Origin of the sequence: Hymenobacter bucti (assembly GCF_042681145.1) — a bacterium.
In the GTDB taxonomy this organism is placed as follows: Bacteria; Bacteroidota; Bacteroidia; order Cytophagales; family Hymenobacteraceae; genus Hymenobacter; species Hymenobacter bucti.
This window is the reverse complement of sequence record NZ_JBHUFD010000018.1, coordinates 790204-847874: the sequence shown is the minus strand read 5'-3', so window position 1 is coordinate 847874 and position 57671 is coordinate 790204. Positions and strand designations below refer to the sequence as shown.

The window sequence follows — 57671 nt, the reverse complement described above, 5'->3', positions numbered from 1 at the left end:
AAAACTCACCTTTTAGTGACCAATATTACCCGCTTGTTTCGCCGCTACTCTCCTGTAGAGTACTGGCCGGGCTAATTTTTGAGCCCTGCCAGTACCCTAGGACTCCGCGCTAGCTGATGCGCAGCACAAACGCCGAGGCCGTGCCCGCCGCCCCACCCTGCGAGGCGCCGAACAAGTACGCGGGCTGGCCGTTGCGCAGCAGCAGTTGGGGCCGCTCCAGCCGGCCGTAGCGCTTGAGATTGCTCGGGGCGGGTGGCTGCACCACGCCGTAGTCGGCCAGCGGCAGGAAAGCGATTTTGGGAAAGGTCCAGGTTTTGCCATCAACCGACTCTAGGTAGAGGCCCACGTCCTGGCTGTACACGCCCATGTCGCGGGCCAGCAGTTTGAACCGGCCGTGCTGCCGCCACACATAGGCGTCTTCAAACTGCCGGTTCTGGCCCTGGCCCGAGAAGTCGATGACCGGGTTACCGGCGTATTTCAGATAGGGCCCACCTAGGTGCTCGGCCACGGCCAGGCCGTACTTGCGGTTGCCCCGGATGGGCTGGCCCTTAGCGGCTTCGTACTCGGCGGTGTTCCACGACTTGTAGTAAAGCCAGTACTGGCCGCTGGGGTGCTTGACAAAGGCGGGGTTGGTGGTGCAGTGGTCGTCCCAGGCGCCGGCGGGGCCGGGCAATAGCAGGGGCTGGTCGGGGCGCGTCCAGGGGCCTTCGAGGGCGGGCGCGGTGGCCAGGCCAATGCGCTTGGTGTCGGTTTTGCCGTTGGAGTTGCCCATGAAAAACAGGCAGTACTGGCCATCTACCAGCTGAATGCTGGGGTTGTGGCAGGTGGTGGCGTCCCAGTAGCCGGGGCCCCTAGGTGCCAATACGGTCTCCTGCACGGCGTAAGGGCCCTCGGGGCGGTCGGCCACGGCGCGCACTATTTCGGAGCCATTCAGCCAGCCGCCCATCCCCTTTTTGGCATCCCAGCGCGAGAAAAAGACGTGCACCCGGCCATCGGGCCCGTATATGGGCGAGCTGCACCACACGTAGTAGCCGGGCAGCTCCAGCACCCGCCCCACCGGCCGCAGGTGCCGGCTGATTTTGGCAAAGTCGCGCCGCGGGTAGGCACTGGGCGGCGCGGCGGCAAAGCCGGCCCAGGCGCGGGCCAGCGGCGCCAGGGCTAGGGTAGTGAGGAAGGTGCGGCGGGTGGGCATAGGGCAGATGGAAAGCAGCCCTAAGGTGGCCCTGCTCCTGCCCGCTACTCTCCTGCACTGTGCGGGTGGGCGGGGTGGCGTCGCTAGCCTAGGTGGCCCGCTAAGCAAAGCAACTTCGGCCTTTTGAGCAAAGTGCCCCAGGGTGAGGCGGCCTACTTTTGTGCTGTCGATAAGCGCTGCCCGCTGCCGCCAACTACCTAGCAAGCAACTACCCGCAATCTGCCATGAACGTTAAGCAGCTAAACCGCCACGCGGACCTAGTAGCCGTTTGCAGCGGCGACCAGCGCTACGGAAACGAGAAAACATTCGCCGACAGCGTGCTCGTGAGCGTGCTCGCCGGCGAGCTGAAAGTGGTGCAAGCCAACCGCACGCACTACTGCGGCGCGGGCGATACGGTACTGCTGCCCCACAACCAACCCGCAACCCTGCTCAAGTACCCAAAAGACGGCCTCGCGTACCGGGCCGTGCTCCTGAGTCTACCCACGGCCCTCGTGCGGGCATATTACAGCAAGCATACCCCGGCGCCAACTCAGCCGGCGGGCCGCGGCCTGCTGCTGTTTCCGAAAAGCCCGCTGTTGCAGAGCCTCTTCGCCTCCCTGGTGCCCTACCTGGAGCTTGAACACCGCTTGCCGGAAAGCCTCGTGGCGGTGAAGATTACGGAGGTTATGGAGGTGCTGCGTAGCCTCGACCCGCGCAGCGATGGGGTACTGGCCGACTTTGCTGAGCCGGGAAAGCTGAACCTGGTCGAGTTTATGGAAGCCAACTACATGGTCAACGTGCCCTTGGCCACCTTTAGCTACCTCACCGGCCGCAGCCTTACCACCTTCAAGCGAGATTTTAAAAAAGCCTTTCAGCTGAGCCCCCAGCGCTGGCTCACGCAGCGCCGACTGGCGCTGGCGCACTACCAGCTGGCCGAGAAACGACGAAAACCCGTGGACCTGTACCTGGAGGTAGGCTTCGAGAACCTGGCGCATTTCTCCTACGCCTTCAAAAAGCAGTTTGGCTACCCTCCGACTGCCCTGGCCGGGCAAGTGCGGGGGCCCCAGCCAGCCGCCTAGGCTACCCATAACCAGTTCATTACCAATAATATTTTCCCGGCCTAATTGGCCGGCCGGCGTAGCTATGCCAGTTAGTTTACCACTCAAATACAACTAATTTCACTGATGAAATCAGCCTTGGTCACCGGTGCGAATAAGGGCATCGGCCTGGAAGTCGCCAAACTACTCGCCCAGCACGGGTTCTATGTGTACATGGGCAGCCGCACCCTCGAAAACGGGCAAGCCGCCGTGGCGCAGCTCAACGCCGCCGGGCTCACGAACCTCGAAGCCGTGCTGCTAGACGTTACCCAGCCCGCTTCCGTTCGGGCGGCCCGGGCGGCGATTGGTGAGAAAACGCCGGCCTTGGACGTGCTGGTCAACAACGCCGGCATTTCGGGCGGCATGTCTCAATCGGCCCGGCACGCCACCCCAGAGCAGTTCCGGGCCGTGTTCGAAACCAACGTATTCGGCGTGGCCAGCGTCACGCAGGCCTTTCTCGACCTGCTGGAGAAATCGCCGCAGCCGCGCATCGTCAACGTCAGCACGGCCATGGCCTCCCTGACGCTGTACGCCGACCTCGACAACGAGAATTTGGCCTACCGGTTTCCGGTGTACCAAGCCTCCAAAACGGCCCTGAATATGTACACCGTCAACCTGGCTTACGAGCTGCGCAACACACCTTTTAAAGTGAATGCGGTATGCCCAGGCTATACCAAAACTGACTTTACGGGCCACCAGGGCACCAGCACGACCGAAGAGGCCGGCCGGCGCCTCGTGAAGTACGCGCTGCTGGGCCCGGATGGCCCCACGGGCAAGTATTTCAGCGAAGAATACTTTCCGGCCCCGGCCACCTGCCCGTGGTGAGCCCCGGCAATGACCTAGGTGGCCTGGGCAACCCCAAGGCCCACCTAGGTCATTGGCCGTGCACTAGTTACTTGCCAGCCCTCGCAGGTACTTCTTCAGATTCAGACCTTTTGCCTGGCGAATGCCCTGGGCCACCAGCTCGGCATTGAGGCGGGCGCCGGCCTCGATGGTGTGGGTGTGGTCGGTGGCGTTGAAATACGTGCTGCGCACGGTGGCTTCGCCGGCCTGGTCGTAGCGGTCGGCGATAAGCTGGTTGAGGTCGATAAAGGTGGCGTGGCCCTGGCGGGCGGCTTCGGCGGCCCACTGGCCGTAGTCGGCGCGGTTGCGCTTGACTTTGCCGCCGGCCCACTCGTTGCGCGGAATGGGCGAGCACACGATGACGGTAGCGCCTAGGTGCTGCGCCTCGCCGATGTACTGACGCAGGTACCAGCCGTAGCTGTGCACCACTTCCTTTTGCTTGGTGAGGTAATTGTACACCTCCTGGCTTTCGTCGCCATTGCTGCGGATAGTGCCGCGCGCCCGCGTCGAGTCGGTGAGCGGACTGCTGTCGTTATGCCCAAACTGCATCAGCACGTAGTCGCCGGGCCGGATTTTAACGCGCACTTTCTCCCATAAACCCTGGGTGCGGAAGGTGCGGGTGCTGGTGCCACCGCGGGCATCGTTCTCCACCCGCAGGCGCACCGTGTCGAAGGCCGCGGGCAGGTAATTGCCCCAGCCCCAGAGGCCGCCGTCGCCCCGGCCCTGGCCGTTCTTCACCGTCGAGTCGCCGATGAGGTAGAGCGTGGGCCGGGGGGCCGGGGCGCTGCTCAGCAGCCAGCCGCTGAGCACTACTAAAGCAGCTAAGAGCGGCCAAGAACGAAATGAGGTTTGCTGGGTGGGCATGAGCCAGGCAGAGTGCGGTTTGGAAAGCAGAGTAGCGGGCAAGAGCTTACAAAAGCGACTTGCGCCGGCAAGTACGAACGGGCTACTCTCGGGGGCTTCCCGCACTCTCCTGCCTAGGTCAAGTCAGCTTTACACTCAATTGCCATCCGGCTTCGTCACGGCGCTGCGGGGGCTTGCGGGCCAGCGCCACGCCGCTAGCGGGTCGGGGTGGGCCGGGTCGAAGGGCGGCGGGCCGGAACGCAAGTATTTCACTAGGTCCAGCTTGGCCGTTTTCATCCCTTCCACTACGCAGCGGGCTATCTCGTAGGCGCCGTAGGGGTTGAAGTGAGTGTTGTCGGCCAGCGGCGCGGGCTGGCCGGGGTAGCTATTGGCGGGGTAGTGCACAAATGCTTTTTTCGATTCCTCCTCCCCCATCGCCTCGTAGAGCTTGGTAGTCATGGCGTTGAGGTCGATGAGGGGCACATTTTCCTGCTGGGCTACCTGGCGCACGGCGGCCGGAAAGTCCCCTAGGCTGTTCTCAATCTTGCCCCCGGCCCCAAACGAGCGCCGGCTAGTCGACGTCACCAAAACGGGAATGCTGCCCCGCTTGCGCGCCTCCGCCACGTACAGCTTCAGCCGCTCGGTGTACGCCAGAAACGGGCCGTCATTCGGCCCTTTCTCCTTCTGGTCGTTGTGCCCAAATTCGATGAAAAGGTAGTCGCCGGGCTTCATCACGCTGAGCACCTTTTCCAGCCGGTGCGACCCTAGGAAGCTGGCCAAGCTCAGACCCGATTCGGCGTGGTTGGCCACTGCCACGCCGGGCCCGAAGAAGCGCGGCAGCATCTGGCCCCAGGCTGCCCAGGGCTCGTCGTCCTGGTTTACCACGGTCGAGTTGCCGGCCAGAAAAACGGTAGCGGCCTGCGGGGCCGGCGTTATTTCGAGCGCTACCAGCGCCGTGGGCGCGCCGTCAAACTCCAGCGTCAGCTTATCGTCCCAGTCCAGCTTGGACAGCTCGCGGGGCTTGAGGCTGACCTCGCCCCCGCCGGCAATATGGCGGTTTTTGACGTTGATGGTCCAGGTCTGCGTGATGAACTGGCCCGGCCGCGTGGCCGTGGTTTCGAGCAGCAGCCGGCGCGACTCGGCCTTGATAAAGTTGGTCGATGTGCCCTTCAGGTCACCTAGGGTCAGGGTCACGTTGTAGTTGCCCTCGGGCACAGCTACCGAGAAGTAGAAGGGCTGCGCGCTGGTCACGAAGTCGCCGCGTAGCGCGTCTTTGCCGCCACGGTCCACGCCCGTTGCGGTGGTGCCGAAATCGAAGCCATAGCCCGCTTCCTTAGTGTAGCTCGCCGTGGGCAGCACGGGCCGGTAGCCCGCCGCCGCCCGGCCGGGCCCGAAGTCGAATTTAAATGTCGGCTCGCCCGGCTGGGCAGCCGCACTAGCCGCCCAGCCCAGCAGGGCTGCACCTAGCAAAAGCTCGTTTTTTATACTCATACTGTAAGCTGCAGACCAAAGTCGTTTGCCCTTGCGAGCGCAGCGAAGCAATCGCACCACAACGAGCCGTTCAGATGTGGTTGCTCCGCTACGCTCGCAAGGACAGACGACTTTGGCGTGAGTAAGATATAAAGACCTACTAGCTGGCCGGCCGCAGGTACTTGCGCAGCGCCAGCTTCTTATCGGCCCGGATGCCATCGGCTACCGACTCGGCGTTGAGCTGCGCCCCGGCCGGGTTGGTGTGGGTGTGGTCGCCGGGGAAGAATTTCTTGACCTCGTCGGGGCCTAGCTTTTCGTATTTGCGGGCCGTGCGGTCGTTGAGGTCGATGAAGGCGACGCCTTCCTGCTGGGCCACTTCGGCGGCCCACTTACCGAAGTCCTGGTCGGCGCGCTGCACTTTGCCGTCCTTCCACTCGTTGCGCGGAATCATGGAGCAGACCACCGGCGTGGCACCTTTGGCCTTGGCCTCGCGGATGAATTTGCGCAGGTACCAGCCGTAGGTGTTCACCGTCTCGGGGTGGCCGTCGGGCCACACGAGGGCTTTGGTTTCGGGACCGGTACCGCGCAGCACGCCCCGGCGACCGGCCTTGGTGGTGTCGGGCGCACTGCCCTCGTTGTGCCCAAACTGCATCAGCAGGAAGTCGCCCGGCTTGATGGCCGCAATAGTCTTCTCCCAGCGCCCCTCCGAGATGAACGTGCGCGTGCTGCGCCCGGCCATCGCATTATTTACAATATGCAGCCGCGTGGTGTCGAAGTAAGCGGGCAGCGCCGTGCCCCAGCCCTGCTGGCCCGTGCCGGTATTGCGCACCGTCGAGTCGCCGATGAGGTAGAGTGTGGGGGCAGGCGCCGACTTGGATAGGAAGGCGCTGAGGCTTAGCAGCATGCCGAGCGCTAGCAGGAGGCGGAGTTTATTCATAAGAGTTGTTTGACTCGCCGAGCGTGAACCTCACCCCCTAGCCCCCTCTCCTTAGGGAGAGGGGGAATTAGTTTTTAGCCTTAGTTCTCAGATTAAGAGACTAGAGCTAGGGCTAGTCCCCCCTCTCCCAAGGAGAGGGGGCTAGGGGGTGAGGTCCCACGCCCGGCGAGTAGAATTACTCAGCCGCCACCGTTTTCGCCGGCTGCTCGGTTTTAGCTGCTGCGGGCTTTTCCGACCCTAGGTAGTTGCCGTAGCCCACGACTACTGTAGAGAGCACTACGGCCAGAATACCGAATTGTACCGTGCGCATGGTCAGCTTATTAGCCCCGCGCCACTCGTGCAGCAGCAGGCCCCACATGCTGCTAAAGGCGATGATGAAGGCCATGTGCAGCGTCCAGCCCGAGAAGCGGTAGGCGCCCATTTGGCTGTCGCCCATGCCGTAGAAGAAGAACTGGAAATACCAAGTGGTGCCCGCCAACGCGCAGAAAATGACGTTGCGCAGCGCCGGCATCGTGGGGTTGAGGTAGTCGGTGTAGGTCTTGTTCTTAATGTTCAAGTAGATGCACCACAGCGCATTGGTGGTGAGGCCGCCGGCCAGGATGACCACCAGAATGGCGTTGTTCACAAACAGCGGGTTGGTGCCGTTGGCCTCGGCCAGCTTAGCGATGGGCTGCCCAGCCGTGAGTCCAAACGAGAAGCAGGCGCTCATAATACCCGAAAACACGGCGACCATCAGGCCCTTACGAAGGTCGAATTCCGCGACGGTAGCCTGCTTTTGCGCGGTGGTCAGCGTTTTCTCTTTCAGCAGGCCCGCCCGGCCGCAAATAAGGATACCCAGCACGCATACGCCCAACCCCAGCAAGATGAACCGGCCCGACGAGGTGGCCATCAGCTCGCCCATCTTACCCTCATAGATGGGGGGCACCAGCGTGCCAAACACCGCGCACAGCCCCAGCGTGACTGCCATGCCCAAACTCAGCCCTAGGTAGCGCATGGCCAAGCCAAACGTGAGCCCGCCCGTGCCCCACAAAATACCCCAGAAATACGCCCAGGCAATGGTGGAGCTCGGCGCCTGATGCAGCACCTCGAGCAGGTGCGGCACCGTGAGGTAGCCCAGCATCCACGGCGCCACCAGCCACGAGACCAGGCCGCCCACCAGCCAGTAGCTTTCCCAAGACCAGCCTTTAATTTTCTTGTAAGGCAAATAGAAACTGCCGGAAGCGAAGCCCCCAAGCGCGTGCAAAATGACGCCCAAGATAATGGCCATGGGTGGGTGGGAATATGGGTAAGAATGTGGACAAAGCTGCGCGCCACCTAGGGCCGAACTCTCCTGTGCTCTCCTGAGAAAAAATAGACTGCTGGCCGGAAACCAGGAGCCGTATCTTTTTTGCTGGCAAGCAGGAGAGTGCAGGAGGTTGGCGCCGCCGGGGCCGCGCAGTTTTGTAGCAAATTAGCGCTGGCCGAGGTCCGGCCACTTATTTCGAATTCCCTATGCACCCTACGCTCACTTTCCAGCACGTCAGTTACTTGTGGGATGAGGCCAAAGCCGCCGAGCTGGCCGGCGACGAAGTGGCCCTGTTCCTGTACCGCTCCAACTTGCTCGGCGCCGACCTGCGCCTGACCAATTACGCGGGCGGCAACACGTCGGTCAAAATCCAGGAAACGGACCCCGTGAGCGGCCAGCCCGCCGAGGTGATGTGGGTGAAGGGCTCGGGCGGCGACATCGGCACGCTCACCAAGGCCGGCTGCGCCAACCTCTACGTCGAGAAGCTGCACCAGCTCAAGAAGCGCTACCGCGGCCTGGCCCACGAAGACGAAATGGTGGGCCTGTTTGAGTACTGCCTCTTCGACCCCAAGTGCGCCACGCCCAGCATCGACACCCCGCTGCACGGCCTGCTGCCCTTCAAGCACATCGACCACCTGCATCCCGATGCGCTCATCGCCATCGCGGCCAGCAAGGACGGCGAGAAGATTATGCACGACATCTGGGGCGACACCATGGGCTGGCTGCCGTGGCAGAAGCCGGGCTTCGACCTAGGCTTGCAACTAGAGAAAACCGTGCAGGACAACCCGAATCTGCGCGGCGTCATCCTAGGTGGCCACGGGCTGTTCACCTGGGGCGAAACCAGCTACGACTCGTACATCAATACACTGGAAGTCATTGAGATGGCGGCCGCGTACCTAGAAGCCAATTACGGCAAAAAAAGCCCCGTCTTCGGCGGCGTGAAGCTCACTGATGGCCCCGACGCCACCGAGCGCCGCCGCCTGGCCGCCGCCACCATGCCGGTGTTGCGGGGCCTAGCCAGCAGCCAGCGCCGCATGCTGGGCCACTACACCGATGACGCCCGCGTACTGGAATTCGTCAATTCCAACGACCTAGGGCGCCTCGCCGCCAAAGGCACCAGCTGCCCCGACCACTTTCTGCGCACCAAAATCCGCCCGCTCGTGCTCGACCCCGAGACGATGAAAGGCGACGCGGCCAGCGTCAAAACCTACCTCGAAGGCGAGTTCGCGGCCTACCGCGAAGCCTACGTGGCCTACTACGAGCGCAGCAAGCACGACAACTCGCCCGCCGTGCGCGACGCCAACCCCGTCATTATCCTGTGGCCCGGCGTGGGCTTGTTCTCCTTCTCGAAAGACAAGCAGACCGCCCGCGTGGCCGCCGAGTTTTACACCAACGCCATCAACGTGATGCGCGGCGCTGAGGCCGTGAGCGAGTACCAGGGCCTGGCCGAGCAGGAAGCCTTCAACATCGAGTACTGGCTGCTCGAAGAAGCCAAGCTCCAGCGCATGCCTAAGCCCAAAAGCCTGTCGGGTAAAATCGCCTACGTCACGGGCGGCACCGGCGGCATCGGCCTGGCCATCTGCGAGTTACTGCTCCAAAACGGCGCCTGCGTAGTTGCCACCGACCGCGACCGCCTCGACGAAACCCAAACCACTTTGCGCCAGAAGTTCGGCAAGGACAGCGCCCTCACCGCACCCATCGACGTGCTCGACGCCGAGGCCATCGCCGAGTCGCTACGCCAAACGGTACTCCAGTTCGGCGGCGTCGATATCATTGTCAACTGCGCCGGCCTCAGCATCAGCAAGCCGCTGAGCGAGACCACCCAGGCCGATTGGGACATCCTCAACGACGTGCTCGTGAAGGGCCAGTTTCTGGTGAGCCAGCAGGCCGTGGCCATCCAGCGCCAGCAGGGCTTAGGGGGCGATATCATCAACATTGCCAGCAAGAACGGCCTCGTGGCCGGCCCCAACAACGTGGCCTACGGCACCGCCAAAGCCGCTCAGCTGCACATGAGCCGCCTGCTCGCCGCCGAGCTCGGCGCCGACAAAATCCGGGTCAACACCGTGAACCCCGACGCCGTGCTGCGCGGCTCCAAAATCTGGGAGGGCGACTGGGCCGCCGGCCGCGCCAAGGCCTACGGCATCTCGGTCGAGGACCTGCCCCAGCACTACGCCAAGCGCACGCTGCTGGGTGAGGAAGTACTGGCCGAGGACATCGCCAAGGCCGTGCTCGTGTTCGTGGATGGCTCACTGGCCAAGAGCACCGGCAACGTGCTCAACGTGGACGGTGGCGTGGCTATGGCCTTCGTGCGCTAGCGCTAGCCCACCTAGGTACCAAGCAGCTATAGAACGTCAGGCCGAGCGCGCTCGGCCTGACGTTCGTGCGTTGGGCTGGCCGGCTGGCCTTTGTTTGTGTGATTTTTCTGGGTAAAAATGGCCCTTTTGGCGGTTTGCAGTAGCTTTGATGTCCTACTCTTCCCACCTTCTTCTTCTGCGCTATGTACACTTTGCAGCTTAAGCCGCTCGATAAAACGCCCAAGTACAAGCAGATTGTGCAGTCGGTGATTATGGATATCGAACGGAGCGTGCTCAAAAACGGTGACCAGCTGCCGAGCATCAGCGAGCTCAGCATCGAGCACTACCTGGCCCGCGACACCGTCGAAAAAGCCTACCGCGAGCTGCGCGAGCGCGGCTTCATCACGTCGGTGCAGGGCAAGGGCTACTACGTGCAGGCCCGCGACTCGGACAAGCTGAAAATCCTCATGATTTTCAATAAGTTAAGCTCCTATAAAAAGGAAATCTATTACGCCTTTCTGGAAGCCCTGGGCGACCGCGCCACCGTCGACTTACAGATTCATCACTACAACGTCAACCTGTTTCAGGAGATTATTGAGAAGAGCTTGGGCAAGTATAACTACTACGTTATCATGCCGCACTTCACGCTCGACACCGATAAAGCACTGTACCGCAGCATCATCAATACCATTCCGGCGCACGAATTGGTACTGCTCGACAAAGACCTGCCCGAGTTGCCGCAGGAATGCCTGCGCGTATTCCAAGACTTCGACAAGGACATTTTCAACGCCCTCGTCAACACCCAGGACCTGCTGGCCAAGTACTCGCGGCTGGTGCTCATCTTGCCCTCCGACGCCAACCACCCCGAGGAGCTGCCCTGGGGCTTCCGCTCCTTCTGCCTCAGCCGCAACAAGGAGTTTTCGGTAGTCGAAAACGCTAAGAACGAGGTACTAAGCGAAGGCACAGCCTACGTTGTCATCCGCGAAACCGACCTAGTGGAGCTAGTCAAGAAAATCCGCCAAACGAGCTTTCTCCTAGGTCGCGAAATCGGCATCATTTCCTTCAACGAGACGCCCCTCAAAGAACTGCTCAACATGACGGTGATTACCACCGACTTCGTGGCAATGGGCCGCACCGCCGCCCAGCTGCTGCTGGAAAACAAGCGCGTAAAGGTGAACAACCCGTTCTACACCATCCGGCGCGGCTCGCTGTAATTGCCACCTAGGCGCTCGCTTGAATTTCATAACTTTACTACATGAAATCAAGCGAAGCTATTGCGGAGTATTATCGCCAATATGGGCACGGGCACCCCGACACGGGGCAAGTCGCGATTTACCGGATTGGGGAGGTGGCGCAGCCGGTTTCGTTTCCGCATGTACGGCGAGATTTCTATAAGATAAAGCTGCTGTGCAACGCGCAAGGCATCTTATCCTACGGCAACCAGCGGGTAGTCGTGCAGTCCTGCGCCCTGGTTTTTGTGAACCCCCTGATTCCGTATTCTTGGAAGCGAACGGCGGGCGCCGAAACCGGGTACGCCTGCTTATTCACGGAGGAGTTTATCACGCAGCAACTTAAAACGGCCAGCGTGGCGGGCTCGCCGCTATTCCGGGTGGGCGGCAATCCGGTGTTGTTTCCACCGCCCGAAGTCGTGAGCCGACTAAGCAGCCTCTTTGAGCTCTGCCTGACCGAGATGCAGTCGTCATACGTGCACAAGTATGACTTGCTACGCAACTACTTACAGCTTATCCTGCACGAGTCGCTCAAGCTAACGCCGGAGCCGCCGATACACCAGCTAGGCACTTCGGCGGCCCGGATTAGCGCGCTGTTTCTAGAGCTGCTCGAACGGCAATTTCCACTCCTGTCGCCGCACCAGCCTCTTGCGCTTAAGACGGCGCAGGAATTTGCTCGGCAGCTGGCAGTGCATCCTAACCATCTAAATAAAGCGCTGAAGGAAACTACCGGACTCACTACCACCGGGCACATCGCCGGCAAGCTGGTGGAAGAAGCCAAGGCGTTGCTGCGCCATAGCAACTGGAGCGTCGCCGAAATCGGCTATGGCCTGGGCTTCGAGCACGCTTCTAATTTCAACATCTTCTTCAAGAAGAACACCGGGCAGCCCCCTCATCAATACCGCCGGCAGCCGGAGTTACTTTCATAAGTTTTTACTTGATTCGCATAATTCTGCCTCATCTGCTGCCAAGACCTTTGTGACATCAATTTTTGATTCACTCAACGGCAGAAACAGATGGAGAATGTGCAAGGCAAAGTCATTGTAATCACGGGGGCCAGCAGCGGCATCGGGGCCGCCACAGCGCGCCTGCTCGCGGCGCGCGGCGCAAAAGTGGTGCTCGGAGCACGGCGGCTCGACCGCCTGGAAGCGCTCGCCAGCGCCATCACGGCGGCCGGGGGCGAGGCAGTCTACGCCCGCACCGATGTGAGCAAGCGCACCGATGTCGCGGCGCTCATTCAGCTGGCCTGCGAGCGCTACGGCAAGCTTGATGTGCTCATCAACAACGCGGGCATCGGCCTGATTTCCCCTCTTGACGAGTTGCGAGTTGAGGATTGGGAAGCCATGATTGACGTCAACATCAAGGGCGTGCTGTACGGTATTGCCGCAGCGCTGCCCGTTTTTCGGCGGCAGGAATTCGGGCATTTTGTAAACGTGCTTTCTACCTCGGGCCTCCGAATCGTACCGCTGCAATCGGTGTATGCCGGCACCAAGAATGCGGTGCGCGCCATCTCGGAAGGGCTGCGCCAGGAGGCCGGCGACAAGCTGCGCGTGACCATTATCTCACCGGGCTTCGTGCACACCGACTTTGCCGACAGCATGACTAACCCCGAAGTCAAGGCCCAAACCATCGCCGCGCGCGACAAAATGGCCATCTCGCCCGATGCCATTGCGCGGGCCATCGCCTTCGCTATCGAGCAGCCCGCCGATGTGGACGTGGGCGAGCTGGTAGTTCGCCCCACGGCGCAGAGCTAGGTACTGCGAAGAAGCCGTTTGAATCAGCAAAGAGGCGTTTGTCATTGCGAGCGTAGCGAAGCAATCTTTCCTTACACCGTTGACGAACGTCTGCCATGCGAAAAGGAAAGATTGCTTCGCTGCGCTCGCAATGACAAACGGGCTTTAGCAGTAGCTCTACCAAGCGGGCTATTCTCAGTATACCATCGCATACAGGAGAGTTCAGAACAGTTCGGGCGCGGCGGGCGGGGTAATTTGCTATCCTCTAAAACCAGCTTATTCCCCACCCTAGCGCCATGCTCACCGAAGACCAACTCCACGACCTGAACCAGCCGCTGCTGGCCGAGCACCACTTGCAGTTTGACTACCTAGCCGACCTGCTGGCCCGCCGGGGCCAGGATGCGCATCAGCTTATTTTACAGCTAGTTGAGTTTCAGGTCGCCATTCCGAGTTGGGCACTGGGCACGGGCGGCACGCGCTTTGGGCGCTTCCCGGCCGGGGGCGAGCCGCGCTCGCTGGAGGAGAAAATCGGTGATGTGGGCTTGCTCAACCAGCTCAACGGCTCGTCGAACTCCATTTCGCTGCACATTCCCTGGGATATTCCGCAGGACATTGCCGGGCTGCACCAGCTCTTGAAAGAGCAGGGCTTGTCGATTGATTCGATGAACTCGAATACCTTTCAGGACCAGAAGGAACAAGCGCACACCTATAAGTTTGGCTCGCTGAGCGCCACCGACCGCGCCGTGCGCGAGCAGGCCATTCAGCACAACATTGACTGCATCCGCTACGGCACCGACCTAGGGGCCAAAGTGCACACCGTATGGCTAGCCGACGGCTCTAACTTTCCGGGTCAGAGTCACTTGCGCCGCGCCTACCTGCGTACCCAAGAGAGCCTGGCTACTGTCTACGAGGCGCTGCCCTCCGACTGGACGATGCTCATTGAGTACAAGCCCTACGAGCCGAACTTCTACTCGATGGTTATTCCCGACTGGGGCACGTCGTACACGCTGTGCCAGAGCCTGGGCAAGCAGGCGCAGGTGCTCGTGGACCTAGGGCACCACTTGCCTAATACCAACATCGAGCAGATAGTGGGCCGCCTGCGTCAGCTGGGCCGCCTAGGGGGCTTCCACTTCAACGGCTCGGGCTACGGCGACGACGACCTGACGACCGGCAGCGCCAAGCCCTTCCAGCTCTTCCTGATTTTTAACGAGCTAGTAGACGCCAACCAGGATACGAGCCTGACCGCCAGCACCGTAGCCTACATGATAGACGCCAGCCACAACACCAAGGACCCGCTCGAAGATTTGCTCCAATCAGTCGATAACATCCTGGGCGCCTACGCCAAAGCGCTGCTCGTAGACCGCGCTGCCCTGCAAGAAGCCCAGGAAGCCAATGACACAGTGCGCGCCGAGGAGATTCTGCGCGACGCCTTCCTCACCGACGTGCGTCCGCTCGTGGCCGAGGCCTACCGCCAGGCCGGCGGCGCCCTGCACCCGGTGAAGGCCTACCGCGAGGCCGGCGTGCGGGCGCAGCTCATCGCGCAGCGTGGCAAATTCAGCTTGTCTACCGGCCTGTAAGCGATGGCGACCAAGAAATCTGTGTACGCCGTTTTTGACATCGGCAAGACCAATAAGAAGCTGATACTCTTCGATGAAGAGCGGCAAATTATTGACGAGATGCTGCACGTCTGTACCGACGTGCTCGACGACGACGGCTTCCCCTGCGACCACCTGCCGCGCCTCACGCAATGGATGCAGGACCATTGGCACCGCCTGCGCCACCACCCCCACTACACCGTGAAGGGCGTCAACTTCACGGCCTACGGCGCCAGTTTTGTGCACCTAGGGGCCGATGGCGAGCCCGTGCTGCCGCTGTATAACTACTTGAAGCCCATTCCGGAAGACCTAGCGGCCCGCTTCTACGCCGAGCTGGCCGAGTCGCCGGCCGACTTCACGGCCACGACCTGCTCGCCGCAGCTGGGCATGCTCAATTCGGGCTTGCAGCTCTACTGGCTCAAGCACGCCAAGCCCGAGCAATACGCTAAGGTGCACACCTCGCTGCACCTACCGCAATACTTATCGTATTTACTTACGGGCGAGAAGTTTAGCGACTATACCAGCGTGGGCTGCCACACGGCGCTCTGGGACTTCGAGCGGGGCCAATACCACGACTGGGTGCAGCGCGAGGGCATCGACGAAAAGCTAGCGCCCCTCACCAAAGACTCGATTGCCTCGGTGGTCGATGGCATTATGGTGGGCGTCGGTTTGCACGATAGTTCGGCAGCCGTGATGCCGTATTTGCTCGAGGTGGATGAGCCGTTTATGCTGGTGAGCACGGGCACGTGGTGGGTGACTATCAACCCCTTCAACAGCCAGCCGCTCACGCCCGACCTGCTGCGCCACGACGTGGTGAGCTTCCTCACGCCGCGCGGCCAGCCCATGCGAGCCGGCCGGGCTTTCCTAGGTCGCGAGCACGACTACCAGGTCGAGCGCATCGCGCAGTACTTCCACGTAAAGCCTGATTTCTACCGCTCGCTGGTGCTGGCCCGGCCCTACGACGAGGCCTCGGCCTGCTTCGTGCCCGCCTGCCTGGCCGGCGGCGGCCCCCTACCCGACGCCCCGGCCGGCGAGTGGAACATCACGGGCTTCCGCACCGCCAACGATGCCTACCAACATCTCATTCACGGGCTGGTTAACATCTTGCTGGCGTCGATGAAGCTGGTGTGGCAGGGCGAAAAAATCATCTACGTCGATGGCGGCTTCGCCCGTAACCCGCTGTTTATGCAAACCTTGAGCTGGAACTTCCCAAAAGCGGAAATCCGCACGCTGGAGGTGCCGCAGGCTACGGCCCTAGGTGCTCTAGTTCACCTTGAGCAGGGTGAAGCGTGGAAGAAGACGCAGTTGTTATTTAGCTAATTTTGATTATTCGCACGCCCTAAAACACTTGTCATTGCGAGCGCAGCGAAGCAATCTTTCCTTGTGCGTAAGCGAACGTCGGCTAGGCGTGAAGGAACGATTGCTTCGCTGCGCTCGCAATGACAAACGGTTTTTAAAGTCATTCAAGTAGCTTTTCAGCTACACCGCTTTAGGTTGAATGTATCCTTATGAAAGTTGCCCTATTCGTTCCGTGCTACGTTGACCAGTTTTATCCGCAAGTCGGCATTGCCACCTACCAGCTGCTCAGGAAACTAGGCGTGCAGGCGGCTTTCCCAGCCGCCCAGACTTGCTGTGGCCAGCCCCTAGCCAATAGCGGCTGCGAGCGCGAGGCGCTGCCTATTTACAAGCACTTCGTAGAGACGTTTCAGGACTACGATTATACGGTGGTACCCTCGGGTAGCTGCGTGTACCACGTGCAGAAGCACTTTGATAAGCTAGAGCAGACGCCCGCCGTGCAGCACGTGCGCGCCACAACCATTGACCTGATTGATTTCATCACACAAGTACTAGAAATCAAGGAGCTACCCGGCTCCTACCCCCACAAAGTGGGCCTGCACCTGAGTTGCCACGGCCAACGCGGCCTGCATCAGGCCAACGAATCGGAAATGACGCCCGTGCGCGATGGCCAGCTGCGCCGCCTGCTAGCTGGCCTCGATGGCATCGAGCTCACCGAGCTCGACCGCAACGACGAGTGCTGCGGTTTCGGGGGCACGTTTTGCGTGAGCGAGGCCGCTATTTCGGGCCGCATGGGTCACGACCGCGTGCAGGACCACCTGCGCAATGGCACCCAGGTGCTTACGGGCGGCGACATGTCGTGCCTGATGCACCTGCAAGGCATCGTGCGCCGTCAAAAGCTGCCTATACAAGTGCTGCACGCGGTCGAAATTCTTAACGGCCTGACCTCCTAGCCCATGTCCTACCTCACCCACGCCAGCCGCGCCGAGGCCTTCAACCTCGACCACGAGCGCACCAGCTGGCACGACGAAACGCTGTGGTTTGTGCGTCAGAAACGCGACAAGGCCGTGTACGCCGTGCCCGAGTTTCAGGAGCTGCGTAACCTGGCCTCGGCCATTAAAGACCACACCTTGAGCCGGCTCGATGAGTACCTAACGCAGTTTGAGGCCGCTGCGCAGGCCAACGGCGTGCGCGTGCATTGGGCCGCCGACGCGGCAGAACACAACGCCATCGTGCTCGACATCATTCGGGCGCGGGGCGCCACTCGGGTAGTCAAGAGCAAGTCGATGCTGACCGAGGAATGCCACCTCAACCCGTACCTAATTAAGGAAGGTATCGAGGTAATTGACACCGACTTAGGCGAGCGCATTATCCAGATGCGCGACGAGCCGCCGAGCCATATCGTGCTGCCCGCCATTCATTTGAAGAAGGAAGACGTGGGCGCTACGTTTTTCAAGCACCTAGGTACCGCCGAAGGTCTCACCGACCCGCAGCAACTCACGGAAGCCGCCCGGCAGCACCTACGCGCCAAGTTCCTGGCCGGCGAGGTGGCGCTCACGGGCGTCAACTTTGCCATTGCCGAAACGGGCTCGGTGGTGGTGTGCACCAACGAGGGCAACGCCGACCTAGGCGTGAGCCTGGCGCCGGTACACGTGGCCAGCATGGGCATCGAGAAGCTGATTCCGCGCCTGAGCGACCTAGGAGTGTTTACGCGGCTGCTGGCGCGGAGCGCTACCGGTCAGCCGGTTACGACGTACACCTCGCACTATACCAAGCCGATGCCCGGCCGCGAGATGCACGTTATCATCGTGGACAATGGGCGCACGCAACAGCTGGGCCGGCCCGATTTTCGGGCCTCACTCAAGTGCATTCGGTGCGGGGCCTGCATGAATACCTGCCCGGTGTACCGGCGCAGCGGCGGCCACAGCTACGATTTCACAGTGCCGGGGCCGATTGGCTCCATCCTTTCGCCCAACATCAACCTCAAAAAGCATAGCACGCTGCCCTTCGCCAGCACGCTCTGCGGCTCGTGCACCGACGTGTGCCCCGTCAAAATTGATATTCACGTGCAGCTCTACAAGTGGCGGCAAATCGTGTCGGAGGCCAACCACCTGCCCACGGCCAAAAAGCTGGGCCTCAAGTTTATGGGTCGGCTGCTGGCTAGCCCTACTGCCTTCAAGCTCAGCGGCTCGCTGGGCCGCCGGGCGCTGCGCCTACTGCCCTACGGCCTCACTCACAACCAGACCGTGAATGCCTGGGCCATTGCCCGCGAGCTGCCCGAGCCGCCCCAGCAGAGCTTCCGCGAGTGGTTCGCCCAAAACCAGCCCCAGTCCAACGCATGAGCAGCGCCCGCGACCGCATACTGGCCGCCGTGCGCGCCAACAAACCCGCCGAAATGCCCCTGCCCACCGTACCCGATTTTTGGGGCGACGACTCGCTGGAGCGCTTCGGCACGGTGCTGGCCAGCATAGGCGGCGAGGTGGTGCGGCTGGCTTCGCTGGCCGATTTACCGGCTACGGTGCACAAGCTCTGGCCCGAGGCGCGGCTCATCGCCTCGCCCCTCTTCCCGTCCACGCTCACTATTGACCAGCACACGCCCACCGACGTGCTGGCCGATGTCGACCTGGCGGTATTATCTGTCGAGTTTGGCGTGGCCGAAAACGGCGCTGTGTGGCTACCCGAGGCCAATATGCTGCACCGCGCCTTGCCCACCGTGACGCAGCACCTAGCCCTGGTGCTCGACCACCGCCACCTTGTGGCCACCATGCACCAAGCCTACGCCCGGCTCCCGGCCGGGCCGGGTGGCTACGGCATGTTCGTCGCCGGCCCCTCCAAAACGGCTGATATCGAGCAATCGCTGGTGATTGGCGCGCACGGGGCGCGCAGCCTGGTAGTGCTTGTTTATTAGCGCCTAAGCATCCCAGCTGTCAGTAAGCAAAAACCTAAGCATCCCAGCTGTCAGACTCGTCTGACAGCCGGGTTTCTTGGACTCCCAAAACGCGCCTAGGTAAGGTTATACTCAGTTCGCCACTTCTCGATGGTGTGGTTGTAGATGGCGTGGTTGGCCAGGTGCACGGTGCACGCCGCCCGGGCGCCAGTGAAGACGTTGGAGTCGGGTAGTTTTTTCTCGTGCACGGCGCGGTAAAAATCATTCAGCGCGTACCAGGAGCCGTCTCGCAGGGGTTCGACACCGGTCGTAATCGGGATGCCGCCGTCCTTGTTCCAGGTAATTTTGGTGGCGCCCGTTACGCCGTCCACGGTGCCGTACTGCTTCAGCGTATCCTTCTCGGGATAGTACACGCCTTCATCGACGAGCAGCGAAATGGTGCCCTTCGTGCCTTTGAGCTTAAAGAGGTAGCCGTCGCGGGCATTGCCGCAGGTGGCCCCGAAGTTGCCCACAATGCCTTCCTGGGCGTAGCGGGCCATCACCTGCACGTTGTCGTAGGTTTCGCGGCCGTCTTTGTAGTAGTCGATGCCGCCCGTGCCAAATACTTCGTCGGCGTGGGTGTCGAAGGCCCAGTTGATAAAATCCATTTGGTGCGAGAGCAGCTCGGCCGCTAGGCCGCCCGAATACTCGCGGTACATGCGCCAGTTGATTTTGCGCTCTAGGTTGGGCTCGGGCACCGGCCGCCGCCAGCTACCATTGCGGTCCCAGCGGCAGTCAATCTGCGTCACCTTGCCGAGGTAGCCTTGCTTAATCATCTGCTTCACGCGGTAGTACAGCGGCGAATAGCGGTACTGGTGGCCCACCTGCAAGGTTTGATTGGGCCGCAACTGCGCCAGCCGCACGAGCTCCAGGGCCTGCGGAATGTCGTAGGTCATGGTCTTCTCCAGGTACACCTGCTTGCCGGCGGCCAGCGCATCCTTGGCCACCTGAAAATGCAGATTCAGCGGCACAGCAATTATCACGGCTTCCACGGTGCGCGCGTCCAGCAGGGCGTGGTAGTCAGCGTAGGTTTTCGCCTTGTTGCCCGAGCCCATTTTCTGCGCCTCGGCTAGCCGAAAGGGCAGGTCGTCGCACAGGGCCACTACCTCAAACTTATCAGGTAGTTCCTGCAATACCTTGAGCAGGCCCTTACCGCGGTCGCCGCAGCCGATGATGCCGATTTTGAGCTTGCCAGCCGCCACTGGGGCCACGAAGGCAGCCGCCAGCTCTTGGTGCAGCAGCAGCCCGCTGGTCAGCAAGCCCGTTTTTTTGAGGAAATCTCGTCTTGGAAAGTCCATTACTCGTGCACTAGTAAGCGTTGAAACCCAGGCGTGGCCGCAGTGGCCACGGCCCCATCGGGGCGCTGATAAATCAAGTAAGCTTGCAGGCTGGCGTGGCGCTGCAAAAAAGCCAGCGCGTTAGCCAGGCCCATGCCCATCAGCGCGTTGTCGTAGGCGTCGGCGGTGAGCGCGTCGGGGGCCACAACCGTTACGCTGATTAACTCGTTCTGAAAGGGGTAACCTGTTTTAGGGTCGATAAGATGCGCGCTTTTCACGGCGCCCCAGCGCTTGAATTTACGGTAATTGCCCGAGGTAGTCACGCCGCCCGCTGCTAGCCGAATAACTTGCTGCATGCCCGTGGCCGGCACGTCGCTAGTATCGGGCCGCTCAATACCGATGCGCATGAGTTCACGGCTCGGAAACTTTCGCCCCCGCACCCGAATTTCGCCGCCTAGCTCCACTAAGTAGTTGCGAATGTGTCGGCCCTCGAGCAAGGCCGCCAGCACATCCACGGTATAGCCCTGGGCAATGCCGTTGAGGTCGAGGTGCACGGCGGACTGGTCCTTCACCAGCGAGTCGCCGCGCAGGTGCAGCTTATCGGACCCTACCCCCTTCAGTATGGCCTGGATGGTAGCCGGCGACGGCGGCGCATCAGTGTGCTGGGTGCCGAAACCCCAGGCGCGCACCAGGGGCTCAACGGTAGCATCGAACAGCCCATCAGTGTCTTGGTACACCCGCAGCGCCTTGCCCACGACCAGCTTGAGGTGCCGGTCGGCTACTACGCCCCTGGCCGCTGCATTGAACTTATTAATCAGCGAACCAGGCTGATAGAGCGACAGCGAGGCGTCAATCTCCGCCAGTTGGTGGGCCACATCGGCGCTCGTAACGGCGCTATCGGCGGCGTAATAGGTAATGGCATACGTGGTGCCCTGCGCGTAACCAGTGAGCTGAAATGCCCGCAACGCAGCCTCCCTAGGGGGTAGCAACCACAGGCCAAACGCAAGGAAGAGACAGTGCAACACGACGAGTTAAGAAGGCTAATATTTACCGGTCTGCGAGATGCCGTACGAGGCAGTAGACCTAGGACACGTTTAATTTCGAGTCATGCTCACCTGACAGAAACGAGGGTTATGGCAATTCCTAAACACGCTACTAGAAATGGTAAAATAAGTGCCGAATTGACTTCCTAGATTACCTAGCTTCTGCCTCAGCCACCTAGCGAGCGGACAAGTTACGCTCCTTGGTAAAAAGCAAGTTGCGGCAGGTATTCTCCTAGCCTATCGCCGCCAGCCAGTACGGCGCAGGAGAGCCAAAACCGAATATTTGCTTAGAATTGCACTAGTACTCTCCCTAGGTAGTGAGCGACCAGTCTTGGTGAATAATGTACTGTGGTGCTCACAACCCACTAGCGCCACTCGCACCTAGCAAGTGCCGTAAATTCTAGGCTACATTGCCACGCTACATGCGCTAAGCGGCGGCAACGTGTCCAACTATCACCCTCTCTCCTATTCCCCACCCGATGACCAGACCTATCTTTTCCGGCGGCACCCTGCTGCTGCTAGCAACTTGCTTTTTGGAAGCCGCGGCCCAGCAAGCCGAGCCAGTGCGCGTGACCAAAGACGCCAAGGCCCAAAAGATTGACGTATTTGTAGGCGAGCAGCTGTTCACCAGCTTCCTGTATCCCGACTCGCTGGAGAAGCCGGTGCTCTACCCCCTGCGCGCCGCCAACGGCACCGTCGTAACTCGCAGCTTTCCGCTCGCCCCCCGGCCCGGCGACCCTACCGACCACCCGCACCACATCGGTACCTGGTTCAACTTCGAGAACGTGAACGGGCTGGACTTCTGGAACAACTCCTACGCCATTCCGAAAGAGAAAAAAGCCAATTACGGCTGGATTAAAACCGACCGGATTGTGAGCACCAGCAGCGGGCCCACCGGCACGCTGGCCTACCACGCCAATTGGACCAACCAGCAAAACGAGGTGCTGCTGCAGGAAACCACCCGCTTCGAGTTTAGCGGCACCGGCCGAGCGCGCACCATCGACCGCGTCACCACCCTCAAAGCCGACCGCGACGTCACCTTCACCGATGCCAAAGATGGCCTGCTGGGCCTGCGCCTGGCCCACGAGCTGCAAATCCCCAGCACTCAGGACCAGCAATTTACCGATAGCAAAGGCATCGTGACGACGGTAAAAGCCGGCACCGACCACGTGGCCAACGGCAACTACCTCACCAGCGCCGGCAAGCGCGGCAACGACGCCTGGAGTACCCGCGGTGCCTGGTGCAAAGTATACGGCAAAATGGGCGCCGACTCCGTCACGGTAGCCATTCTAGACTATCCCCAAAACCCAAACTACCCAACCTTTTGGCACGCGCGCGGCTACGGCTTATTTGCTGCCAACCCACTCGGCGAGAAGGTATTTACTGATGGAAAGTCAGCCAAAAATCTCCAGCTCAAAAAAGGCGAGTCGGTGACATTCCGCTACCGGATTCTGATTGACGAAGGCGACAAAACCCTCTCAACTCAGCAGCTTAATGAAGCCGCTGCCGCATTCGCCAAAAAAAGTCTGGCTGCTGTCAAATAGAAAAGTTTGCGGCGGGCCCACGGCGGCGCGGGCTATCTAAAGGGGATACAAAAAAGAGGCCGCTTCCATCGGGAGCGGCTTCTCACAATTTATCCACTTTTCAAGTACCTAGGGCTCAAAACTTGATTTTTGAGCTATTCTGCACGGCGATAGGTTCGTCGTCCTGGGCCGTGATATTGACGTTTTTGATAATCCAATCTTTGGCGTAGCTGAGGCCGCCGGCGGTAGCGGCGGTCATGGTCACGTTGTCGAGGGTCATGCCTTCGAGCAGCGAGTTGGGCTGGCCTTCGGCCGAGATGGCGATTTTGGCGTTCTGCACCTTCACGTTGCTGATAACCACGTCGCGGAAATGCGGCAGGCCTTTCTCGGGGTCCACTTTGGTCAGCATGGCTTTCCAGTGGGCGGGCAGCGTGGCCTCGGTGTAGCCTTCGGGCAGCGTGGAATAGCTGTAGGCAGGGTTCCAGTTCATAGTGAGCAGGATGGCCGTACCCACGCCGTCCATTTCGATGTTATCGACCCGGATATCTTCCACCGTGCCACCTCGGTTGAGGGCCGACTTAATGCGGATGCCCACCTTCGTGCCCTTGGCTTTGAGGTTACGGGCAATGACGTGGCGAATGCCGCCCGACGTTTCGGAGCCGCAGGTGAAAAGGCCGTCGCCAGCGCCGGCCACGCAGTTCTGAATCAGAATGTACTCGGCGGGGCGGTTCACGCGCAGGCCGTCGGCGTCGCGGCCGGCTTTCAGGCAAAAGTTGTCGTCGTTGCAGTCGATATCGGAGTTCTGCACCAGCACGTAGGAGCTGGAGTCAATGTCGATGCCATCGGTGCTGGGGCCGTGGCCACCTAGGTTGTTGCGGACGGTGATACCGTCGACCGTTACGTTCTTCGAGTACAGCACGTGCACCGTCCAGAAGCCCGAGCGCTGGAGCGTCACGCCCTTGATGGTGATGTTGCTCGAATTAGCCATTACCAGCAGGCGCGGGCGCTTGGCGTCGTAGTCCACTATCCAGCGCAGGCCCTTCTTGTCGTAGTCCTTGCGCATGGCCCAGTAGCTGTCCCAGAATACTTTACCCTGGCCATCCACGGTGCCTTCGCCCGTGATGGCCACGTTATCTTGGTCAAGGATATTGAGGAGCGCGGCGGGCCACACCATCTCGATGCCGGCCACGCGGGTTTTCAGTTCGGGATAGTCCTTGAGCTCCTGGCTGCCGAGTAGCGTCACGCCTTTATCAAGGTGCAGTTCCACGCCTTTTTTCAAAAACAGCGAGCCCGTGAGGTACTGGCCGGGGGCCAGGGTGACTACGCCGCCCTTCTTAGCCGCGGCATCAATGGCCTTTTGCAGCGCCTGGGTATTCAGGGTTTTAGCATCGCCCACGGCGCCGTACTTGGCGGCGGCGAAAGTGGCTTTGGCCGTGGGTATCGTCTTGGCTCCCACTTGCTTCACCCAGGCGGGGTCGGCATCGGCGGCCGGGGCGACGGGGTGCACAAAGGCACTCAGCGCCAATAGCAATACGGGGAGTACGCGGGTGGGAAAGAGTTTCATCAGAGCAGAGAATCGACCGCGCTAGCCAGCGGGCCGGTAGTAGTTTCAAAGGTGCGGCCAGCGGGCCAGGCCACCTACCCGCACTCACCTGCCAGCGGACAAAATGGAGCGATAGACCAACCCGCCTACTCCTGATGGAACACCCGCGTCAGGGTCGTTACCACCGGCGAGTTGTCGGCATTCGTGTCCATCAGGTCAGCCATGTACGCCCACCAACGCTGCATCACGGGCAGGCCGGGCAGCGCGTCGGCCGTGTGGCCCGGCAGCCGTTTTTGCACCCCAAAGAGCCGCCCGCTGGCCGCATCCAGAAAGATGGAGTAGTCGCGGATGCCCGCTTCATGCAGGGCGGCCGTTAGCTCGGGCCAGATTTCATCGTGGCGGCGCTGGTACTCGGCCACTACGCCAGGCTTGAGCTGCATGGTGAAGGCTAGTTCTTCCATTTTTAAACAGTAAGATTATTTATTGTTCAGGGACCAACGCAGTAGCTCCGACTACAAAGTCCAAGCTACTAGAGGGGCGGGCCGCCCGCGGCTACTGGCGTCAGCGTCACCGGACCCAGCAGGCCCGACTCGATGGGCGACCACGGCGCGGCTGTGAAAAGGCCGTCGGTGCCGCGGTTTTCCTTGAGCTTGGCGGCCATGTTTACATTGTAAAACTTCTTCCATTCCTGGCCGGTGCGGTCCATATCGGCAATGCGGTTGGCCATGCCGTTGCTGACGCTCACGGCCAACGCATTCGTGGCTTTCAGTTGATTTTTAGGCACGTATACCTGGTACGCCGGCCCAATCAGGGTACCTAGGTCCTGGCCGTTGAGCTGCACGCGGGCACTCTGCCCCACGCGGCCTAGGTCGAGTAGATAGCCCTCGGCGCCGCTCGCTGGCATGGCAAACGTGGTAGTGTAGGAGGCCGTGCCAGCGAACTTCTGCCCGGCCTCCCCCGCCAGCTTGGTCCAGGAGCCGAGCTGCGTGAGCTGGAGCGGCGCGGGCAGCACCGGCCCGCCCGACACAAAGCGCACCTCCCAGGGTCCAGCCAGGGGCTGCGGCGCACTGCTGGGGCGGTAGTACGCATAGGCGGGACCAGTAGCAGCGGCGGCTTTCGTATCGAGCAGGCACGAGCCGCCGGGGGCTAGCTGCACGTACACTTCGGGCCGGCCCTGGGCCGACTGCCGCAGGGCGGCTACGCCCAGCTGCCCGGTCATGGGGTCGTAGAGATTGGCGGCTTTGGCGGCAGTGGCGAGCGGCACCCAGGCATGCACGGGCTGGTCGCTCCAGTTGGCCAGGAAGTAGGTGTGGCCGCCCGCCGTGAGGCGGCGCTCAACCTGCAAGCCACTGTCTACGAGCGCTTCGCGCTGCACGCCGGCTTGAGCCAGCAGCTGCGCCACATCAGCACCCAGGAGGAAAGCGCCCTTACCTACGGTAGCGCGCTGCCCACCCGCAGCGGGTTTGAACTGCAATTGGGCCGTCAGCTTCTTAAAAGCGACTTGGCGCTGCGTGAGGTCACCTAGGCCGGGTACGTCGGTCGGCAGTTGGCCCTGCACTACCACGGTGGCGCCCGCCTGCGCCAGCGATACCAAATGCTGCCAGGTGGCCAGCGGCATGGCCCGCGCCGCCGGCACCAAGATGGTACGGTACTGCGCGCCGCCGCTGGTGCGCAGGCCGGTGCCGCTGGCCTGCACCTGCTGCACCTGCTTATCCGAAATGAAGTCGTAGCCGAAGCCCTGCTTGAGCAGTAGCTCGCTGGTGGCGTCGATGGGCAAGCCTTTGAAGCCATGCTCGATGCCGTCGAAATGCTGCAAGAGCACCTTGCCTGGCCGCTGGTAGGCATCATACTGCGGCAGGTAGAGTAGCACGTCGTTGGCGGGCTGGCCGGCTTGCAAGAAGCTTTGGCAGCGCGCTGCGTAGCGGTTTAGCTGGCTGAAGTCCTGCCAGAACGGGTTTTGCGGATTGAATTCGACGGCGGCGTAAAACAGCCAGCCGGGCCAGGCGGCGGCCTGCGGCGAATAAGCCGTGCCGTGGTAAAACACGTGGTTGACGCCGCCGAGCAGCATGCGGTCCACGGCCTTTTTCACGTCGCTCAGCTTCGAGAGAAAGTGGTCGTTTTCCCAGGTCGCGGTTTCGGCCGAAGTAAGCGGCTTGCCCGTGACGTGGGCGGCCGACGAGGCAAACTTGATGCGGGTGAGGTCTTCGCCCTCAGTCTCCGGGATGTCGGTGGCGGCGTAGAGGTCCAGAATGTTGGCCGGCGAGCCGTGGGCCTGATTGCGGATTTTAGTGCCGTAGCCGTGGGCCCAGTTGGCCCAGGTTTGGGTGTAGTTTTCGAGCAGCAGCTCCGAAATGGTTTCGCGGTAGTCGGTAAGCACGCGGGCGTTTTCGTCGGCGCTGGCTTTGGCAAATAAGGCGGGCAGGTGCTGGCGCAAATCGTAGCCCCGCCGCCGCTGAAACTCGCTGAACATGAGCGGCGTCCAGTTGGCTTCGCCCTGCGCGTCATCTACCTCGTACGAATCGTTAAAAAAGGCCCGGATACCTTTGACCTCGCGTCCTTTAAGCGCCTGGTCGAAGCGCTGCAAATAATGCTGGGTAGCCATTTTGGAGAAGTGGTCTACCACGTCGCCCTCGCCGCCGGGGCCGGCACGCTCTACCTGCTTGCCGTGCCAGCCCTGGAAGATGGCATAGAGCGTCCAGGTGCCGGCCGGGGCCGTCCAGGTGAGCTTGCCGGCAGCGTCTACTTTGGCAGTCAGGTCGATAGCCGCGCCTTTTTCAGGGTAGGCCATGAGGGCTTGTAGCGGCAGCGGCTTCTCAAAACGCACTTGTTCTAGGGCCAGCGCTTGCAGGTTGGCGTTGGTGGCTACGGGGTCCTTCAGCTGCTTGATATCCACCTTGTGGCCGACGGCGGTGGCAATCGGCTTCTGCATAAAGCTGATTTTTTCGGGCAGCTGCTCGCCGCCTTTCACCGAATACGTCTGGTAGGCCACGTACTTGCAGGCGTCGGCGGGCGTCACCCAGGGCCCGCCGAAGGGCCAGCCCGACGCCTGCGCAACATCGACGCCTAGGTTCAGTTTTTTGCCCTCCGCGAGGGTGTGACTCAGCATATCCAGCCACTTTGGCGAGATGAAGTCAATAAACTGACTCTCCGCGCCTTTCACGCCATAAATGGCCGTTATCTCGACACCACCCAGGCCAGCTTGCTCGTACTGCGTCAGCAGGTGCGTCAGGTCGGGCGCATTCACGGCGCTGCCCTGCCACCACCAGCGCGTCCAGGGGCGGTTTTGCTGCGTGATGGCGGGCCAGGCGGGCGCCTGCGCGTGGGCCGCCAATTGGGGAACGGCCGCACCTAGGGCAAGGGCAAAGGCGAGTGGTTTTTTCATAGAATACTATGCCGTCATGCTAATCTGGCGTTTTTGCTCTTTTACTTCAACTTATACACTTCGCTGCCGGCCAGCAGGAAGCAACCTAGGCCGTAGTCTTCAAAGTCGGGCTTGCTGGTGTAGCTCACCGGCTGGCCGTCCTTAGGCTCCTTGCCGGTGCCCTGCACGTACCCTAGGGCGCCGTCGGGGTGCATGCATTCGGTGGCCATTGCGTTCCAGGCTTTCACGATAAGGGGCTGATACTTGGCCTTATCGAGCAGGCCCTGGCGCACGCCCCAGGCCATGCCGTAGACAAACAACGCCGTGCCCGACAGCTCTTTACCGCCAAAGTGCGTGGGGTCGTGCAGGCTCACGTTCCAGTAGCCGTCGGGGCGCTGGAGGCGCGGCAGGGCCTTCATCATGGCTAGGTAGGTTTGCTCATACTCGGCGCGGTAGGGCGCATCTTTAGGCATGATGTCGAGCACGCGCACCAGGGCGGCCACGACCCAGCCGTTGCCACGGCTCCAGTAGCAGTCCTGGCCGTTGGGCTCCTGATAGGGCGGCACAAAATCTTTATCGCGCCACCACAGGCTGTCTTGCGCATTGTAGAGGCCGTGGCCGCCCTGCTGGAGCTTGGCGTAGCTGTATAGGCGATACATCTTACCGTAATAGGCAGTGTCTTTGGTTATTACGCCGAGCTTGGCAAACACGGGCATGGCCATTTGCAGGGCGTCTATCCACCACCAATCGTCGTTTTTGTCGCTGTGCACCATGTTGTCGACGGCGGCTTTCAGCTCCCGGATGCGCTCGGGCTGGGGGTCGATTTGGTAGAGGTCGAGGTAGGTTTGGCCGGCGCAGTGGTCGTCGGCGTTGCGGCCGGTGGCGCCGTTGCGCAGGCCCCACTGGTGCTTCTGGCCCCAGTCGACGGCGTAGTTGTAGTACTGCTTCTTTTTATCAAGGCCGTAGAGCGCCATCAGGCCTTCGTAGTACACGCCGCGCGTCCAGATATGGCTGGGCCGCAGCTTATTGGTCATAATCTCCTTGCCCGGGTCGGGCCACTGCTGCATGAAGTAGGCGTTGGCCCGCGTCATTTTCTTCAGGACTTCCTTCTTCTTAGGTAGCTGCTGCGCGGTGGCCGGGGCGGCGAGGAGAAGGGCTAGGCAGAACGTTATCCAGCGGTTCACGGTGGGGAGGTGGCTTAGTTATAGTAATATTTTGCTGGCCTAGCGGGCATCGTAGCTAGTTCAATTCAGCCTGTAGCTTGGACTCTGCGAGTCCGAGCGCGAGCGCAGCTCGCATCTGCGCTTGAGAGCGTTGGCACAATCTTGACCTAAGCGCGGGATGCTCGCTGCGCTCTGACTATAAAGTCCAAGCTACACTGAGTCACGAAGCGGCCTTGGCGATTTCTACGGCGTACACTTGCTCTTTGCCTTCGAAATTGGCTCTGAAAATCACCCATTTGCCATCGGGCGAGAAGTGCACGTTGGGCTCCAGCTTGTATCCGTGGTGGGCCATGCTCACCAGCTTCTCGGCCCGAAACTGGTCGCCCGCGGGCCGAAACAGGTATATCCACTGGGCATCGGGCGCTTTGGCTACCTGGCCGGGGTCGCCGCCGTCGCCGGCGAAGAGCGTCTGGTCGGGCGAGATGTTGTAGTGAATCGACCACTCGTTGCGCTGCAGCTGGTAGCGCTGCTCGGGGCCGCCCGCCACGGGCGCGCCCGCCAGGTAAAACGTGACGCTGCGCGGCTGCTGCAAGTCAAACCAGATGGTTTTGCCATCGGGGCTGAAGAACTCGTGGCCCGCGATTTCGCCGTCTACCGTGCGCTGGTGCATCAGCTTGGTTTGGCGGGTTTTGATGCTGATGTGCCAGATGCGGTCGACCTTGCCCCAGGGCCCCTCGTGGCAGTACATGAGCAGGTCGGGGTCGGTGGGCGAAAACTGCACGTGACCCAGCCAGGTGTTCTCCTGGTAAATTTCCGCGCGCTTGCCGGTCTTCGTGTTGATGGTGAACAGAATATGCTGCACCTTGGCATTGTAGATGCGGTCGAAGAAGTCGCTTTTGGCCGGGTACTGCTTGAAAATTTCGCGCGCCTCGGCGCCCCCTAGGGAGCCCGCCAGCAGCGTTTCGTCGGCATTCAGCGTCGAGATACTCCCCGGAAAATCGCTCGGAAAGGTGTAGACTTTGCGGTTTTTGCGCGTGTCGGCATTCACGGCGTACACTTGGTTTTCGACCTGGTAGTACACGTCGTGGCTGCGCGGGGCCACTATTTCGCCCACGATGCGCTTGTAGTAGCCCGTGAGCGGCCGCACCTGCCGGGTTTGCAGATTCAGCAGGCGCAGCTGCTGGCCCTGGGCATCGGTGTGGTAAAACACCATCTCGTCCTGGCCGGCGGCGGTTTTCAGAAACGGGTTATTGTGGAAATAAAACCCGGCGTTGGTGCCATCCAGCGGGGTGAGGCGCTGCACTTTGTGGCCCGTGGCCTGGTCTACCCACTCGGCGGTGGGCATGGGCTGCTGGCCGCCGGTTTCGAGGTGGGCCTGGGCGCGGGCGCCTAGGGTGGGCAACGCTACTGCCGCGCCCAGCAGCGCCGCAGTCAGGTAGTTTCTCATGGGAAGAGTAGGTTGGGTGGGGAGGCAGAAGGACCGCAAGAAGGCGCCCTGCCCTACGCAAACTCTCCTGTACTCTTCGGTGCAGCTATCGGCTTCGCGGCTGCCCTAGGTCTGCACTACCCGCCGTGTTACCTCTGGCGCCAGCGTACTTCGCAACCAGTGTGAGGTAAAATGATAAGTGTAGGGTAAGAAGGAGAGACTACTCCTTTTTACCCTACACTTATCATTTTACCTGCCCTAATGCTACCCTATGCTGCGGCTGATGGCTAGCTCCAGCCCGCGCAGCTCGGCCAGGCCGCGCAGGCGGCCGATGGCTGAGTAGCCGGGGTTGGTTTTTTTACCTAGGTCATCGAGCATCTGGTGGCCGTGGTCGGGGCGCATGGGTAGGCGCACTTGGCGCTGGCGCAGCAGCAGCACCAGCTCGCGTATTACGCCGTACATGTCCACGTCGCCTTCTAGGTGGTTGGCTTCGTAAAAGTTGCCTTGCGCATCGCGCTGCGTGCTGCGCAAATGAATGAAGTGAATACGGTCGGCAAACTGGCGCACCATGGCCGGCAGGTCGTTATCGGCGCGCACCCCAAACGAGCCGGTGCAGAAGCACAAGCCATTGCGCGGCGAGGGCACGGCGTAGAAGAGCGCCTGCACATCGGCGGCGGTGCTCACCACCCGCGGCAGCCCTAAGATGGGGAACGGCGGGTCATCGGGGTGGATAGCCAGGTTAACGCCCACCTCCTCGCACACCGGAATTATTTCCTCTAAAAACAGGATGAGATGCTGCCGCAGCTTCGCAGCATCAATGCCCGCGTACGCATCCAACGCCTGCTGAAACTGCGCCAGCGTGAAGCTTTCTTCGCTGCCCGGCAGCCCGGCAATAATGTTGCGCTGCAGCAGCTGGCGGTCGGCCACGCTCATGTGCTGAAAGCGCTGGCGCGCCGCGGCCAGCTCGCCAGCCGAGTAGTTGCCCTCTGCCCCCTGGCGGCGCAGCAGCAGGGTGTCGAAGGCCACAAACGCAGCTTTCTCAAAGCGCAGCGCCTTAGAGCCATCAGCTACTTCATAGGCCAAGTCAGTGCGCGTCCAGTCGAGCACGGGCATGAAGTTGTAGGTGAGCGTGCGGATGCCACAGGCCGCCAGGTTGCGAATAGAGGCTTGGTAATTGGCTATATAGCGCTGAAAATCAGCGGTACGCGTTTTGATGTTTTCGTGCACGGGCACGCTCTCCACCACGCTCCACGTGAGGCCGGCCGCCGCTACCAGGGCCTGGCGCGCCCGGATTTCGGCCACCGGCCACACCTGCCCGTTCGGAATATGATGCAGGGCGGATACCACGTCGGTGGCGCCGGCCTGGCGAATGTCGGCGAGGCTGACGGGGTCGTTAGGGCCAAACCAGCGCCAGCTTTGAAGGAGGGACATAGGGGGGTGGGGCTAGTAAAGAGGAAATACAGCTCAGGCGATTCCGGCTACGAAGAAAGTGCTTTTTCTTGGTTTGCGCAGGTTTTGAAATGCGGCCTAGCTCCTTGCTGATGCCGGGCCGCGGCGGCAAAACGGCAACCTAAGGCCCGGTAACATTCGCCCTGTCAACTGTTATGGCACCGTCTTCCCAACTTTCCCTCCTCTTATATGAAAGAAATTCTGCTCCTCATTGCGGCCGTTTTCGCCGCTGGCAACGCCTTCGCCCAGGGCCCCGCTGCCCCCGTGCTGAGCTGCTGCGCCCGGCCAGCCACGGCCAGCGCCACCGAAGCCTTCGCCATGCTGGCTAGCGACCAAGACTTTGTGGGCGGCCACGACGCGCCCCTGCCCTACTCCTACGCGGGTGAAGGCCAGATGATAGAGTTCAAAACCGCCGACGGCCAGACCGGCCACGCCTTCGAAATCAAGAGCGCCAAGCCCAGCAACAAGTACCTGTTTGTGTACCAGGAATGGTGGGGCCTGAATGATTACATCAAAAAGGAGGCCGCCCGCTTTGCCGAGGAAATGCCCGGCGTGAACGTGCTGGCCGTGGACCTCTACGATGGCCAGGTAGCCACCACCCCCGAAGAAGCCGGCAAGCTGATGCAAAGCATTAAGACTGACCACGCGGTAGCCATCATCAAGGGCGCGCAGCTGTATGCCGGCCCCAAGGCGCAGTTTGCCTCGGTGGGCTGGTGCTTTGGCGGCGGCTGGAGCCTGCAAAGCGCCCTGCTGGGTGGCAAGCAAACGGTGGGCTGCGTCATGTACTACGGCATGCCCGAGAAGGACGTGGCCAAGCTCAAAACGCTGAACTCGGACGTCCTAGGGCTCTTTGCTGACCAGGACAAGGGCATCAGCCCCGCCATTGTGGCGCAGTTTGAGAAGGACATGGCCGCGGCCGGCAAGAAGGTAACCGTGAAGGAATACCCCGCCGTGCACGCCTTCGCCAACCCCTCCAACCCCAAATACGACCAGGCCTTGGCTGCCAACGCCCACCAGCGCGCCCTGGCCTACCTCAAGGCCCGGCTCAAGGCGTAGTCGATTTTCTACCTTGCGGCCGTAGAAAAGCCCGTCTCCTAAGATTAGGAGGCAGGCTTTTTGATGGTTATTAACTACAGAATAGCCTTGTAGGCTTTAGCTAGCCTGCCGCAGCTCGGCTGGGCGGTGGGCAAAGCTGCTGGCCCGGCTGCCCGCTTCTATCGCGGCATGGGGCAGCGTGTGCAGCCCTAGGGCCGGGCGGGGAGCCGGGGCCAGCTCGGCCACCAGCTGCTGCACCTCGGCGAGCAGCTGCGCCCAGTCGCGGGCCACAAAGTAGGGCTGCGCCTCAGTGGCCCCGGCCGCCAGCTCGGTGGCGGGGGCACCTAGGAGCCGCAGCTGGCGCACCGCGCCAGCCAGGGGCTGCAAGCTCGCGGGCTCGGCCGCCGCGGCCGCGTGCAGGTGGTGGGCCGACGTCAGCAGCGTGGCGCCGTAGAGCTGGGGGCGCTCGCCGGCGGGGGCCAGCAGCCCGCGCTCGAAGGTGGCCTGGGTGAAGCGTCGCAGCAGGGCCGTGGCAGCTGGGGTGGTGGCCAGCGCCCAGGCCTGGCCCAGGGCTTCCAGCGCTTGGGCGTAGCCGGGCTCCAGTAGCAAAGGCAGCCGGCCCATCACCTCCGAAAACAAGTCAACCCCGTGGGCCGGGCGGTCAAACTCGGCAAACGTGCGCAGGCGCGTCACCAGGGGCAGCTCGCGCTGGGCCAAGGCCGCGTAGTAGGCAGCCTCGGACAGCGGGCCGCCCACGGGGCGCAGCGTCCAGCCGGTGCGCTGCTGCACCAGCTGGCTCAGGCGGCCCACCTGGGGCACTTCCTCGCGGCGTAGCCCTAGGGCCGCCACCCCGGCCGCAAAGGCCGGGCACGCCCGCCGGTGCAGCAGCGCGTGCTGGCGGTCGAAGAGCATTTTCCAGACCATGCCCGAGGCGGGCGTGGTGGGGTGGTGGGGGCGGGCGAGCAAGTGGAGGGTCATGGTGCGTCGCGAAGTAAAAAGTAAAAAAAAAGCCCGATTCCTGTCGAAGGAATCGGGCTAAAGCTTAGTTTGAGGCTAGAAGGGAAAGCATCTGGTTATTTCCCTGGTGGCCGGCTATGCCGCGCGATTCCGAGACCCGGATTGGGTCGCTTAATCACTAGGCAATACATGGTGGAGAGGCCGGTCATATCGAGGGCAAATATACGCGGCTTACTAAATTGTGCAATTAGTTGAGCTTTATTTCGGGGAAACTTTATTAATTATCCTATTTTAGCAATAGCCACTGGTAGGCGGGCCCAAACTCGCGCCGCCAAAACCATTCGGCGTGCTGGCCATCGGCGGGGGTCTGGAAGGCGATGCGGGCGGGGCTGAGGCCGCGCGCCAGCAGGGCATCGCGCACTTCGGCCATCTGCGGCACCATGCTGGGGCCTTCGGCCGGGCCCGCTAGAAAGTAGAACCGGCTTTTGCTGGGGGCGGGCCGCCGCCGCACAAAAGCCAGCACCGAGTCTTTGGCAAACCAGAAAGCCGGCGAAAAAACCCCCACCCGCCCAAACACGGCGGGGTATTTCACGCCTGCGTACAGCGAAATGAGCCCGCCCATACTAGAGCCCATAATGGCGGTGTGCGCCGGGTCGGGGCGGGTGCGGTAGTGCTGGTCGATATAAGGCTTGAGGGTGCGCACCAGAAACTCGACGTACTGGCTGCCCTCGCCCCCTTTCTTGAGGCGCTCGTTTACCCAGGGCGAATATTCGTCGAGGCGGCGCTCGCCGCCATTGTCAATGGCCACTACCACGCAGCCCGCGGGGTCCTGTCCACTGGTCGCCAGCTGGTTAAGTGTTTTATCTACGGCCCACTCGCCGGCGTAGGCCGTGGCTTCGTCAAAGATATTCTGGCCGTCGTGCAAGTACAGCACCGGGTAGCGGCGCTTGGAAGTGGCGTAGCCGGGCGGCAGGTAGAGCCAAACGCGGCGCGACCGCCCACCTAGCTGCGGCAGCCGAAACGAGTCGGCCAAGATGCGCACGTTAGGCGCGGCAGTGTGGGGCTTGGGGGGCACGGCAACGGGGCCACCGGGGCGCTGGTCTTGCCAGGCGGCTACCAGAAAGGTAAGCGTGCGGGGCCCGGTCCCAAAATCGGCCCGGCGATTGGGCCGGGGCCGGAAGCTGCTATCGGCCTCGCTGGTAAGCCACGAGCCGCGCGTAAACTTGAACTCCTGGGGCCCCTGAACGGCGGCGGGCAACGTGAGCTGATACGAGCCATCGGGCTGGGGCCGCATGGCAAAGCCGGGCGCGGCGGGGTTCCACTCGTTGAAAGAGCCCGCCACGTATAGCTGCTGGCCCACCACTACCGCCGGGCCGGGCACCAGCCGCAGCGTGGCCTGGGCGCTAGCCAGCTGGCACCCTAGGCCGGCGGCTAAGCTCGCCACCAGTAGCGCTTTCCGGGAGCTAAGCTGGCTCATGGGTGCTACGCACTAGGTTTTTTAGTAGCACCAGTTGTCCTAGGTGGTAGTGCAGGTGCTCCACGGCGCCCTGCAAGTTCTTGTAGGCAGAGGCGTAGGTTGGCAAAATGGGGGCCGGCAGCTTGGCCTCATCAAAGGCGCGAATGGCGGCCGCCAGTTCTTGGGCCGACTGCCGGTTGTCGGCCTGCAAAGCTTGCCAGTCGGCCTCATTTTGAATAGCCGGGATATCAAAGCCGTTGGCCGCGCCTACTTCCGTACCTACTCCTTGAGCGCGCCGCACCATCACCCGGTTCCAGAACGTGAGGTGGTGCAAAAGGCTAGCGATGGTATTAGGCGAGGCCGGCGTTTGGGTCGTGGCCTCGCGCCAGGTCACGTCTTGCAGCGTGGGCCCGATGGCTACTTCCGTCCAGTTGTTGCCCTCGTGCACATCGAGCACGTGCTGCGCAATGGCATCGGTCAGCTGCCTCATCATTTTAGCGGATAACCTCGCCACCGCCGGCGCCGCGCTCCGACAGGTCTATCTTGCGCAGCGTGTACGCCGCCCGCACCGAGTCAACACCTGGCAGGCCATTGATTTCAAAGTCAATGCGCGAGCCCCGCTTCTGCGGGCCACTCACAAAGTGGCGGTACTCTTCGGCCGACTCGCGCACCACGTACAGCTCGCCGGGGCTGGGCACTTTCAGGCGCACGTAGGTGCTGCGGCCATCGGGGGCAGAGTAGCGCTTCTCGCTGTTGGCCAGCAGGCTCACCCCCGTGAGGCGGAAGCGCTCATCATCGGGCGCCTGGCCGGGCGGCGAGTAGTTGCCCAGGCCATCCACAAACACTTCGCGGCGGGCCACCAGCTCTTCGAGCGAGGTGGTTTTGAGCAGGGCCAGGTTTTTTTCTTCCATCAGCAGCTGCTGCACGGCCGTGCCGGGGGCCGCCTGTTGGTAAAAAACCAGGACGGGGTCTTTTATTTTTATTTTGTTGATGACGAGCGGCGGCTTAGCTTCTGCTTCTACTACGCGCCGGGCCGTCTCCACGGGGGGCGGCGGGGGCGGCGGGGCTTTCACCCCAGGCTTGCCTTTGACCGGTGCCTTGCCGGGCACTGGCTTCCGGGCTTGGGCCTTGGCCGTGCCTGCGGCGGTACCTAGCAGGGCCAAAGCCACGAGAAAGGAGAAAAGAGGAAACTTCATAGCAGCGCAGAATCGGTCAAAAGTACAAAACTGGTGTGAGTTTGCGCAACGAACTGGCTCTTTGCCACCACCCAAAGCCAAAGCTACTGCCAGAAGCCGGATGCCGCCCCACCCGCGCCCGGCTTCCTTAGCCAGCGCGGGCGGGCAGGCAGCCCACCCACCAGTAACGGGGGCTTGGGGGGCGGGGGTTTTCTGGGTTTGGCTCACCAGCCGGGTGGGCCGCCGCTGCCCTCTTGGCAGCCAGCCGACTAGCGCCCTAGGTAGGGTGGAGCCACGCCGCCACGCCGGCTGGCCAGCCGCAATACACCTAGGAGTTAGCATACTTAAAGTATGAATATTTCGGCTGCCTACTGGCCAATGCACCATTTCGGCGCCGGCATACTTAATTTTGCGGAATCGATTTCGTTAACCTGGGCGTCAAGTGCTGGGCCACCTAAATTGAGGAGCCAGCAGGCCGGATATTTTCGGAAAAGCCACCGTTTTTAAAAACCTTCTCCGGGCTGCTAGCTGTTTACCGCTCCCCTTTCCTTCCGGATTATTTTTTTCCACTTTTTCCCCACCCTATTCGTTGTTTATGAAACAACCCTACCTGGCGAAACTCCGGTTTCTGCTTTTCTTACTGCTCAGCTTAGCAGGCCCCCTAGGGGCAGCCTGGGCGCAAGGCACCGGCGGCACGGTAACGGGCCGCATCACGGACACTAAAAACGAGGGCATTCCGGGCGTAACGGTCGTCATTGAAGGCACGCAGCTTGGCAGCACCACCGACATAGAGGGCAACTACACGATTCCGAACGTACCGGCCGGCGGCCGGGTACTCATTATTTCCTTCGTGGGCTACACCACGGTGCGCCAACAGATTGCGGTGGGCGCCGGCAAAACCCTCACGGTGCCCGCCCAGGCCCTGAGCGAAAGCGCCACCCAGCTCGGTGAGGCCGTGGTAGTGGGCTACGGCACCCAGCGCCGCCAGGACCTGACCGGCGCCGTGGAGCAGATTTCGTCGAAGTCCTTCGTGAAAGGTCAGGTAACCAACCCCGAGCAGCTCGTGCAGGGTAAGGTGGCCGGCGTACAAATCACGGACGGCGGCGGCGCCCCCGGCGCGGCTAGCCAGATTTTGATTCGCGGCGGCTCGTCGCTGTCGGCTTCCAATCAGCCGCTCATCATTATCGATGGCGTGCCGGTTGACAACACGACGATTTCGGGCGCCAGCAACCCGCTGAGCCAGATTAACCCTAATGACATTGAGAGCATTACGGTACTGAAAGATGCCTCTTCGACGGCCATCTACGGGGTGCGTGCCTCCAACGGCGTGATTCTGGTGACGACCAAGCGCGGCGTGGTGGGCGAAGAGGTACACGTAACGGCCTCGACCCTGCAGTCGGTGGCTACCGTGTCCAAATACGCCGATGTGCTGAGCGCCGCCGAGTTTCGCTCGTTGGTGAACACCAACGGCACTAGCGGCCAGCGCGCCGTGCTGGGCACCGCCAACACAGACTGGCAGCGCGAAATCTACCGCCCCGCCTACTCGGCCGACAACAACGTGAGCGTGAGCGGCGCCGCCGGCAACCTCCCCTACCGCGCCTCGGTGGGTTACCTCTCGCAGCAGGGCCTACTGAAGCGCAACGACCTGACCCGCTACACCGGTTCGCTGAGCCTGACGCCCGTGCTCTTCAAAGGCAGCCTGCGGGTGGCCCTGAACCTGAAAGGCTCGTGGATTGACAATAACTTCTCGAACCAGGACGCCGTGGGCGCCGCCACCTCGTTTGACCCCACCCAGCCCGTGCGCGCCGATGGCACGCGGTATTCGGCGTTTGGCGGCTACTATGAGTCGCTGAACCCCGACGGCACCCTTAACACGCTGGCCACCCGCAACCCGGTAGCGCTCTATGACCTGCGCCGCGACCGCAGCACCGTGAAGCGCAGCCTCGGCAACCTGACGCTTGATTACAAGATTCCGTTTGTGCCGGGCCTGAGCGCCAACCTGAACGTGGGCTACGACGTGCAGCGCGGCCGTGGCACTACCTACGTGCCCGCCAACGCCGCCGACAGCTACGTGCGCAACGGCGAGAACAACAACTATACGCAGGACCTCAACAACTACCTGCTCGAAGCCTACGGCAAGTATGAGCGCACCCTAGGGCCGGGCCGCCTCGAGTTCCTGGCCGGCTACTCGTACCAGAAGTTTGAGAACCGCACCTACGTGTTTGACGACCGCCGGGCCGATGGCAGCATCTACGCCCCCGTATCGCTGAGCTACAGCGGCCAGAACACGTACCTCAACACGAACGTGCTCATCGGCTTCTACTCGCGCCTCAATTACAATATTGCCGATAAGTACCTGTTTACGGGGACGTTTCGCGCCGATGCTACTTCCCGCTTCCCCTCTGGCCGTCAGTTTGGCTACTTTCCATCGGGTGCCTTTGCCTGGCGCCTGAAAGGCGAGGAATTCCTGAAAAATTCCTCGGCTATTTCTGACCTAAAAATACGCGTTGGCTACGGCCAGACCGGCCAGCAGGACCTGGGCGGCAACTTCTATCCCTTCCTGGCTAACCTGTCGCTTAGCAACCAGCAGGCGCAGTATCAGTTGGGCGACACCTTTTACCGCACGCTGCGCTCCGACGCCTACAACCCCAACATCACCTGGGAAACGACGACGACTTACAACGTGGGCCTGGACTACGGCTTCTTCGGCGGCCGTCTGTACGGCTCGATTGACGCCTACCAGCGCGATACCAAGGACCTAATCAACTTTGTTCAATTGGGCGCGCTTCAGAATCTTTCCAACTATGTCAACTCCAACGTGGGCTCGCTCACCAACAAAGGGGTAGAGTTGGTGGCCAACCTGGACGTAGTAAAAACCGATGAGCTAAGCATCACCGTAAATGCGAACGCTACTTACAACCAGAACCGCATTACTAAGCTCACTAATACCGACTCGCCCAACGACGTAGGCCAGCAGGTTGGTGGCATTTCGGGTGGCGTGGGCAACACGATTCAAGTGAATTCGGTGGGCTCCGCGGCTCAGACGTTCTACGTGTACCAGCAGGCCTACGACACCAACGGCAAGCCACTCGAAGGCGTGTACGTAGACCGCAACGGCGACGGGTCTATCAATAGCCTGGACCGTTACCGCTACAAGTCGGCCCGCCCCAACTGGATATTGGGCGGTGGTGCCAATGCTACTTACAAAGGCTTTAACATGGCCTTTACGCTGCGCGCTAACCTAGGCAACTACGTATACAACAACGTGCGGGCCAGCTCTTTTTATGACGCCAGCACCAACAACTTTCTGGTTAACCGCAACCGCGAAGTGTTGAGCTCCGGCTTTACCTCGGCCCAGTACTTCTCCGACTACTTTGTGGAGAACGCTTCGTTCCTACGCATGCAGAATGCTACCATCGGCTACAACTTCGGCGAGCTCGTTAAGAAGGGCACGAACTTAGGTCTTTCGTTTGCAGTTCAGAACGTATTCGTAATCACCAATTACAAGGGTATTGACCCTGAAATAGTGAGCGTTCCGGCCTCGTCGAACACTGGGGTTGCGCAGCCCACGGTTGGCATCGACCAGACGATTTACCCCCGCCCACGCACGTTCACGGTTGGTCTTAACCTCGGCTTTTAATTTCCCACCCATCGTAATATGCAAACTAAATTCACTCGCACGCTCGGGATGCTGGCGTTGGCCGCTGGGTTAACTGCCCTGTCCTCGGGCTGCACCAAGGACCTCGACCAGGTACCTAGCTACTCGGCCAATGCCGAGGTAGTGTACAGCGACCCCGCCCAGATTCAGCAGGTGCTGGCCCGCCTCTACGCCACTTACGCGGTGAGCGGTCAGACCGGCCCGGCCGGCGCACCCGATATTTCGGGCATCGACGAAGGCTTCTCCAACTACATCCGGGTGTACTGGCAGCTGCAAGAGGTCACGACCGATGAGGCCGTGCTCGGCTGGAACGACGGTAACCTGCCCGCCATCAACACCATGACCTGGAATGCGGACAACGAGTTTGTGCGCGGCGCCTACGACCGTATCTATTACCAAATCGGCCTCTGCAACGAGTTCATTCGCCAGACCACCGATGGTAACCTGGCCAGCCGCGGCATCACGGGCGCTACCGCCACCACCGTGAAGCAGTACCGCTCGGAAGCTCGCTTGCTGCGCGCCATGAGCTACTGGCACATCGTGGACCTGTTCGGCGGCGGCCCGTTTGCCACCGAAACCGACGTGCTGGGCACCCTACCCCAGTACAAGACCCGCGCCGAAATATTTGCCTACGTGGAGTCGGAGCTGAAAGCCCTCGATGGCACCGACGCTACCAACGGCGGCCTGCTTGCCCCCAAGGGCGTGTATGCTCGCGCCGACCAGGCGGTGTGCTGGACGCTGCTCGCCAAGCTGTACCTGAACGCGCAAGTGTACACAGGCACGGCCCGCTACAACGACGCCGTGACGTATGCCAACAAAGTGCTGGCGGCCAACTACCAGCTCTGCACCACGCCTTCGGCCACTTACTCAGCTTACCAGAAGCTGTTCTTGGCTGATAACAACACAAGCGACGCCCGCAACGAAATCATTTTCCCGATTGCTTTTGACGGCACCCGCACGCGGGGCTACGGCGGCATGACGTACCTAGTACACGCCGCCGTGGGCGGCACGCTCTCGCCGGCCGCCAGCGGCATCAATTCGGGCTGGGGCGGCTTCCGGGCCCGCCAGCAGTTCACGGCGCTGCTCACCAGCCCTACTACCAGCACCACCGATGCGCGCCGCAGCATTCTCTACACCTCGGGCCAGCGCCTGAACGTGGATACGCTCACGGCTGTGAGCAACGGCTACCTGCTGCCGAAGTACAAGAACGTGACCTCGGCCGGCGTGAAGGGCTCGGACGCTGCCGGTGACTTCCCCGACACCGACTTCCCCATGTTCCGCCTCGCCGACGTGAAGCTGATGTATGCCGAAGCAGTGCTGCGTGGCGGCACGGGCGGCACTGCCGGCTCGGCCCTCGACCAAGTCAACGAAGTGCGCCGCCGCTCGGGTTCGGCCAACTTGTCGGCCGTGGGGCTGAATGACATCCTCGACGAGCGCGCCCGCGAGCTGTACTGGGAAGGCCACCGCCGCACCGACCTCATCCGCTTTGGCCGCTACACCAGCGGCTACAACTGGGCTTTGAAGGGCGGTGTGAACAGCGGCCGCGACGTGGATGCTACCCGGGCCCTGTTCCCGATTCCGAACACGGACATCGTGGCTAACCCCAACCTGCAAGGCAAGCAAAACCCTGGCTATTAAGCGACCTAGTATTTTGTTGAGCGCCGGAATTCTTTAGCTTGCTACGGAGTTTCGGCCTCAGCAAAAAGCTGCGTCATTAATCCCTTTTTCCCCACCCGCATTTATACTTCCATGAAAACCTGGATTACCCAAACGGCTGCCGGCTTTGTGGCGCTAGCCGCCATTAGCTTGTCGGCTTGCAAAAAAGACGAGGTGCAAGCCACCCTCACCCCTACCAACTCGGTGGCCCTCACGGCCTCGACCACCAACGTGGTGCTGACGCAGGCCAACGCCAGCAATACGGCGGCCACGTTCACATTTACCCCGCTCACCTATGCCTGGGCCAACGTGGACAAGCCCTACAACCCGGCTACCACCTACACGCTGCAAGCCGCCAAGCAGGGAACCAACTTCGCCAGTGTTGTTTCGTCCATTGACCTAGGGTCTGGTCCGACCAAGACCATGACCGTGAGTGACCTCAACTCGGCGCTACTGGCTGGGGGCCTGCCCGTGGGCACGGCCACGCCGCTCGATATTCGCGTGAAGGCGGTTTACGCTACCAATTCACCACTGTATTCGGCTACGCTGCCCCTCACAGCCACGGTCTACTGCGCGCAGCCAGCGGCCAACCAAGCCTGGTCCATCATCGGCGCCGCGGCCAAGGGCTGGAACACCGATGTGGTAATGACTTACGACTGCGCCCAGAATGCCTACACTTACACCGGCCCCTTCGTCGCGGATGAGTATAAATTTCGTTACGGCGGCGCCTGGGCTGCTAACCTAGGTAGCGCTGGCTCGGCTGGCGCCCTGAAGCAAGCCGGTGACAACCTCAAAATAACCACCGCTGGCACGTACACCATTACGCTGAAGCCCGCTTCGCTCGCCGCCGACGGCACGGTATCAAGCGGCAGCACGTTTACCATCAAGTAGCCCACGCTGCTTGTTGCTTCCAAAAAAGGCCGCTGCTCGTCAGCGGCCTTTTTTTTATGGTGGCTACCCCACCCGTTTCGGCACCAAAATGGCAATACCTGGCGTTGCTTCACCTGAAATTATCGGCCCGCATGCCGCTTCTTGTTTTTCCTACCTCTACCCCTATGCTTTCCAAGCGTTTTATTCTTTTCGTATTGCCTTTGCTGGCTGGCGCCTCGCTGGCGAGTGCTCAGGTAGCCTCGGCGGCCCGCAAGCCGCAGCCCGCTGCTGGTGCTGTTACTACTACCGTGGAAGACCGTGCCAACGCCCTCACCGCCAACATGACCCCGGCCCTGGGCCTGACGCCCGCCCAGGTGGAAAAGGTCCGCGCTATCAATACCAACTCGGTGCGCAATGTGGAGGCCGCCCGCCAGCGCTTTCGCCAAGACCCCGGCAAGCTGCGCGGCTACATCGAAGACATCGGCCTGGCGCGCCTCGAGCAGTTGAAGGATGTGTTGACGCCGGCCCAGTTTACCCGCTACCAGCGCAAGCGCGAGGAGAAAATGGGTATTCCGACAAGCCAGGGGGCGCAGGGCACTCCCCCGCCCGGCCTAGGGCGCCCCGACAGCGAGTAGCCGCCTTATAAGCTAAAAGCCCCGCGCACGGTTGTGCGCGGGGCTTTTGCTTTTTAACCGTGCCGCGGACCCGGCGAGCCCACGGTACAGCTACTCGTTGTTGCGACGGGCTTCCTGCTTGTTGAGGGTAGTCAGGAAGGAGCGCGTGAGCGGCGATTCGCTGTCGTAGCCGGCGCGGCGCTCGTTGGCGGCCGGGCTTTCGCCGGTGGCGGGCAGGGCGCGGTTGACCCAGGCCAGCACATCGACGGTGGTGCCGGGCAGCACGCCGTGGAAGGCGGCCAGCAGCTTGGCTGGCAGCGACAGAATGAGCTCGCCATCGCCGCGGCGGGTGGCGTTCCAGATGCGGCGAGCGGCCTGCTCGGCGCTCATGGTGAAGCCCGGCAGCGCGTCGGCGATGCTAAACCAGGCGTATTCTTTTTCGTGCTGACCCTTTATTTCGGCGTGGCCGGGGCTGCCCGTGCGCAGCAAGCCGGGGCACACCGTAGTCACGTAGATGCCGTACTGGCTCAGCTCGGCCCGGAAGCCTTCGGACAGCCCCACCAGGGCAAACTTGCTGGCGCTGTACGCCGTGAGGTGCGGAATGGCCACCTTGCCACCTAGGGACGAAATATTGATGATGCGCCCCTCGCCGCGCTGCCGCATGCCGGGCAGCACGGCCTGCATGGCGTGAAACGGCGCCCAGAAGTGCGTGTTCATGGCGTCCTCAAAATCGCGGGTATCCATGTTTTCGAGCGGGCCGCCGATGATGATGCCCGCGTTGTTGACGAGCACATCAATGGGACCTAGGCGGCTTTCGACCTCCTCCACCAGCGTGCGCACGTCGTTGGCATCGGTGAGGTCGCGCGAGAGGGCGAGCACCGTAGCTTCGGTGCCGCCGCACGCGAGCAAGTCCTGGCGGGCGCGGGCGAGCTCCTGCTCATCGCGGGCGCAGATAGCCACGCGGGCGCCCTCGGCGGCAGCGCGGCGCGCCAACACCAGGCCCAGTCCCCGCGAGCCCCCGGTGATGAGTACGGTGCGGCCCGCGAGCTCGTACGAGCCCCGGCGATTGCGCCAAACAGTAGTAGCGAGGGCGGCCAGGCCGAAGCCGGCGGCCCAGAGCCAGGAAGAAGTGCGAGGAGTGGGTTTCATGCTATGCTGTATGGCAATTAGCCCCGAAAGGTTGCGTAGACCGGCGGGCCAGCCGCACCTTTGTGGGTAGTGTCATTCGTTTTTCTTTCCCGTCGTGGCTATTTTGGTTTATCCAGGTGCGGCCTTGTTCGTTGGGCTGCTAGCGTGGTGGCTTTTTAAAGTGCCCGTTTATCCCAAATCCCCCGGCAATTTGGTACTACTTTGCGAGCAGGAATTGGCGCGGCGGGCCAATGCCCCCAGCTTTCGGCTGCTGGTGATGACGCACTACCGGGAACAAGCCTACGAGGCGGCGCTTGCGGCCAGCCAGCGGTTTCAGCACACGCTTTCTGCTGAATTTGGGATGGACGACCTGCTTCTGCGGGGCCATTTGCACCTCTGCCTTGGCCAGCCCCAGCACGCGGTAACGGTGCACACGCACTTACTGGAAAACGGCATTGCGTCGGCCACCATCTACAACAACCGGGGCTACGCCTACAACATGCTGGCCGAGTACCTGCTGGCCCTCCAAGATTTCAATCGGGCCATTGCGCTTCAGCCCAGCATGGCGTATGCCTACAACAACCGCGGGCTCGCCCTGCATCGCTTGGGGATGGGCGCCGAAGGCCGGGCTGACATGGAGCACAGCCTGCGGCTGGACAATCAGAATGCCTACGCCTACCGCAACCTAGGCATCTATCATTTTGACCAGGGCGACTACCAGGCCGCGCTGCCGCTATTTGAGCGGGCGCAGCGCCTGGGCACCGCGCCGCCCGGGCTGGCGGCCTACCTAACGCAAACTCGCCAGCAGCTAGGCCTGGGCTAAGCTGCTGGCGAGCACGTTATCTGTTTTTAAAACCAGAGCGAAATGCGCTTTACGCGCCGAGCTTCTCCTTAAAGAAAGCCAGCGTGAGGGCCCAGGCTTCCGCCGCGGCGTCTTTGTTGTAGCTGGGGCGCTCGTCGCAGTTGAAGCCGTGGTCGGCGTACGAAATCACGGTGTTGATGTAGGGCTTGCCGGCCGCATCTACCGCGTCTACCACCTGCTTTACCTGGTCCTTCGAGATGTGCTCGTCGAGGCCGCCCCAGAAGAAGAGGTGCGGCGCGTGCAGGTCCTTGGCCAGGTCGGTAATGGTGTGGGTGCCGCCGCCGTAGTACGACACGGCCGCCGCCAGCGGCAGCACCGCATTGGCCCGGAACGATACCTGGCCCCCTAGGCAGAAACCGATGCTACCGATTTTATCCTTTTGCACGTCGGCCTGGCCTTGCAGCCAGTCGTAGGCCGCCTGAATGTCCTGGTTCAGGCCCTCGGGCGTGATGGCCTGGTAGTGCGGCATGGCCAGGGTGGCAAACTCGGCGTAGGGAATTTCGAGGCCCGGCTCGGCCGAGCGGTGAAACAGCTCGGGGGCCACTACCACGTAGCCGGCCGCGGCCAGGCGGTCGGCCACGTTGCGGATGTGGCCGTTCACGCCGAAAGCTTCCTGAAACAGAATGATGCCGGGCGCGGGGCCACTGGCTTGGGGGCGGGCTACGTAGGCGTGCAGCTGGGTGCCGTCGGCGGCGGTCAGCACGAGAGAATTGGGGGAGCTCATGGTAAGCGAAAAATGAGATAGGAAAGTGCTGCCAGCAACAGGGCTGCGGAGGAGGTTGTTTTGGGGTACGACCTGCCTAGGTGCCAGTTTTCCTGCTTTTGGTGCCCAATACGACCACTTGCCAAGCTAGACGCCACGGTAGCGTAGGGTGCGGAGCTGGCCCCGCCCCTACCTCGCTCTGGCCCGGAAACCGACCTAAGCAGTTACGAATTCAAATGCTATTTAGAATTTATTTAAAGAGGGGGAATAAGGTACTACTCTTGGCTCTGCCTTTTAACAAGTTCTTGAATTTCAGTTATTCACAAACTGATTTTATTAACTAAAACGATACCTAGGCAGTGGTAGCCGGCTCAAGCGGGCCGAAACCTATTTTGAATTCTTCTAAACAGCGCGCACCTTTGCGTCTGTGTTGAACGATTCTAAATAAGCGCATGCGCCAACTTGTACTCCCGGTTTTTCTAGCGGCCACTGCTTTACCCGTCATTGCCCAGGCCCAGGCGCCCGCCGCACAAGCAGCGCCTAGCCACGCGCAGCGGCACCACGGCACTATTCGCGGCATCATCCGCACCAGCGACGGCAAGCCGGCCGCTTTTGTGAGCGTGGGCCTACCCAAGCTGGGTAAGGGCACCACCACGGCCGAGGACGGCTCCTTCACCATTACGGGCGTGGAGGCGGGCACGCACGTGCTGCAAGTGGCGCTGGTGGGCGTGCCGCCGCAGCGCCAAACCGTGACGCTGGCCGCGGGCGAAACGGCCACCGCCGACTTTGCGCTCACCGAAAGCTCGGCGCAGCTGAAGGAGGTTGAGGTGAAAGGCTCCAACGTTATCAACCGCCCGGCCACGGCCAGCAAGAGCGATATCGCGCCCCTCGACCTGCCCCAGAGCATCGGCGTGGTGACGAGCACCGTGATTGCCGACCAGCAAATAAACCGCCTCGGCGACGCCCTGCGCAACGTAAGCGGCGTATCCTTGACGCAGCAGCGCGGCGGGGTGGCCGAGACGTTTTCGGCCCGCGGCTACAGCATCGGCATTGCGGGCTCGGGCGGCAGCATCTTCAAAAATGGCCTGCTCGCTAATACGCAGGGCTTTCCCGATGCCAGCACCCTAGAGTCGGTGGAGGTACTGAAGGGAGCCTCGGCCCTGCTCTACGGCAACGTATCGGGCGGCCTCATTATCAACACAGTCACTAAAAAGCCGCGCTTCGAGCGGGGCGGCTCGGTCGAGATGCGGGCGGGCAGCTACGGCTTCTACAAGCCGATTGTTGACCTGTACGGGCCCATCACCAAAAACCTGGCGTTCCGGGTGGTGGGCACGTACGAAGACAGCAAAAGCTTCCGCGACGTGGTGCGCTCGAAGCGCCTGTACGTGAACCCCTCGCTGCTCTACAAGTTTAGCGACAAAACCGATTTGCTAGTGCAGGGCGACTACCTGCGCTCCGACATCACGCCCGATGCCGGCATCGGCATCATTAATCAGAACCAGGAAGCCCGCCTGCCCGAAGGCATTTCGCGCTCGAACTTCATCAACGCGAAGTGGGCCTACAACGTGACCGACCAGGCCAGCGCCTCGGCCGTACTCAACCACCGCTTTTCGGACCAGTGGCGTGTGAATGCCATCGCTGGCATCACCGACACCCGCGTGCGGGGCCTCGGCGTGGCCGTGCCCAACGGCACCATAGCCGCCAACGGTGACTGGGTGCGCAACCTGGCCGCCGTGCGCACGAGCGAGCGCGACTACAACGCCCAGCTAAACCTGAACGGCAAGTTTGAAACCGGCCCCCTCACGCACCAACTGCTGGTGGGCGGCGACGCACTGCGCATCACGACCAACACCGGGGCCGGCTTTACCTACCAGCAGCTCGACGGCACGGCCGTGGCGCTGGCCGGCGGCGCCTACCGCTACGACGTAATCAACATCATCGACCGCGCGAAGTACGCGGAGCGCACCGACGGCATTTTCTACAACACAGGGATGAACACGGCGGCGTCCTCCTACCGCTTCGGGGGCTACGCGCAGGATTTGATTACCATTGTGCCCATGCTGAAGGTGCTGGGTGGCGTGCGCTATTCGTACCAGAACGTACTGCAAACCAATATTCTGAACACCCAAACCGGCGTAGAAACGCGGGGCACCGCCGCCGACAAGGCCGACCGCGCTTGGTCGCCCAAGGGCGCGCTGATTTTTCAGCCGCTTCCCACCGTTTCTATCTACACCAGCTACGCTAACAACTTCATTACCAACGCGGGCTCGGTTGATGTGAGCGGCACGCCGCTGGCCCCGTCGCACGTAGACCAGTACGAGGCCGGCATCAAGAGCGAGCTGCTGCACAGCGGCATCTTCGCCAACGCCGCCGTGTACCGCTACCGCAACAGCAACTTTGCCCAGCCCGTGCTGGTGAACGGCACCACGAGCAACTTCCGCGAGCTAACCGGCGAAACCACCAGCGATGGCGTGGACGTGGACTTCAGCGGCAGCTTCTCCTCCAACTTCTACTTCAACGCCGGCTACGCCTACAACTTCATGCGCTACACCAACACCTCGGGCGTGGTGGGTGGCCAGGTCGAGGGCGAGCGCCTCATCAACAATCCCGCCCACACGGCTAACGCCTCGATTTTTTACACCTTCGACCGGCCCGGCCTGCGCGGCCTCAAGGTGGGCGCCTCGGCCTTCTACACCGGCCAGCGCCTGGGCGGCAACAACAACACCGTGGGCCAGGCCGGCAACTACAGCCGCCTCATCTCGCTGAGCGGCTTCACCACCCTCGACCTGAGTGCGGGCTACACCTACCAGCGCTTCTCGATTCTGGCCAAGGTGTCGAACATCACCAACGCGCTCAACTACCTGGTGCACGACCGCTACAGCATTAACCCCATCCCGCCCCGCCAGTTCCTGACCACGGTCGGCTACCGCTTCTAGGGCGGCAGATGGGGCGCTCGGGCGCTACATTTCACTTGTTTGTCGTTAGGTTCTTGACCCACCGGGCTTCCCGGTGGGTTATTTGCTAAAAATTATCCGCACCTCTATGAAGCTGTTTTTCCGCCGCATACACTTGTACCTCGGGCTGGTTTCGGGGCTGTTTCTGGTCGTGGTGTGCCTCACGGGCAGCATCCTAGTTTTTGAGGAAGAGCTCACGCACGCCTTCCACCGCGAGCGCTATTTTGTGGCGGCCGCCACCACGCCGCGCCTCTCGCTGGCCCAGCTCACCGAGGCCGTGCGCGCCACCCGGCCCAAGGCCAAAATCACCGGCTTCAAGGTCTACGCCGACCCCACCCGCACCGTGGAAGTGAACCTGGCCGGCGCCGGCCGGCCCGGCGGCCCCCAAGGTGAGCAGCGCGGCGAAGCCCTAGGTGGCCGCGGTGAAGGCCGCGGTGAGCAAGCCGGTGGCCGGGAAAATCGCGGCGAAGGCCAGAGCGAGCGAGGTAGCGAGGGCCGTGGCGAGCGCGGCCAAGGCAGCCCGGAAAACCGCGGCGGCGCCGGCCGGGCCGAGCGTGGCCAGACTGGCCGCCAAGGCCCGCAAGCCGGCCCCGGCAAAGGCGGCAAGGGCGGCGACCGCGGCCCCACGCTGTACCTGAACCCCTACACTGGGGCGGTGCTCGACGAGTACGATTCGCACAAGTCATTTTTCCACTTCATCGAAGAAATTCACCGGGGCCTGGTGGCCGGCCGCGTGGGCAAGCTGGTGATGGGCATCAATTCCATCATCTTCGTCTTCATCCTAGGTACCGGCCTGGTGCTGTGGTGGCCGGCGGCGCGCCAGACCCTAAGCTCGCGCCTGCGCATCAAGTGGGACGCCAGCTGGAAGCGCGTCAACTACGATTGGCACACGGCGCTGGGCTTCTACAGTGCCGTATTTTTGCTCATTATGACGCTCACGGGCATGGGCATGGCCTTCGACTGGGTGGGCAAGGGCATCAATACGCTCACCCATTCGCCCCAGCAGCGGCCCGAGCCGCCGACCTCCACGCTGCCCGCCACCGGGCCCACCGCCCCCTTCGGGGCCGACGCCGCCCTGGCACTAGCCCGCCAGCAGGCGCCCGAGGCCACGAGCTACTCGCTCCAGCTGCCCAAGGCGCCCGATGGCAGCATCCAGGTGGGCCTGCTGCGCCCCGGCGCCATCACCGACCGCGCCACCGACGACGTGTACCTCGACCAGTACTCGGGCCAAGTGCTGCGCCAGCAGACCTATGCCCAGAAGCCAGTGGGCCAGCGCATTCGCGGGCTCTTCAAGCCCATTCATACTGGCGCCATCTTCGGCTGGCCCACCAAGGTGCTGGCATTTGTTTTCGTGCTGCTGGGCGCCACGTTCCCCATCACGGGCACCCTCATGTGGCTAAATCGCACCCGCAAATCGAAGAAAAAAGGGCAGCCGCGCGTTGCGCTGGCGTAGGTTATGGGGCTGGCCCCCGCCCGGCGTTGTAGCGCACCCTAGGTACCCAAAGAGGCCGGGTCTGAAGCTGAGCTTCGGGCCCGGCCTCTTTGCACTATCTTCCTGCAAAAGCCACCCTAGGAGTACTTCTGCGTGCTCCTACAAAAAATGCGTCTGCCAGATGAGCATGAGCTGGAGATTGGGATTCCAAGCACGTACCTAACCCCGGTACATATCCCAGCCGAGCTTGAGGATAAACCCGCTGACTACCACCAGAAACAACACCCGCACGAAGCTTGTGCCGCGCCGCAGCGCCAGCCGGGCGCCCAGGCTCGAGCCTACCATATTGCAGGCCGCCATGGGCAAGGCAATGTGGTAGAGCACCTGCCCCGTCGAGATGAAGTACGCCAGCCCGGCGAGGTTGGTAGCCACGTTCACCACCTTGGCCGAGGCCGAGGCGGCCAGAAAGTCGTAGCCGAACAGCCCCACGAACGCAAACAGCAGCAGGCTGCCCGTGCCCGGCCCAAAAAACCCGTCGTAGAACCCTAGGGCGGCCCCCAGGGCCACGCCCGTCAGCAGCTCGCGGCGGCCGTGCAGCCGCGGTGCGTGCAGGCTCCCGAAGTCTTTGCGCCAGAAGGTGTAGGCGGCCATTAGCACTAGCAGGGCCAGCACCAGCGGCCGCACCAGGTCTTTGTCGAGGCCGCTCACGGCGCGGGCGCCGAGTAGCGCAAAGCAGCCCGCCACCGCCGCTGCCACGCCCACCGTGCGCCAGCGCATGGGCACCGCGCCCGCGCCGCGCAGGTAGCGCGCCAGCGAGGCCAGCGTGCCCGCCAGGCTAGCCACCTTGCCAGTGCCCAGCACCGTGGGCACCGGCACCTCGGGCAGCAGCAATAGCAGCGCGGGCAGCTGAATGAGCCCGCCCCCGCCCACCATGCCGTCGATGAGGCCAGCTAAGAAAGCGAAAAAACAAAGCAGGGGCAGTACGGCAGCAGCGGGCATAGTGTCCGCAAAAGTACGGCTAGCCTCCGGCCGCCACCGCCTTTCACCTAAGTGCGCTACCCGGCAAAAGCTACGGCAAGCGCGCGGCGCAACGGCCTGGCCGCCCTAGAAGGGTGGCTCTTCGCCAAAGCTGTTGCTCTTGGGAAACGGCACCGGCGAGGGCGGCGCATCGTTCATGCGGCTACCCAGGCGGATGGTTTGCGGCTGGCCGAAGCCTGCGGCATCACCGCCCCCGTTCGCTGGCCCTTCGCTGTCGAAGCTGCTGCCCGGCAGCGCGTTGGGCGTGTAGCCCCCGCCGCCGAAGCCGCCATCCCCACCCCCATCGAAGCCGTCGAGGTCAGCAAACTTGGTGAACTTACCGATAAACTTGAGCTGCACCGTTTCGAGCGAGCCGTTGCGGTGCTTGGCAATAATGACCTCGCCCATGCCCTGGGTCGGGTTACCCATCTCGTCTTCCGTAATCTTGTAGTATTCAGGACGGTACAGGAAGATAACCATGTCGGCATCCTGCTCGATAGAGCCCGATTCGCGCAGGTCACTCAGCTGGGGCTTCTTGTCGCCACCCCGCGTCTCTACCGAGCGCGAGAGCTGCGAAAGCGCAATAACCGGGATGTTGAGCTCCTTGGCTATACCCTTGAGCGCCCGCGAGATGCTGGCGATTTCCTGCTCTCGGTTGCCGCCCTTGCCCCCATCGTTGCCACTCATCAGCTGCAAGTAGTCGATGATAATGAGCTGAATATCGTGCTGCGACTTGAGGCGCCGGCACTTGGCCCGCAGCTCCCGAATACTGAGCGCCGGGGTATCATCAATAAAAATCGGGGCCGTGGAAAGCGACGCAATCTTGTGGTTGAGCTGCGACCACTCGTAATCAGCCAGATTGCCCTTCTTGATTTTCTCCGAATCCAGCTCCGCCTCGGCCGAAATCAGACGATTGACGAGCTGGAGCGACGACATTTCCAACGAGAAAATGGCAACCGGCTTCTTAAAATCGACTGCCGCATTGCGCATGGCCGACACTACGAAAGCAGTTTTACCCATGCCCGGCCGAGCCGCAACAATCACTAGGTCAGAGGGTTGCCAGCCGCTCGTGACGCGGTCCAGGGCCGTGAACCCGGTGGGTACGCCGGTAAGGCCGTCCTTCTGGTGTTTCTTTTCTTCGAGCTCCTTGATGGCCTTCACCATCAGGTCCTGCATCGAGTCCACACCCTTGCGCATGTTGTCTTCCGACACCTGGAAGATGTTTTTCTCGGTGGCGTCGAGCAGCTCAAATACGTCGGTGGTTTCCTCGTAGGCGTCGCGCAGGATGTCGGTGGCGGTGCGAATGAGCTCGCGCTTAATGGCCGCCTCCAAAATCACGCGGGCGTGGGCCTCGATGTTGGCCGCCGAGTTGATGTGCATGGTCAGGCCGGCCACGTAGCCCACGCCACCGGCGGCTTCGAGCTCGCCCATCTCGCGCAACTCCTGCACCACGGTGAGCTGGTCGATGGGCTCCGACTTATCAAACAAGTTGCTGATGGCCTTGTAGATGCGCTGGTGGCCATCCTTGTAGAAGCTCACCGGCTTCAGAATATCCACGACCGTAGTGAGGGCATCTTTCTCCAGCATGAGCGCGCCGAGCACGGCGGCCTCCATTTCGAGGCGCTGCGGGGGCAGCTTGCCGGTGGGCGACGTGGGCACGGGCACGCGGGTGCCGCGCACGCCCTGGAAGGCGGCGGCGGCGCGGGCCGCGGATTGCTTGAGGCGGTCGTCCATACGGTCGTTCATTATAGCTGGTGGAGAGAAGCGGGAAGCGGAAGGTAACAGAGCGGCGGCCGGCCATTAATGGTTCAGGATGGCCAGTTTCAATTCCACCCAATAGAAGTTTAGAAATATTGAGCAGCAGCCCGGCACCTAGGGGCCGGAACTAACAAAGCTAACCCATTCGGGAAAAGCTTACAATGCCCAGGTTGCTTATAATCTATCCAATACTTGCAACACTTACGAGCAACTACTTAACGGCCAAGCTCAGAAAAATAAAGCTGGTTTTTTCAGTTTTTTCGTGGTATATCCTGCTACCGGGCCGCGGGCCCAACCGGCGGCGGGCCGTACTTTCGCCCCCCGCAAATAGCCCTTCCCCTCCCTTGGAAAGTATTCACCTGATTGCCGTCGGCGGCAGCATCATGCACAACCTGGCGCTGGCCCTGCACCAGCGCGGCGCCCACGTCACGGGCTCCGACGACGAGATTTTTGAGCCCGCCCGCACCCGCCTAGGGGCCGCCGGCGTGCTGCCCGAAGCCGAAGGCTGGTTCCCCGAAAAAATTCACGCGGGCCTCTCGGCCGTGATTGTGGGTATGCACGCCCGGCCCGACAACCCCGAGCTGGCGCGGGCGCAGGCCCTAGGTCTCAAAATCTACTCCTTCCCCGAGTATATCTACGAGGCCAGCAAGGACAAGCAGCGCGTGGTTATCGGCGGCTCGCACGGCAAAACGAGCATTACAGCGCTGATTCTCCACGTGTTGCGCTTCCACAATCGCAAGTTCGACTACGCCGTGGGCGCCCAACTGGCGGGCTTCGATTTGATGGTGCAGCTCACCGACGACGCGCCAATTATCATTATCGAGGGCGACGAGTACCTGTCGTCGCCAGTGGATAGGCGGCCCAAGTTTCACCTCTACCAGCACCACATCGGGGTGATTTCGGGCATCAGCTGGGACCACATCAACGTCTTTCCGACCGAGGAAATCTACCGCCAGCAGTTCGAGATTTTTGCCCGCCAAACGCCCAAGGCTGGCGTGCTCATCTACGACCGCGACGACGAGCAAACCCAGCTCGTGGCTGTGCCCACCAGCCCCGACGTGGCCTATGTGGGCTATGGCCCGCACGAGCACGTCATCCGCGACGGGCGCACGTTTTTGATTACCAAGAAGGACGAAGAAGTGCCCATCCAGGTGTTTGGCGAGCACAACCTGCGCAACATCTCGGCGGCCAAGGAAGTGTGCAAGCAGCTGGGCATCAAGGGCAAGGACTTCTACCAGGCCATTGCCAGCTTTAAGGGCGCGGCGCGGCGCCTCGAGCTGGTGCAGGCCGGCGCTACGTCGGTGGTGTACAAGGACTTTGCCCACGCGCCCAGCAAGCTGCGCGCCACGGCCCAGGCGCTCAAAAAGCAGTTTCCCGAGCGGCGGCTGGTGGCCTGCCTCGAGCTGCACACCTTCAGCTCGCTCAACCCCGACTTTTTGCCGCAGTACGCGCACTGCTTCGACGCGCCCGACGTGGCGGTGGTCTACTTCAACCCGCACGTATTGGAACACAAGCGCCTGCCGCCGCTGGCCCCTGAGGCCGTGCAGCAGGCCTTCCAGCGGCCCGACCTGCGCGTGTTTACCGACAGCCAGGCGCTGGCCGCGTTTCTGCACGCGCAGCTGTGGGCCTCGACCAACCTGCTACTCATGACCTCGGGCACCTTCGATGGCCTGGACCTAGGCGCCCTTGCCGCCGAGGTCACTGGTTCCTAATTGAGATTTAACTAGGAATAAAAATAACCTTCGCGTTGCACCGTGGAGGTTACTTTTGCGTAGATGGGCAGCTAACCGGTTCAGTTTATCTGACGGCCGGGTAGCTGCTTTTCTATTAATATCCTATGCATCATATTGTTTACATGAGCCGGGCGGTGCGGCCGCTCACCGATAAGGACTTACAGGAATTGCTAGCGCAGTGCCGGCGCGATAATGCGCGGCACAATATCACGGGTATTTTATTTTATAGCCACGGCCGGATTGCGCAGCTTTTCGAGGGCGAGTCTAAGGTAGTAGAGCCACTCTTTGCGCGCATTTCACGCGATGGCCGCCACTCGCACGTGCAAAAGCTTATCGACAAGCCCATTGCGGCGCGCAGCTTTAGCGAGTGGTCCATGGCTTTTCACCCGCTCGAACCCGCCGCGTTCGAAACCTTGCAGGGCTTTTTGCTGCCTCACCACGTGCCCGCCCCCCCCAATTCGCTTACCATTGCCGACGCCATGCTCCTGGACCTGGTGCGCCTGGCTGCCTTTGGGGGCGCCACCCCGCCGCAGGCCCCGGCGCCCACGGCGGACCTAAGGGTGGCCTAGGGCCACCCGCCGGCCGCCAATACCTCCGCACAACGGATGCTCTTGGCGGCCGGACTTCCTTATCTTCTTCATGCGCCAGCACCCCGAACAAACTATTCTGCGCCACATGCCGGCGGGCGTGGCTACGCTGCAAGGCCCCGAGTTACGCTACGGCTTTGTAAACGAAGCCATGGAAACGGTGCTCGGCGGCCCGGCGCCGGAAGGCACGCCCGTGGCTCAGCACCCCGGCTTTCTGGCCCCCGACCTGCTCGACGTAATGCGGCGCGTGTACGCCTCGGGGCGCCCGTTTACGGCCAAAGCCTACTGCCTGGCGCTGCCGGGCGCCGGCTCGCCCAACCGCTACTACGACCTGACCCTGGAGCCTTTCCACGAAACCGACGACGCCATTACCGGCCTGCTGCTGTTTGCGGTCGATGTCACGGCCCAAGAAGAGGCCCGCCAGCAGGCGCACCGGCTGGCCGTTGAAACCCGCCGCCTCGATACCCGCCTGCGGGTGCTCACCGAAACCGTGCCCCAAATCACCTTCACGCTCGATGCCAAGGGGCACTACGAATACGTGAGCCCGCAGTGGCACTACTACACGGGGCAGCCGCCCACGGCCGCCGTGGATGCCATCTGGCCGCTGCTCATCCACCCCGACGACCGGCTGCGGGTGCTCTACCAGTCGGAAGCGGCCCGCGCGGCCGGCACCGGCTGGAGCTACGAGTACCGCCTGCGCCGCCACGATGGCCAGTACCGCTGGCTGCTGAGCCGCGCCCTGCCCGAGCAGCTGCACACGCCCGGCGAGCCCGTGTTCTGGCACGGCGCGCTCACCGAAATCCACGACCAGCGCGAGCTCACCGAGGCCCTGCGCCGGGGCGAGGCCGAGCTGCGCTTCTTGGCCGACAGCATTCCGGAGCTCATCTGGACGGCCACGGCCGAGGGGCTTATCGACTACTACAACCGCCACACCGGCGAGTACACCGGCCTGACCCAGGACGAGCTGGGACCCACGGGCTGGGTCAACCTGCTGGCCCCCAGGGAGCAGGCCGAAGCCGCCCGCCAGTGGGTGCACAGCATGGCCACGGGCGAGCCCTTCGAAGGTGTATTTCGGATGCGGCGGCACGATGGGCAGTACCGCTGGCACATCATTCGGGCGCAGCAGCTGGCCGATGGGCAGGGCCTGCGCTGGTTCGGGGCCTGCACCGACATCGACGACCAGCACCGCCTGCGCGAAGTGCTGCAAACCCAGTACAACGAGCTGGCCCGCACCAACCACGACCTCGACACCTTCGTGTACACCGCCTCGCACGATCTGCGGCAGCCGCTCGTGAACCTGCGCGGCTTGTTTGATGAGCTCTCCCGCGTGGCCACCTTCGATGACCCGCAGGCCAGCCCCATGCTGCGCATGGTGGAGGATGCGCTGGCCCAGCTCGAGCTTACCATTAAGGACCTGGCCGCCACCGTGCAGGACCAGCGCGGCCTGTCGGCCCCCGCCGAGCGCCTCGACCTGCGCAGCATCACCGACGAGATTTTGCTGGGTTTACGCACGCAGTTCGAGCAAACCGGCGCCACGCTGGAGTTTGACCTGGACGGGGCGCCCACCCTGCACTACGGCCGCGCCAACCTGCGCTCCATCCTGCACAACCTAATCAGCAACGCGCTCAAGTTTGCGCACCCCGAGCGGCCCGCCCGCATTCGGGTGCGCAGCTACCTGCTCGATGGCCAGCCCGTGCTGTCGGTGCAGGACAATGGCCTGGGCATGGACGTGCCGCAGTCGCACAGCCCCGACTTCCGCCCCTTTACGCGGCAGCACACCCATGTGCCGGGGGCCGGCGTAGGCATGTACCTGGTACAGCGCATCTTAACCAGCCGTGGCGGGCACCTAGAGGTGGCCAGCACTCTCGGCGAAGGCACAACGTTTACGGTGCACTGGGCCACCACCCAGCCCGGAGCCTAGCCTAGTTCCTAGGTCGGGTTTGCTTCGCCTTTGAATCTGAAACGCATTAAAAAAGCCCACTAGCTAGCGGGCTTTTTGCCTTTGGGACGGCCGCTGTCGTTGGCGAGCAGCACGGCCAAGGCGGCGAGAGAGAGGCGCAGCAGCCATTTAGTAGCGGGTTTCATCGGAGGGGAAATAAATTGTTCTCGTTCAATATCTGAAACGAGCAGCTGTTGCCGCCCGAGTTGTCGCCGCATGACGACCCAATGATGCGGCTGCCCTCAAAATCGAAAAAGCAAGTAGGGCAGCCGCTGCCCGTCAGCACGTAGCGCTCGGCATCGGGTGTTAGCAGCAGGGCGCCGTTGCCGGTGTCGCGCAGGGGCAGGGCCATGGCCCGGTAGTGACCGTCGCGCAGACCTAGGCCAATGAGGTAGTACGTAGCTTTTTCCTTGGGTGCGCTCGGCGAGGGGCGCACCAGCACCTTATCGACCACCGTGCCATCGCCAAACTGCCGGATGAAGGCGGCGGCCAGCACCGCCTGCCCCATCTTGAAGGTAGGCGGGCCGGCCTCGTTTACCTGGGCTATCTGGCGGCTGCGGGCGGCCCGGGCGGCGGCTTCATCGGTGAGGCGCTGGGCCTCGCGGGTGGGGTCGCTGCGCTCGCGGGTGCGCG

45 protein-coding genes (1 of these 45 running past the window's edge) are annotated in these 57671 nt (G+C 62.0%); 23 read left to right on the top strand and 22 right to left on the bottom strand.

Annotation, left to right across the window (positions count from 1 at the left end; genetic code table 11):
- Window positions 1–109 precede the first annotated feature (109 nt).
- Window positions 110–1192 carry a glycoside hydrolase family protein gene (locus ACFSDX_RS22605; protein WP_382317753.1) on the bottom strand — a complete coding sequence of 361 codons (1083 nt, stop codon included), beginning with the start codon at window positions 1190–1192 and terminating at the stop codon, window positions 110–112.
- A 224-nt stretch (window positions 1193–1416) separates the two neighbouring features.
- On the opposite strand from ACFSDX_RS22605, the gene ACFSDX_RS22600 reads away from it, so the two are divergent.
- Together ACFSDX_RS22600 and ACFSDX_RS22595 are read left to right on the top strand one after the other, a co-directional pair.
- Window positions 1417–2250 (top strand): helix-turn-helix domain-containing protein, encoded by an 834-nt coding sequence (locus ACFSDX_RS22600; protein ID WP_382317751.1) that lies wholly within the window; start codon window positions 1417–1419, stop codon window positions 2248–2250.
- Between the two features lie 105 nt (window positions 2251–2355).
- Window positions 2356–3093, top strand: coding sequence for an SDR family oxidoreductase (locus tag ACFSDX_RS22595; RefSeq protein WP_382317749.1), 738 nt, complete (start codon window positions 2356–2358; stop codon window positions 3091–3093).
- Between the two features lie 63 nt (window positions 3094–3156).
- Here the strand turns inward: ACFSDX_RS22595 and ACFSDX_RS22590 are convergent, their stop codons facing one another.
- From ACFSDX_RS22590 to rhaT, 4 genes are all read right to left on the bottom strand, one after another.
- Window positions 3157–3975, bottom strand: coding sequence for a rhamnogalacturonan acetylesterase (locus ACFSDX_RS22590; protein WP_382317747.1), 819 nt, complete (start codon window positions 3973–3975; stop codon window positions 3157–3159).
- 135 nt (window positions 3976–4110) lie between these two features.
- Entirely contained in the window at window positions 4111–5445 is a 1335-nt protein-coding gene (locus ACFSDX_RS22585) for a rhamnogalacturonan acetylesterase (RefSeq protein ID WP_382317745.1), read from the bottom strand.
- A 139-nt stretch (window positions 5446–5584) separates the two neighbouring features.
- Entirely contained in the window at window positions 5585–6361 is a 777-nt protein-coding gene (locus ACFSDX_RS22580) for a rhamnogalacturonan acetylesterase (protein ID WP_382317743.1), read from the bottom strand.
- A gap of 175 nt (window positions 6362–6536) precedes the next feature.
- A complete protein-coding gene (gene rhaT, locus ACFSDX_RS22575; RefSeq protein ID WP_382317741.1) occupies window positions 6537–7628 on the bottom strand; it encodes an L-rhamnose/proton symporter RhaT in 1092 nt (363 codons plus the stop codon).
- A 224-nt stretch (window positions 7629–7852) separates the two neighbouring features.
- On the opposite strand from rhaT, the gene ACFSDX_RS22570 reads away from it, so the two are divergent.
- From ACFSDX_RS22570 to ACFSDX_RS22530, 9 genes are all read left to right on the top strand, one after another.
- Window positions 7853–9961: a bifunctional aldolase/short-chain dehydrogenase gene (locus ACFSDX_RS22570; protein WP_382317739.1), complete on the top strand. Its 2109-nt coding sequence runs from the start codon at window positions 7853–7855 to the stop codon at window positions 9959–9961.
- Window positions 9962–10143: 182 nt separating this feature from the next.
- Complete coding sequence (locus ACFSDX_RS22565; RefSeq protein WP_382317737.1) at window positions 10144–11154, top strand: GntR family transcriptional regulator; 1011 nt, start codon at window positions 10144–10146, stop codon at window positions 11152–11154.
- Between the two features lie 41 nt (window positions 11155–11195).
- Window positions 11196–12098: a helix-turn-helix domain-containing protein gene (locus ACFSDX_RS22560; protein WP_382317735.1), complete on the top strand. Its 903-nt coding sequence runs from the start codon at window positions 11196–11198 to the stop codon at window positions 12096–12098.
- A gap of 87 nt (window positions 12099–12185) precedes the next feature.
- Complete coding sequence (locus ACFSDX_RS22555; RefSeq protein ID WP_382317733.1) at window positions 12186–12923, top strand: SDR family oxidoreductase; 738 nt, start codon at window positions 12186–12188, stop codon at window positions 12921–12923.
- A gap of 275 nt (window positions 12924–13198) precedes the next feature.
- Window positions 13199–14479 (top strand): sugar isomerase, encoded by a 1281-nt coding sequence (locus ACFSDX_RS22550; RefSeq protein ID WP_382317731.1) that lies wholly within the window; start codon window positions 13199–13201, stop codon window positions 14477–14479.
- Window positions 14480–14500: 21 nt separating this feature from the next.
- A complete protein-coding gene (locus ACFSDX_RS22545) occupies window positions 14501–15817 on the top strand; it encodes an FGGY-family carbohydrate kinase (protein ID WP_382317730.1) in 1317 nt (438 codons plus the stop codon).
- Window positions 15818–16005: 188 nt separating this feature from the next.
- Window positions 16006–16746 carry a (Fe-S)-binding protein gene (locus ACFSDX_RS22540; protein ID WP_382317728.1) on the top strand — a complete coding sequence of 247 codons (741 nt, stop codon included), beginning with the start codon at window positions 16006–16008 and terminating at the stop codon, window positions 16744–16746.
- Window positions 16747–16749: 3 nt separating this feature from the next.
- Window positions 16750–18135 (top strand): lactate utilization protein B, encoded by a 1386-nt coding sequence (locus tag ACFSDX_RS22535; protein ID WP_382317726.1) that lies wholly within the window; start codon window positions 16750–16752, stop codon window positions 18133–18135.
- Entirely contained in the window at window positions 18132–18701 is a 570-nt protein-coding gene (locus ACFSDX_RS22530; RefSeq protein ID WP_382317724.1) for a LutC/YkgG family protein, read from the top strand. Before ACFSDX_RS22535 ends, ACFSDX_RS22530 begins: the two co-directional genes overlap by 4 nt.
- A 95-nt stretch (window positions 18702–18796) precedes the next feature.
- On the opposite strand, the gene ACFSDX_RS22525 is transcribed toward ACFSDX_RS22530, so the two are convergent.
- Window positions 18797–20017, bottom strand: a complete 1221-nt coding sequence (locus ACFSDX_RS22525) for a Gfo/Idh/MocA family protein (protein ID WP_382317722.1) — start codon at window positions 20015–20017, stop codon at window positions 18797–18799.
- Window positions 20017–21021, bottom strand: a complete 1005-nt coding sequence (locus tag ACFSDX_RS22520) for an FAD:protein FMN transferase (RefSeq protein ID WP_382317720.1) — start codon at window positions 21019–21021, stop codon at window positions 20017–20019. Before ACFSDX_RS22520 ends, ACFSDX_RS22525 begins: the two co-directional genes overlap by 1 nt.
- A 497-nt stretch (window positions 21022–21518) precedes the next feature.
- On the opposite strand from ACFSDX_RS22520, the gene ACFSDX_RS22515 reads away from it, so the two are divergent.
- Window positions 21519–22583, top strand: coding sequence for a DUF6807 domain-containing protein (locus ACFSDX_RS22515; protein WP_382317718.1), 1065 nt, complete (start codon window positions 21519–21521; stop codon window positions 22581–22583).
- Between the two features lie 115 nt (window positions 22584–22698).
- On the opposite strand, the gene ACFSDX_RS22510 is transcribed toward ACFSDX_RS22515, so the two are convergent.
- The 6 genes from ACFSDX_RS22510 to uxuA all read right to left on the bottom strand — a co-directional run bounded on the left by ACFSDX_RS22510 (window position 22699) and on the right by uxuA (window position 31486).
- Window positions 22699–24126 (bottom strand): glycoside hydrolase family 28 protein, encoded by a 1428-nt coding sequence (locus ACFSDX_RS22510; RefSeq protein ID WP_382317716.1) that lies wholly within the window; start codon window positions 24124–24126, stop codon window positions 22699–22701.
- Window positions 24127–24251: 125 nt separating this feature from the next.
- Window positions 24252–24566, bottom strand: a complete 315-nt coding sequence (rhaM, locus tag ACFSDX_RS22505) for an L-rhamnose mutarotase (protein WP_382317714.1) — start codon at window positions 24564–24566, stop codon at window positions 24252–24254.
- Between the two features lie 68 nt (window positions 24567–24634).
- Window positions 24635–27487 (bottom strand): glycosyl hydrolase, encoded by a 2853-nt coding sequence (locus tag ACFSDX_RS22500; protein ID WP_382317712.1) that lies wholly within the window; start codon window positions 27485–27487, stop codon window positions 24635–24637.
- Window positions 27488–27528: 41 nt separating this feature from the next.
- A complete protein-coding gene (locus ACFSDX_RS22495) occupies window positions 27529–28650 on the bottom strand; it encodes a glycoside hydrolase family 88/105 protein (RefSeq protein ID WP_382317710.1) in 1122 nt (373 codons plus the stop codon).
- Between the two features lie 199 nt (window positions 28651–28849).
- Entirely contained in the window at window positions 28850–30076 is a 1227-nt protein-coding gene (locus tag ACFSDX_RS22490; RefSeq protein ID WP_382317708.1) for an oligogalacturonate lyase family protein, read from the bottom strand.
- Between the two features lie 243 nt (window positions 30077–30319).
- Window positions 30320–31486, bottom strand: a complete 1167-nt coding sequence (gene uxuA, locus ACFSDX_RS22485) for a mannonate dehydratase (RefSeq protein WP_382317706.1) — start codon at window positions 31484–31486, stop codon at window positions 30320–30322.
- A gap of 207 nt (window positions 31487–31693) precedes the next feature.
- Here uxuA and ACFSDX_RS22480 point away from each other — a divergent pair, with 207 nt between their 5' ends.
- Window positions 31694–32560: a dienelactone hydrolase family protein gene (locus ACFSDX_RS22480; RefSeq protein WP_382317704.1), complete on the top strand. Its 867-nt coding sequence runs from the start codon at window positions 31694–31696 to the stop codon at window positions 32558–32560.
- Window positions 32561–32656: 96 nt separating this feature from the next.
- Here the strand turns inward: ACFSDX_RS22480 and ACFSDX_RS22475 are convergent, their stop codons facing one another.
- The 4 genes from ACFSDX_RS22475 to ACFSDX_RS22460 form a co-directional block, all read right to left on the bottom strand.
- Window positions 32657–33517, bottom strand: a complete 861-nt coding sequence (locus ACFSDX_RS22475; protein ID WP_382317702.1) for a hypothetical protein — start codon at window positions 33515–33517, stop codon at window positions 32657–32659.
- Between the two features lie 265 nt (window positions 33518–33782).
- Window positions 33783–34973 carry an alpha/beta hydrolase-fold protein gene (locus ACFSDX_RS22470; protein ID WP_382317700.1) on the bottom strand — a complete coding sequence of 397 codons (1191 nt, stop codon included), beginning with the start codon at window positions 34971–34973 and terminating at the stop codon, window positions 33783–33785.
- Window positions 34960–35445, bottom strand: a complete 486-nt coding sequence (locus ACFSDX_RS22465; RefSeq protein WP_382317698.1) for a DinB family protein — start codon at window positions 35443–35445, stop codon at window positions 34960–34962. The genes ACFSDX_RS22470 and ACFSDX_RS22465 overlap by 14 nt, the downstream gene beginning before the upstream one ends.
- A gap of 1 nt (window position 35446) precedes the next feature.
- Window positions 35447–36148: a hypothetical protein gene (locus tag ACFSDX_RS22460; protein WP_382317696.1), complete on the bottom strand. Its 702-nt coding sequence runs from the start codon at window positions 36146–36148 to the stop codon at window positions 35447–35449.
- Between the two features lie 574 nt (window positions 36149–36722).
- Here ACFSDX_RS22460 and ACFSDX_RS22455 point away from each other — a divergent pair.
- From ACFSDX_RS22455 to ACFSDX_RS22440, 4 genes are all read left to right on the top strand, one after another.
- Entirely contained in the window at window positions 36723–39767 is a 3045-nt protein-coding gene (locus ACFSDX_RS22455; protein ID WP_382317694.1) for a SusC/RagA family TonB-linked outer membrane protein, read from the top strand.
- Window positions 39768–39785: 18 nt separating this feature from the next.
- Window positions 39786–41423, top strand: coding sequence for a RagB/SusD family nutrient uptake outer membrane protein (locus tag ACFSDX_RS22450; RefSeq protein WP_382317692.1), 1638 nt, complete (start codon window positions 39786–39788; stop codon window positions 41421–41423).
- Between the two features lie 111 nt (window positions 41424–41534).
- Window positions 41535–42332 (top strand): SusE domain-containing protein, encoded by a 798-nt coding sequence (locus ACFSDX_RS22445; protein ID WP_382317690.1) that lies wholly within the window; start codon window positions 41535–41537, stop codon window positions 42330–42332.
- Window positions 42333–42496: 164 nt separating this feature from the next.
- Window positions 42497–42946 carry a hypothetical protein gene (locus tag ACFSDX_RS22440; RefSeq protein ID WP_382317688.1) on the top strand — a complete coding sequence of 150 codons (450 nt, stop codon included), beginning with the start codon at window positions 42497–42499 and terminating at the stop codon, window positions 42944–42946.
- Between the two features lie 90 nt (window positions 42947–43036).
- On the opposite strand, the gene ACFSDX_RS22435 is transcribed toward ACFSDX_RS22440, so the two are convergent.
- Entirely contained in the window at window positions 43037–44074 is a 1038-nt protein-coding gene (locus tag ACFSDX_RS22435) for an SDR family NAD(P)-dependent oxidoreductase (protein ID WP_382317687.1), read from the bottom strand.
- A 94-nt stretch (window positions 44075–44168) separates the two neighbouring features.
- Between ACFSDX_RS22435 and ACFSDX_RS22430 the strand changes: the two genes are divergently transcribed.
- Window positions 44169–44876, top strand: a complete 708-nt coding sequence (locus ACFSDX_RS22430; protein WP_382317686.1) for a tetratricopeptide repeat protein — start codon at window positions 44169–44171, stop codon at window positions 44874–44876.
- Between the two features lie 49 nt (window positions 44877–44925).
- On the opposite strand, the gene ACFSDX_RS22425 is transcribed toward ACFSDX_RS22430, so the two are convergent.
- The gene (locus tag ACFSDX_RS22425) at window positions 44926–45639 is read right to left on the bottom strand and encodes a dienelactone hydrolase family protein (protein ID WP_382317684.1); all 714 of its coding nucleotides are present in this window, start codon (window positions 45637–45639) and stop codon (window positions 44926–44928) included.
- A gap of 431 nt (window positions 45640–46070) precedes the next feature.
- On the opposite strand from ACFSDX_RS22425, the gene ACFSDX_RS22420 reads away from it, so the two are divergent.
- Window positions 46071–48554 carry a TonB-dependent siderophore receptor gene (locus ACFSDX_RS22420; RefSeq protein ID WP_382317682.1) on the top strand — a complete coding sequence of 828 codons (2484 nt, stop codon included), beginning with the start codon at window positions 46071–46073 and terminating at the stop codon, window positions 48552–48554.
- Between the two features lie 106 nt (window positions 48555–48660).
- Window positions 48661–50025: a PepSY-associated TM helix domain-containing protein gene (locus ACFSDX_RS22415; protein WP_382317680.1), complete on the top strand. Its 1365-nt coding sequence runs from the start codon at window positions 48661–48663 to the stop codon at window positions 50023–50025.
- Between the two features lie 198 nt (window positions 50026–50223).
- Here the strand turns inward: ACFSDX_RS22415 and ACFSDX_RS22410 are convergent, their stop codons facing one another.
- Window positions 50224–51003, bottom strand: a complete 780-nt coding sequence (locus tag ACFSDX_RS22410; protein WP_382317678.1) for a sulfite exporter TauE/SafE family protein — start codon at window positions 51001–51003, stop codon at window positions 50224–50226.
- A gap of 105 nt (window positions 51004–51108) precedes the next feature.
- Entirely contained in the window at window positions 51109–52770 is a 1662-nt protein-coding gene (dnaB, locus tag ACFSDX_RS22405; RefSeq protein WP_382318221.1) for a replicative DNA helicase, read from the bottom strand.
- A 353-nt stretch (window positions 52771–53123) separates the two neighbouring features.
- Between dnaB and ACFSDX_RS22400 the strand changes: the two genes are divergently transcribed.
- From ACFSDX_RS22400 to ACFSDX_RS22390, 3 genes are all read left to right on the top strand, one after another.
- Complete coding sequence (locus tag ACFSDX_RS22400) at window positions 53124–54491, top strand: UDP-N-acetylmuramate--L-alanine ligase (RefSeq protein WP_382317677.1); 1368 nt, start codon at window positions 53124–53126, stop codon at window positions 54489–54491.
- Between the two features lie 125 nt (window positions 54492–54616).
- A complete protein-coding gene (locus ACFSDX_RS22395; RefSeq protein WP_382317675.1) occupies window positions 54617–55081 on the top strand; it encodes a BLUF domain-containing protein in 465 nt (154 codons plus the stop codon).
- 70 nt (window positions 55082–55151) lie between these two features.
- Window positions 55152–57020: a PAS domain-containing protein gene (locus ACFSDX_RS22390; protein WP_382317673.1), complete on the top strand. Its 1869-nt coding sequence runs from the start codon at window positions 55152–55154 to the stop codon at window positions 57018–57020.
- 160 nt (window positions 57021–57180) lie between these two features.
- On the opposite strand, the gene ACFSDX_RS22385 is transcribed toward ACFSDX_RS22390, so the two are convergent.
- Window positions 57181–57671 carry the 3' portion of a hypothetical protein gene (locus ACFSDX_RS22385; RefSeq protein ID WP_382317671.1) on the bottom strand. The gene runs 82 nt beyond the window's last position, so only the last 491 of its 573 coding nucleotides appear in the window; the start codon falls outside the window, past its right edge; it ends in the stop codon at window positions 57181–57183.

Bases quoted from the DNA above. Each gene is read 5' to 3' on its own strand.
- ACFSDX_RS22585 (WP_382317745.1), bottom strand. From the start codon at position 5,445: ATGAGTATAAAAAACGAGCTTTTGCTAGGTGCAGCCCTGCTGGGCTGG.
- ACFSDX_RS22450 (WP_382317692.1), top strand. From the start codon at position 39,786: ATGCAAACTAAATTCACTCGCACGCTCGGGATGCTGGCGTTGGCCGCT.
- ACFSDX_RS22600 (WP_382317751.1), top strand. From the start codon at position 1,417: ATGAACGTTAAGCAGCTAAACCGCCACGCGGACCTAGTAGCCGTTTGC.
- ACFSDX_RS22550 (WP_382317731.1), top strand. From the start codon at position 13,199: ATGCTCACCGAAGACCAACTCCACGACCTGAACCAGCCGCTGCTGGCC.
- ACFSDX_RS22525 (WP_382317722.1), bottom strand. From the start codon at position 20,017: ATGGACTTTCCAAGACGAGATTTCCTCAAAAAAACGGGCTTGCTGACC.
- ACFSDX_RS22530 (WP_382317724.1), top strand. From the start codon at position 18,132: ATGAGCAGCGCCCGCGACCGCATACTGGCCGCCGTGCGCGCCAACAAA.
- ACFSDX_RS22390 (WP_382317673.1), top strand. From the start codon at position 55,152: ATGCGCCAGCACCCCGAACAAACTATTCTGCGCCACATGCCGGCGGGC.
- ACFSDX_RS22395 (WP_382317675.1), top strand. From the start codon at position 54,617: ATGCATCATATTGTTTACATGAGCCGGGCGGTGCGGCCGCTCACCGAT.
- ACFSDX_RS22515 (WP_382317718.1), top strand. From the start codon at position 21,519: ATGACCAGACCTATCTTTTCCGGCGGCACCCTGCTGCTGCTAGCAACT.
- rhaT (WP_382317741.1), bottom strand. From the start codon at position 7,628: ATGGCCATTATCTTGGGCGTCATTTTGCACGCGCTTGGGGGCTTCGCT.
- ACFSDX_RS22480 (WP_382317704.1), top strand. From the start codon at position 31,694: ATGAAAGAAATTCTGCTCCTCATTGCGGCCGTTTTCGCCGCTGGCAAC.
- ACFSDX_RS22605 (WP_382317753.1), bottom strand. From the start codon at position 1,192: ATGCCCACCCGCCGCACCTTCCTCACTACCCTAGCCCTGGCGCCGCTG.
- ACFSDX_RS22590 (WP_382317747.1), bottom strand. From the start codon at position 3,975: ATGCCCACCCAGCAAACCTCATTTCGTTCTTGGCCGCTCTTAGCTGCT.
- ACFSDX_RS22440 (WP_382317688.1), top strand. From the start codon at position 42,497: ATGCTTTCCAAGCGTTTTATTCTTTTCGTATTGCCTTTGCTGGCTGGC.
- ACFSDX_RS22415 (WP_382317680.1), top strand. From the start codon at position 48,661: ATGAAGCTGTTTTTCCGCCGCATACACTTGTACCTCGGGCTGGTTTCG.
- ACFSDX_RS22580 (WP_382317743.1), bottom strand. From the start codon at position 6,361: ATGAATAAACTCCGCCTCCTGCTAGCGCTCGGCATGCTGCTAAGCCTC.
- uxuA (WP_382317706.1), bottom strand. From the start codon at position 31,486: ATGTCCCTCCTTCAAAGCTGGCGCTGGTTTGGCCCTAACGACCCCGTC.
- ACFSDX_RS22560 (WP_382317735.1), top strand. From the start codon at position 11,196: ATGAAATCAAGCGAAGCTATTGCGGAGTATTATCGCCAATATGGGCAC.
- ACFSDX_RS22535 (WP_382317726.1), top strand. From the start codon at position 16,750: ATGTCCTACCTCACCCACGCCAGCCGCGCCGAGGCCTTCAACCTCGAC.
- rhaM (WP_382317714.1), bottom strand. From the start codon at position 24,566: ATGGAAGAACTAGCCTTCACCATGCAGCTCAAGCCTGGCGTAGTGGCC.
- ACFSDX_RS22460 (WP_382317696.1), bottom strand. From the start codon at position 36,148: ATGAAGTTTCCTCTTTTCTCCTTTCTCGTGGCTTTGGCCCTGCTAGGT.
- ACFSDX_RS22510 (WP_382317716.1), bottom strand. From the start codon at position 24,126: ATGAAACTCTTTCCCACCCGCGTACTCCCCGTATTGCTATTGGCGCTG.
- ACFSDX_RS22420 (WP_382317682.1), top strand. From the start codon at position 46,071: ATGCGCCAACTTGTACTCCCGGTTTTTCTAGCGGCCACTGCTTTACCC.
- ACFSDX_RS22455 (WP_382317694.1), top strand. From the start codon at position 36,723: ATGAAACAACCCTACCTGGCGAAACTCCGGTTTCTGCTTTTCTTACTG.
- ACFSDX_RS22570 (WP_382317739.1), top strand. From the start codon at position 7,853: ATGCACCCTACGCTCACTTTCCAGCACGTCAGTTACTTGTGGGATGAG.
- ACFSDX_RS22540 (WP_382317728.1), top strand. From the start codon at position 16,006: ATGAAAGTTGCCCTATTCGTTCCGTGCTACGTTGACCAGTTTTATCCG.
- ACFSDX_RS22475 (WP_382317702.1), bottom strand. From the start codon at position 33,517: ATGACCCTCCACTTGCTCGCCCGCCCCCACCACCCCACCACGCCCGCC.
- ACFSDX_RS22470 (WP_382317700.1), bottom strand. From the start codon at position 34,973: ATGAGCCAGCTTAGCTCCCGGAAAGCGCTACTGGTGGCGAGCTTAGCC.
- ACFSDX_RS22595 (WP_382317749.1), top strand. From the start codon at position 2,356: ATGAAATCAGCCTTGGTCACCGGTGCGAATAAGGGCATCGGCCTGGAA.
- ACFSDX_RS22555 (WP_382317733.1), top strand. From the start codon at position 12,186: ATGGAGAATGTGCAAGGCAAAGTCATTGTAATCACGGGGGCCAGCAGC.
- ACFSDX_RS22465 (WP_382317698.1), bottom strand. From the start codon at position 35,445: ATGATGAGGCAGCTGACCGATGCCATTGCGCAGCACGTGCTCGATGTG.
- ACFSDX_RS22500 (WP_382317712.1), bottom strand. From the start codon at position 27,487: ATGAAAAAACCACTCGCCTTTGCCCTTGCCCTAGGTGCGGCCGTTCCC.
- ACFSDX_RS22445 (WP_382317690.1), top strand. From the start codon at position 41,535: ATGAAAACCTGGATTACCCAAACGGCTGCCGGCTTTGTGGCGCTAGCC.
- ACFSDX_RS22410 (WP_382317678.1), bottom strand. From the start codon at position 51,003: ATGCCCGCTGCTGCCGTACTGCCCCTGCTTTGTTTTTTCGCTTTCTTA.
- ACFSDX_RS22435 (WP_382317687.1), bottom strand. From the start codon at position 44,074: ATGAAACCCACTCCTCGCACTTCTTCCTGGCTCTGGGCCGCCGGCTTC.
- ACFSDX_RS22425 (WP_382317684.1), bottom strand. From the start codon at position 45,639: ATGAGCTCCCCCAATTCTCTCGTGCTGACCGCCGCCGACGGCACCCAG.
- ACFSDX_RS22565 (WP_382317737.1), top strand. From the start codon at position 10,144: ATGTACACTTTGCAGCTTAAGCCGCTCGATAAAACGCCCAAGTACAAG.
- ACFSDX_RS22490 (WP_382317708.1), bottom strand. From the start codon at position 30,076: ATGAGAAACTACCTGACTGCGGCGCTGCTGGGCGCGGCAGTAGCGTTG.